Here is a 40,833-nt window from a genome sequence, read left to right on the forward strand (position 1 = left end):
ACACCATGCCGGGGGACTCTTCCTGCTGGTGGAACAGGTCCAGCGCCTTGCCGATCTTGCGGTGGTCGCGCTTCTCGGCCTCCTCCAGCTGGTGCAGGTAGGCCTTCAGATCCTTGTCGTTGAGCCAGGCGGTGCCGTAGACGCGGGTCAGCATCGCGTTGTTGGAATCGCCACGCCAGTAGGCGCCAGCCACCTTCATCAGCTTGAACGCACGCAGCTTGCCGGTATTGGGGACGTGCGGGCCGCGACAGAGGTCGGTGAACTCGCCCTGGGTATAGAGCGAGAGCTCCTCGTTGGCCGGGATCGATTCGATGATTTCGGCCTTGTAGACCTCGCCCAGGTCGCGGAAGAAGGTGACTGCTTCGTCGCGTGACTTCACCGAGCGCGACACCGGCAGCGCCTCCTTGACGATTTTCTCCATCTCCGCCTCGATCTTCGCCAGATCGTCGGGCGTGAAGGGCCGCTCGTAGGCGAAGTCGTAATAGAAGCCGTTGTCGATCACCGGGCCGATGGTGACCTGCGCCCCCGGGTACAGGCGCTGCACGGCCTGCGCCAGCAGATGCGCGGTGGAATGGCGCAGGATCTCCAGCGCCTCGGGACTCTTCTCGGTGACGATCTCCACGCGGGCGTCATGGTCGATCGGGAAGCTGGCGTCCACCAGCTTGCCGTCCACCTTGCCGGCGAGCGTCGCCTTGGCCAGGCCGGCGCCGATGGAGGCGGCCACGTCCTGGACGGTCACGGGATGGTCGAACGGCTTCTTGCTGCCGTCCGGGAGGGTAACTTCGATCATGTGCAACCCCGGAAATCAAAAAAGGGCGAAACGCCCTTTTGTGCAACGGAACAAAGGCGTCGGAAAGGTCAGCGGTGGAGAGTGGTAGTTGCCATGTCGCACGCTCGACCGGCGCTTACGCGCGGGCCACCTCGTATCGGCCAGAACCGTAGTCTAGCCGAGAATCCCCCGGAACGAGCGCCCTCGGGGGTGACTGGCGTGCCCGGGGATGCCCTCGAATGGCGGGCATCGCGCCCCCATGGAGCGAAGGCCTACGCCCGGTCCTCACGGCCCCGCCCGCTAGAATGCCCCGTCCTCCACAGGAACCGTAACGGATGCGCATCCTCGTCACCGGCACTGCCGGCTTCATCGGCGCCGCCCTCGCCCAGCGCCTGCTCGCGCGTGGCGACGACGTCCTCGGCATCGACAACCACAACGACTATTACGACCCGTCGTTGAAGGAAGCGCGGCTGGCGCAGTTCGCCCGGCACCCGGCCTACACCCACCTGCGCGCGGACCTGGCCGATGCCGAGGCGATCGACCGCGCCTTTGCCGACTTCCAGCCGCAGCGCGTGGTGAACCTGGCCGCACAGGCCGGTGTGCGCTATTCACTGAAGAACCCGCGCGCCTACGTGCGCAGCAACCTGGACGGCTTCCTCAACATCCTGGAGGGCTGCCGCCACGGCAAGGTCGAGCACCTGGTCTACGCTTCCTCCAGCTCCGTCTACGGCGCCAACCGCAAGCTGCCCTTCGCGGTGGAGGACGCGGTCGACCACCCGGTCAGCCTGTATGCCGCCAGCAAGAAGGCCAACGAGCTGATGGCCCATGCCTACAGCCACCTTTACGGCCTGCCCACCACCGGCCTGCGCTTCTTCACCGTGTATGGCCCGTGGGGCCGGCCGGACATGTCACCGATGCTGTTCGCCGACCGCATCAGCCGCGGCGAGCCGATCGATGTGTTCAATCATGGCAACCACAGCCGCGACTTCACCTACATCGACGACATCGTCGAGGGTGTCGTCCGCACGCTCGATCATCCTGCCACGCCCGACCCAGGCTACGACGCCGAGGCGCCCAACCCCGGTACCTCGAACGCGCCCTACCGCGTCTACAACATCGGCAACGACCAGCCCGTGCAGTTGCTGCGCTTCATCGAACTGCTGGAGCAGCACCTCGGCCGCACCGTCGAAAAGAACCTGCTGCCGATGCAGCCGGGCGATGTTCCGGACACCTGGGCCGATGTGTCCGCGCTGCGCCGGGACGTCGGTTATGCGCCGGATACCTCCATCGAGGACGGCGTCGCCCGCTTCGTGAAGTGGTACCGCGAGTACCACCGGCGCTGACGATCGTGCGGGCCGCCCCTCGCGGGGCCGTTCAGAATTTCAGCCTGCGCATGCTGCCCGAGCCGCTCCACTGGTTCGGCGTCGGGCCGGGACGCACCCAGTGCAACCAGACGATCGCTGCCGCCATGCTGCCGAAGGTGAGCGGACCGCCCGGCCAGGAATGCCCCGGAAACACGTACATCACGCAACCGGAAAGTGCGAGCAGCAGCGCCGGCCGCCCGGGCCAGCCAGCACAGTACAGCGAGGTGGCGGCCGATGCGGTGCCGATGGAAAGCGCCAGCCGCCCGACCAGCGCCAGCAGGGGATGGTTGGTGCCTCCAAAGACCGGGTTCGTCCAGACGGCGTTGATCGGCGCCTGCCACGCGGCCGGCTTGCCGGTGGCATGCGCCGCATCCACCAGGCTGCCCACCACCAGGCCGGCCGCCGTGTCGAACACCACGAAGCACAGCGCGAACAGGAACAGCGCGGTCCGGCAAAGCTGAGCCGGAACGCCTGTCTGCGTGTCCACCAGGGTCGCCACGGAGAACGCCGACAGGGCGAAGAGCGGCACCTGGATGTAATGCACGGTCATCCAGGTCTGCACGTCCAACGCCAGCAGATGGTGGCCCGGATGGGGATGGAACAGTTCCAGGAGGGCGAGGGCAGCGGGCGCCGCGGCGGCAAGCAGCGCCGCGCGCACCCGCACACCCCGGTCCTGGTCCGATTTCTCGAACGTGGCTGGGTGGAAGATGTTCATGAGTCGCCTCAGGGCAGAGTGGGCCGCCGCAGGCAGCACCAGGATGCGGCGAAGGCGCCGCGGGTCAGCCTCGCCCTCCTTCCGGACCGCGCCTGGGCCCGGGCACCCGGGGCCGATCCCCGTCACGGGGATGCTCCGCCTGAAAGGAAACCGCGAGAGCCGTCGGGGGGCGCCGCGGCCACGCCCCCGTGCGTTGGGTGACGCAAGGAACCGCCCCGCGGCAGGCGCGGGGTTTGTCAGGAGAGATTGAACCCGCAATACCGGAAACGCTCGCACTGCCACAACGCGTCAAGTGTTCGCGGTATGTCAGGACCCACGTCGATCTGCTGGATTGGAACCGGTGCCGAGGAACCCGTTGCACCGGCTTCCGATTAGACACCCAAGGGCGTAAATCGCCGGTCGAGAAAAGTCATGGACGCGCGCGGTCAACGCCCTCGACAAACTTCGCAGCGCAGACGTATGGATTGAGCGTCCCGTCAGAACGGCTTGGCCAGCACCAGGAAAATCACGCCCAGCAGCAACAGCACCGGCAGCTCGTTGATCCATCGCAAGGCCTTCGGCGTCGGCAGCGCGCCGCCGTTCGCGCAGTGCTTCAACATGCGCCCGACGATGATGAAATAAGCGAGGAGCACGGCCACCAGTCCGAGCTTCGCGTCGATCCAGTGCATCCCCGCCACCACGTTCGGCAGCGCCTGCGGAAAGACACGCCAGCCCTGCCACAACGCCAACCCGAACAGGAACGCGATGCCGAACATGTTGTGCCCGAACTTGTACAGCCGCCGCCCCATCAGCAGCAGGCGTGTCCGTACTGCCGCGTCGTCGCCCGCCTCGGCCAGGTTCACCAGGATGCGCGGCAGGTAGAACACGGTCGCCATCCAGGCGATGACGAAGAGCAGGTGGAAGGACTTGATCCAGAGATAGGTCATGGTCGGGGTCCGGAACAGAACCCCGCCATTGTGGCGCAGCTGGCAGGCGCCCCACCACCGAGCGCCTTGCTGCGCGAAGGCAGGCCCGCCCCGCACGCGCGATAATCGCGCCATCCCCACGGGAAAACCGCCATGAGCCAACGCACCGACCCCGCCAGGCTCGACCGCATCGTTGCCGAAGCCCGGCGCGCGGCCGAACAGCGCGAGCTGGGCTACCGCGAGCGCGCACTGAAGATGTACCCGTGGGTGTGCGGCCGCTGCGGCCGCGAGTTCACCCGCAGCAACCTGCGCGAGCTCACGGTGCACCACCGCAACCACGATCACGATGACAACCCGCCCGACGGCAGCAACTGGGAACTGCTGTGCGTCTATTGCCACGACAACGAGCACTCCCGCCATATCGACCACGTGCGCGGCGCTGCCTACGAGCCTGCCGCGCAGGCTCCGGCCACCGGCCATCCGTTTGGCGACCTCAAGGCGATGCTGGATGCCAGGGGCAAGCGCTGAACCAGCGCCGCCCGGCTCGCGCAGCCGGAACGATCGGGGCGACACGGGCGCAGCGCGCGCCAGCGCACTTCGAGCGGCGCGACCCATCGGCATGCGCCGCTGCCCCCTCCGCCTGAGGCGCCATTCGCAGCCCGGGCAGCCTTGAAAACCACCATGCGGGCGCGGGCGCACGGCAGTGCCACCGAGGCGTCCCCGGCAAGAGGGATCCGATCATGCGCGCATGACGGAGCCGGCATCCACCCAACAAGTGATTCATTCGGCCGGGGTTAGACTGGGCTGTCCATCGGTCCCCGCCCCACTTGGGCAGGACCGCAATGCGTGCCCCCGGGCACCAGCGCCGGCTGCGCAGACGTTGCCCACCGCCACGCATGGCCCCGCTTCATTCACGCGCGCATCCCGCAGCAACGAACTGGCTGCCCACCCACAGGAGAGAGCACCTTGTCCCCGTTGCCGGAACCGATGTCGCCCGAAGACAGCTTCCTTGCCGGCGGAGGCCGGGTGGGCGCGATGATGCGCGCACACGACTGGTCCCGTTCGCCACTGGGCGAGCCGGCGGGCTGGCCGCAATCGCTGCGCTCGGTCGTCAGCCTGCTGCTCAATTCCAAGTTCCCGATGTTCGTCGCGTGGGGACCGGAGCTCGGCTTTCTCTACAACGACTCCTATGCCGAGATCCTCGGTGCCAAGCACCCGGCGGCGCTGGGCGCACGGTTCCAGGACATCTGGCGCGAGATCTGGGCCGACATCGCGCCCTTGATCGACGCGGCGATGTCGGGCGAGGCGGTCTACCGCGAGAACCTGCCGCTGCTGATGAACCGCAAGGGGTTCGACGAACAGACCTGGTTCACCTTTTCCTACTCGCCGGTGGGGGACGAAAGCGGCCATATCGGCGGCATGTTCTGCGCCGTGGCGGAGACCACCCACCAGGTGCTGGCCGTGCGCCGCCAGCGCTTCCGTATCGAGCTGGAGGATGCGCTGCGCGGCGTGACCGAGCCGCGTGCCCTGGCGGAGCGATCGGTCGCCGCGCTGGGCCGTCACCTGGGCGCCCAGCGTGTCGGCTACGCCAGGATGCAACCCGGCGAGCACGCCGTCGCCTGCGATGCCTGCTACGTGGACGGCGTGCCGCCACTGACCGGCTGTTTCCTGCCCGCGCCGTTCGGCGCTGCGTGGCTCGCCCGCCGGCGGGAAGACCGGACGGAGGTCTGCGTCGACGTCGACGCCTGCGCGGAGCACGACCCGTCCGCCTGGCGCGCGATCGACACGCGCGCATTCGCATGGGTGCCCTTGATCCGCGACGGCCGCTGCATGGCCGGCCTCTACGTGACCTTCCGCGGCCCCCATCACTGGACCGAGCAGGAAGTGGCTCTCGTGGAAGACGCGGCCAACCGCACCTGGGCGGCCATCGAGCAGGCCTCCTCGGCAATCGCCCTGCGCGAGAGCGAGGCGCGCTTCCGCGCACTGCTCACCACGGGTGCCTATTCGGTGTTCCGGATGAGCCCGGACTGGCGCGAGCTGCGCGAGCTCGACGGGCAGGGCTTCCTGGCCGACACCCTCGAGCCGAGCGAGGGGTGGCTGCAGGCCTATGTCCATCCCGACGACCAGCCGCTGGTGAACGCGGCGATCGAGGCGGCCCTGGCGAGCAAGAGCATGTTCGAGTCCGAGCACCGCATCCGCCGCGCCGACGGCACCCTCGGCTGGACCCATGCCCGCGCGGTGCCGATGCTGGACAACACCGGCCAGGTCGTCGAATGGTTCGGTGCGGCCAGCGACACGACCGCGCGCAAGCGCGGCGAGGAGGACCTGCGCCAGCTGACCGGCGAGCTGGAACAGCGGATCGCCGTCGCGGTGGAGGAGCGCCAGGCCGCGCTCGCCCAGGTCCACGAGATGCAGAAGATGGAAACCATCGGGCAGCTCACCGGCGGCGTCGCGCACGACTTCAACAACCTGCTGACGCCGATCCTGGGTGCGCTGGACACCCTCGGGCGCCGGCTGGAGGGCGACGAGCGTGCCCGCCGGATGACCGCTGGCGGCCTGCAGGCGGCCGAGCGGGCACGGACGCTGATCCAGCGGCTGCTCGCCTTCTCCCGCCGCCAGCACCTGGCCCCGCAGCCGGTGGACGTCGCCCGGCTCCTGTCCGGCTTCACAGATATGGTGTCGCGATCGATCGGGCCGGGCATCCGGCTTTCGGTGTCCTGCGCGGACGGGCTGCCGCCGGCGCTGGTCGATCCCAACCAGCTGGAACTGGCGCTGCTCAACCTCGTGGTCAACGCCCGCGACGCGATGCCCGAAGGCGGCGAGCTGGCGCTTCGCGTCGCCGAGGAAGTCGAGGGCGGCAATCCCCGGCTTGGCGAGGGCAGGTTCATCCGCTTCTCGGTCACCGATACCGGCGTCGGCATGGATCCGCAGACCGTCAAGCGCGCGATCGACCCGTTCTTCACGACCAAGGGCGTGGGGCGCGGCACCGGGCTCGGGCTGTCCTCCGTGCACGGCCTGGCCGCCCAGTCCGGTGGCGATTTCGCGCTCGACAGCCAGCCGGGCCGCGGCACCACCGCGACGCTGTGGCTGCCGGTGTCGGACGTGGCGCTCGCCGAGACGAGCCACGCCGCCAACGATGCGGTGATCCCCAGCGTACCCGCCGCGACCGTATTGCTCGTCGACGACGAAGACCTTGTCCGCAGCGGCACCGGCGAGATGCTTGCCGACGCGGGCTTCACGGTAGTGTCCGTCGGCTCCGGCTTCGAGGCGCTGCAGAAAATCCACGCCGGCCTCGCCTTCGATGCGCTGGTGACCGACTACGCCATGCCCGGCATGACCGGCGCCGAACTGGCGCGCGAGGTGCGCCGGCTGCGCCCGGGCATTCCGGCGCTGATGATCACCGGCTTCGCCGCGCTCACCGACCGCGAGGCGGGCGGCCTGCCCCGCCTGGCCAAACCGTTCCGCCAGTCCGAACTGGCCGGGACGCTGGCCGACCTGCTGGAGACCGGCAAGGGGAACGCACGGCTCGCGTAAGGCGGGCGGCAAGGAGCGCGCAACGTCGCAAGGACGCGCGTCGCGCGCCGGCGCCTGTTGACCGCCGGCAAGCGGTCGGTTAACTGTGACCGTATCCGGGCGAGGGAATCGCGTGACCAGACTGCCCACGTTCGCGGCGTGCGTACTGGCGTTTTGCCTGCCGCTCGCCGCCACAGCCGCTGCCAGGCCATTGCGGGTGGTCGGCGACAACAACTATCCGCCTTATCTGTTCATCGGCCCGGACGGCAAGCCGCAGGGTTACGTGGTCGACGAGTGGAAGCTGTGGGAACGCAAGACCGGCGTCCCGGTGCAGCTGACCGCGACCAACTGGGCCGATGCCCAGCGGCGGATAGCCTCGGGCCAGGCCGACGTGATCGACATGATCTTCCGCACGCCCGAGCGTGCCGCCACGCTGGATTTCACACGCCCTTTCGCCACCGTGGAGACCGGCATCTACGCCGACCGGCACCTGACCGGCATCGCCGGCCCGGCCGGCCTGAAAGGGTTCGTGGTGGGTGTCCAGCGCGGCGATGCCTGCGAGGGACGCCTGCAGCGGGCGGGTGTGTCGAGCCTCAGGGCATACACCAGCTACACCGACATCATCGATGCCGCGCGGCGTGGCGACATCCGCATCTTCTGCATGGACCGCTCCCCCGCCGAGTACTACCTCTATCGGCTGCATGCGCAGGACGAGTTCGTGAAGGCGTTCGACTTCTACAGCGACCGCTTCCGCCGCGGCGTGCGCAAGGGGGACGCCGCGACCCTCGCGCTGGTCGAGAGCGGCCTGGCCAGGATCACGCCGCAGGAGCGCGAACAACTGCAGGAGCGGTGGATGGGGCAGCGCGTCGACCTGGCTGGCTACGCGGGCGTCTTCAAGACCGTTGCCTCGGGCCTGGCGCTGGTCGGCTTCGTGCTGCTGGCATGGGTGTACTCGCTGCGGCGGGCGGTCAAGAAGCGCACGCGCGACCTGCAGTTCCTGGCGCACTACGACCCGCTCACCCGCCTCCCGAACCGGCACCTGCTGCTCGACCGCATCGACCACGCGCTCGCCCAGCCGGGTGCCGCGCTGTCCGTCCTGCTGGTCAACCTGGACAACTTCCGGCGCATCAACGACCGCTTCGGCCACCCGCTCGCCGACCAGCTCCTGCGGATTGTGGCCGAACGGCTCGGCGAACTCGCCGGGCCGCTCGAAACGGTCGCCCGGCTCGGTGGCGACGACTTCGTGCTCACCCTGCGTTCGGCCGAAGTCAGCCACGTCATCGCCCTGGCCGAGCAGGCGCGACAGGCGATCGCCAGCGGCGTCGTGCTCGAGGGTGAAGAGGTCTTCGTCAGCGCGAGCGTGGGGGTGAGCCTGTACCCGCATGACGGGGAGAGTGGCGTCACGCTGTTGAAAAACGCGGACACCGCCATGTCCCGTGCCAAGCAGAGCGGTCGCAACACGGTCGGCTTCTACCGCGCGAGCCTGAGTGCGCAGGCAAGCCACTTCGTCACCATGGGCGCCGCCATTCGCCACGCGATGCAGCGTAGCGAGTTCGAGCTGTTCTACCAGCCACAGCACTGCCTGGCATCCGGCCGGATCAAGGGCGTCGAGGCCCTGCTGCGCTGGCGCCGCGAGGGTGGGCAGCAGGTGCCACCCTCCGAATTCATCGCCTGCGCGGAAGAGCTCGGGCTGATCGAGGAACTGGGCGAGTGGGTCATGCGGACCGCCTGCCGGCAATTGGCCGACTGGCTGGCCGCGGGCGCTGCGCCGCTTCGCATGGCGGTCAACCTGTCCGCCCGGCAGCTGGCCAGTCCCGGGCTCGTGTCGGTCGTGGAATCCGCACTGGCACAGGCCGGGCTGCCCGGCGACCTGCTGGAGCTGGAGATCACCGAAAGCGCCCTGGTGGGTACCGAGGCGGATATCGTCGCGACGCTGCAAGCCATCCGGGACCTGGGCGTGCACATCGCCATCGACGATTTCGGCACCGGATACTCCTCGCTCGCTTACCTGCGTCACCTGCCGGTGACGGTGATCAAGATCGACAAGAGCTTCCTGCAGGGCGCGCCCGAGGACCAGGCGGCGGTGGAGGTGATCGGCGCGATCGTCGCGATGAGTCACGCCCTCAACCTCACGGTCGTCGCCGAGGGCGTCGAACGCGACACCCAGGCGGCCTTCCTGGCGGGGATCGGCTGCGACCTCGCGCAGGGCTGGTTCTATGGACCGGCCGTGGCACCGGGGCAGATCGCCGACGCGCTGTAAGCCCGCACCGGCCCGGCGCCCCTACGCGTGCCCGACCGGCACGAGTTCCACCGGCAGTCCTTGCGACGGCATCGGCGCGGCCCTCCCTCGCACGCCGGAACCCGCGCCGAGGCATCCCGGGCGAACCGCAAAAACTTTCGCAAAGCGGCCCGGACCGTGTTATGCGTCACGACGACAAACGGGAAACTAACATTCGCCGCCACTGGGGGACTAGGGAGCAATTGCCATGGAATCTTTCGCATCCCGCACTGCGTTGTCGCGCCGTTCCCACGACACACGCCCGGCATTCCCCGTCCAGGCCATAGGCGCCCTCGAATAACCGGGCCTGCCTGACCGGTGGGCCGTCGCGCCGGCCTCGCCCGGCGCCCGACATGCCCGCCCACCCTGCCGCCGGCCGGATCCAGCGATCCCGACTCCGAGGCGATCGAGAGAGCGCCTCTCCCGCGGCTTCCGTCGCTACGGAATGAAACCCGCCCCGGCCTGCCGGGACCCGTTCTGCCCAACGCGGCGGAAACAGACCTGCGTTCTTCCCGGTGCTGCCGCACACCGCAAGAACACCCGGAGCATTCCATGAAAAACAAAGCGGGTTTCCCGATGCTTGCCCTCGCCGCCGTGCTGGTGGCCCCGATGGCTGCCGCCCAGACGTCCAGCGCGTCGATCCTGTTCCTGCGCACGAACTACCGCGCGGTCGACTCCTCGAGCGACACGATCCTGTACAGGGTCAAACCCTCCGGCGACAACGTCGTGCAGCTGACGCCCATGACCTTCCACGTCGACTACCGCAGGGGCCGCTGGTCGCCGGGCGGCAGCGGCATCGTGTACGAGCGGATACCCCAGCCGCCGGGCACCGACTGGCAACTGTTCGTGGTCAACCGGCAGGGCGGCTCGCCGCTGCAGGTCACCACGGGTCCGGGGAAGCATACGCAGGCCTCGTGGGGTCCCTATGGAACGATCGCCTACGTCACCGACGACAGCGGCGACGACTGCCTGGGCGCGGTCCGCGCCGACGGCACGGCGCAGCGGATCGTGTTCTGCGCGCCGCACGAGCCCAACCACCGGCCGGGCTACGTCATCTCCACCCCGCAATGGACACCGAGCGGCAGGGGCGTCTTCATCGAAGTAGGCGACTACGGTCCCGGGCTGGAGCCACAGTGGTTCTCGAGGATCTACCACGTCAACATATCCACGGGTGCCGCGAAGAAACTGACCGAGCAGGTGTTCGGCGATCCGAACGGCGGCGGGGGCGGTGATCAGCAGGCGGTCGCGATCTCGCCCGACGGCACGAAAGCGGTGTACGCCGACGCCGGTACGGATCTGGTACCGATGCTGCTGGTCGATCTTGCCACCGGCATGCAGACGACGTTGCCTGCCGGCTACATGCCGCGCTACTCCAGGGACGGCAGGAAGATCGCCTTTGTCCGGAACAACCGCGTCTTCGTGATGCGTTCGGATGGCAGCAACCTGCGTGAGGCGATCGCCAACCCAGGCGCCAATGCCCACTACACCGTCGGCGACTGGTCCAGCGACGGCAAACACCTTCTGGTGAACAAGATCGCCAACGACCGGTTGCTGCAGATCGTCACCCTGTCGACGGGCGCGGCGCGGACCGTGACCAAGGGGACCGCGGACGACGGCGCCTGGTACAGGCCGTGAAGCCGCGCGCTCGCCGCTGACCCCTCCGCTGCAGGCCCGGTCCTGCGGCGGAGACTTCGAGGCGCCAGGAAGGGCGCCTCTTCCTTCGAGCCTCGCATCGAGTAGGGTGCAACCGCAGCGGCACGAGCCGTCTCTCTACAGGGCGAACGACAACTCCCTCCCTTGCCGGAACCGCCCCCATGCACCTTGCCATCCTGCGGCACGTCCGCACCCGTGCGCGCGCCCTGCTCACTTGCGGAGCGTGCCTCTTCCTCGCGGCCGCACCGCTGGCGGCGCGGGCCACCGTTCCCTGCCAGGTAGGCGTCTATCGCCTTGCCGACGGCCAGGTCGTGGACATCGCCCCGTCCGACGGCGATACGTTGCGCTGGCGCAAGCTCGATGGCCGCACCGGCGCGCTGCGCCAGGTTGCGCCGGGCCGCTGGGAGAGCAGCTACGGCTGGACCGGCCGCCCCGACGGCATCACGGTGACGTTCGACGCCTGCCCCGCCGAGGGCCTGCGCTTCGCGGGTCAGCCGGGCCGGCGCATGCCGCTGGTCGCTACCGATACCACCTTCGTCTCGCACGGCACCCGGCTGGTCGGCCGGCTGGTGCTGCCCCCCGGCCGGGAGCGCGTGCCGGTGGTGGTGCTGGTGCATGGTGCCGAGCGCGATTCGGCACGGAAGTTCTACTCGCTGCAACGGTTGCTGCCCGCCCAGGGCGTGGGCGCGTTCGTCTACGACAAGCGCGGCACGGGCGACTCCGGCGGAAAGTACACGCAGGACTTCGGCCTCCTCGCCGACGACGCCATCGCCGCGATGCACGAGGCCCGCCGCCTCGCCGGAAAACGATTGGGCCGCATCGGCTACCAGGGCGGCAGCCAGGCCGGCTGGATCGTGCCGATCGCCGCCCGCCGCGAGCCGGTAGACTTCGCCATCGTCAGCTTCGGGCTGGCCGTGACGGTCATCGACGAGGACCAGCAGCAGATCGCCCTGGAAATGCACCTGAAGGGCTACGGCCCCGACATCATCGCCAAGGCCCAGGCCATCGGTGCCGCGGCCGAGCGGGTGATCGCCAGCGGCGGCACCGAGGGCCTGGACGCGTTCGACGCGATCCGCGCACGCTATCGCCACGAGCCCTGGTACAAGGACGTGCACGGCAACTACACCTGGGCCATCCTGCCGCTCAGCCGGCAGGAGGTCGTCGCCAAGTCGGGCGTCCTCCACTTCGGCACGCCGTTCCACTACGACCCGATGCCCACTCTCGCCGCCGTGACGGTGCCGCAGTTGTGGGTGCTCGGCGGCATGGACCTGGAAGCGCCCAGCGCGGAGACCTCACGCCGCCTGAAAGGGCTGATCGCCAAGGGCCACCCAATCACCCTGGCGCTCTACCCCGACACCGAGCATGGCATGACCGAGTTCGAGACGGACAAGGCCGGCGAGCGCCACTCGACCCGCTACCCGCCGGACTACTTCCGCATGCTCGCGGACTTCGCCCGCACCGGTCGCCTGGAAGGCGACTACGGCAAGGCGCGCATCACGCGGCCGCGGCAAGCGGAAGGGGAATAAGCGGGACCCTGATCCGTGCGCCGAGGCAGGGCGTCAGGTCGGGCCCTGGTCCGCCTGCAGGCTCGACATGACTTTCTGCGCCGCCGCGTGGGCCCGGTCCACGGTCGTGGCCTTCAGCCCCTGCCTGGCCTGCGTCGCCGCCGCCTCCAGGCGCGACTGTCGCGCGGCATCGCCCTTGGCGTCGGGGATCGCGCCCTGCCCCATGCCCTTGCACGGGTTTTCCGCCTGCGCGTCGTAGCCGTTCCCGGACGGTCCGACCAGGCAGTTGATGACGTGTTGCAGGTGCGCGTGCGCCATCTTCAGGTCCGCCGCTCCCATCGCCATGCCGGCATGCGCGGCGGCGGTCTTGACCTCCCTGGTCGCCGCCATCCCGGGATACGCCTGGGCGAGCACGGGCAGTGCGATCGCAAGCGAGAACACCGCCGCCCGACGAAGAGACTTCATGGCCATGATACGCCTCCGGTGTGCGGCGCCAGCGCCGCGGTCGCCGCAGCATAGTCCCGCGTGCTCAGCGGCAAGTGAAGCCGGACGCGGGCGCGCGACGCCCGCTCGCTTTCGATGAACGCCCCCGTCCGCCACCACCCGGGTTCCACCGCCCTTTCACCCTGCCGGTGACACAACCAGGCGCAGGACAACCAACCGGGAGCCTGCCATGAGCGACAACCTGAACGACCGCGGCCCCGCCGATCGCGCCCGCGTCAACGTCAACGAGGATTACGAGGCCCGCTACTGGGCCAACAAGTGGGGCGTCAGCCAGGACGAGTTGCGCACCGCCGTGGCGCGCGTGGGTGTCATGGCCGACGACGTCGAGCGGGCGCTCAAGCGCTAGCCGGCCCGCCCAGCCGGTTGATCGCATCGTTCTCGACCACGGCCGGCGGCGAAGGCTCGCGCGCCAGCGCCAGCATCGCCCGGCCGACCCGCGCGGTGGTGGTCATCTGGCCGGGCAGCATGCGCACCGCCAAGGCGAGCGCGGGCGCCCCGAGGCGGTACAGCAGGTCCAGCGGCTTGTGCGGCGAGCGGATCCCCTCGACCGGCCGGATGCCGCCCGGCCGCAGCATCACCGTGGTGACGGGCAAGGCCGCCAGCGCACGCTCGGCCTCGCCCTTGGCACGCAGGACCGCCACGCGGCTGGCCGGATCGGCGTGCGCCCCGGAGATGTACAGGAAGCGTCCCTCCGGATTGCGCTGCGCGAAGACCTCGGCCACATGCACGGTCAGGTCCACCGTGACGTGCCGGTACGCCGCCGCCGAAATGCCGACCAGCGGCGCACCGGCGCAGTAGAAGCACGCATCGAAAGGGGCCATCCGCGCGCGCACGCCTTCCAGGTCGGCGAAGTCCGGACAGACCAGTTCCTCCAGCCGGGACTGCTGGAGGCCGGTCGACCGTCGTCCCAGCGCCACGACGTGTTCCACGTCGGGCGCGCGCAGGCACTCGCGCAGCACGCCCTGGCCGACCAGTCCGGTTGCCCCGGTGATGAGGATGCGCATGATGGTTTCCCGCGGAAGGCATCGGAGCCTACGCGGGAACGCGCGCGCCGGATGCGATCAGGACGTCGCGGGAGCCTTCACTGCCGACGCGTGGCACGCCGCGCGGCCTGCCCGAACGACCTCAGTCCGCCACGTCCGCCGCCGGTGCGACCATGGGCGCCTCGGCGCCATCGACAGCCTGCTTGATTGCGGCAACGAACGCGCGGCGCGCGGCCACCAGCGCCTTGCTGGTGGCCTGCGGCCATGCGGCCACCTGGGCGATCACCAGCTTGCGCGCGGGATCGACATAGACCATCTGTCCGAAAATGCCGATCGCCGCGTAGCTGCCATCGTCGTCGGTCCACCAGAGATAGCCGTAACCCCGATCGGGCTCGTCGACACCGGTCTGCTGGCGCACGGCGCCCTGCAGCCACGCGTCGGCGATCACCGGCTTGCCGTCGATGCGCCCGCCCTCGAGCATGAACTGCCCCAGCCGCGCGTAATCGGCCAGGGTCGCCGACAGGCCGCTGCCGCCGGTGTCGCTGCCGTCGCACTCGTCCTTGATCCAGTACGCGTCGCTGGCCATGCCATACGGCCGCCAGATGGTCTGCGACAGGTAGGCGGCCAGCGAGCGGTGCGTGGCCCGCTGCACCAGGATCCCGAGCAGGTCGGTCTCGGCGGTGTTGTAGTTCCAGTGCGTGCCGGCCGGCCATTGCCGCGGCAGCTTCGCCAGGTACGACAGCACGTGCGCCTGGCCGTCGACGCAGGCGCCGAGGTACATCTGCGCCACGTCCGACCTGGCGTCGGCGTAGTCCTCGTTCCAGCGCACGCCGGAGGTCATCGTCAGCAGCTGCTGCACCGTCACGTCGGCGTAGGCGCTGTGGCGCAGCTCCGGGATGTAGGTGCCGAGCGTGTCGTCCATGCCGTGGATGTAACCCTGCTGCAGGGCGATCCCGAGCAGCGTGGAGGTGACCGACTTGGCCACCGAGAACGAGGTCCAGCGCTGTTGCGGCCCGAAGCCGGGCGCGTACCGCTGCAAGCGGACATGGCCGTCCTGCAGGACCATCACGCCGGCCACGTGGTACCTGTCCATGTAGCCGGCGAGCCAGCCCGACGCATTCTTTCCGGCCACGGTCAGTGGCCGGCCCTGCGGCAGGGCGCGGACATGCGCGCCGTGCGCAGCCCTGTCGCTGGGGAACAACTCGTACATCCGCGGAAAGCGCGCCTCGCGCTGCGCCTGGGTCCAGAACAGCACCCCCTCGCGCTGCTGGCCGATGCTGGGAGTGGCGTGGCCGGTGGCTGCCGAAGGCAGCGAGAGGGCCAGGCAGAAGGTTGCGGCGAACAGCCGGCTGAGGAAGGTCGGGTGCATAAGGCAGTCAGCGGATGAGCGGAGCCGCCATGTTACCGGGCCGTGCCGAAGGGGACCCCGAGCCGCTCGTTAGCGCGCAACCCTTCGGCGGGGAGCACCGCCATCGAAAAGCGAAGGCCGGTCGGCGCGCGATCACCGCCTCGCCCGGGCGAGCAGGCGATACACCCCGACGGGCAAGAGACCCAGGGCGACCCACAGCACCGACGCCACCACCGCGAAGGCGGCAGCGGTCTCGCGCGCGTTCAGCCACATCACGGCGACCTTGTCCTCCTCCAGCACGCCGCCGTGGAACTGGTCCTCCAGCGCCCGGGTCAGGGTCCCGTAGCCGGCGAGCGCACCCGCGAGGCAGGCGACGACACCGGCGATTGCGATCACCCACTTCTCGGGGCGGGAAAGGCGCATGGCTGCAGTCCTGGACTTGGGGTGGATACACGCACGGTCGATGGACCGGCCCGAGGATAAGCGGCCCCGGCACGGCGCTCCACACCCTCGCGAAGGAAAGCAAGACCGCCAAGGGATCGCACGCTTGAACCGCGACGCCGCGCGGCACAGGATGGGCCTTCCCGACCGGAGCCCCCCGATGCCCGCACCCCTCTCGCCCGAAACCATCGCCGCCGGACTGCCCGACCTGTGGTCGCCTCGCGTGATCGGCGAGGTCAACGACGCCTACGTCAAGGTCGCGCGGATCAAGGGCGTGCTCGCCTGGCACAGCCACGAGGCCGAGGACGAGCTCTTCTACGTGCTGCGCGGCGCCTTGCGCATCGAGCTCGAGGACGGCGCGGTCGAACTCCAGGCGGGCCAGATGTGGGTCGTGCCCAAGGGGGTACGCCACAACCCCGTCGCCGACGAGGAGTGCCTGGTCCTGCTGATCGAGCGCAAGACCACCCTGCACACCGGCGACCTCGTGACCGACAGGACCCGCTCGATCGCCGAGCAGCTCGCGGGCGCGCCCAGCGCCGGGGACTGAAGCGGGGGAGCGTACCGCCCGCCCCGGGACTGCTGCCGGGAATCGTCACCAGGGGAGAAAACCGTGCCCATCCGACTGGACCACCTCATCGTTCCCTCGCGCGACCGCAAGGCCGCGGCCGCACTCCTGGCCAGCATTCTCGACGTGCCATGGTCCGAGGACACGCCCGCCGGTCCGTTCAGCCCCGTCTACGTCAACGACCAGCTCACGCTGGACCTGGGCCAGGTGATGGGCGGGTTCTCGCCCCAGCACTACTGCTTCCAGGTCAGCGAGGCGGAGTTCGACGCCATCCTCGGCCGCCTCATCGAAAAAGGCATTCCCTACCGGAGCACGCCCATGGGCCCGGTGGACATGCAGGTCAGGCAGCAGGACGGCGGCCGCATCGTCTACTGGGGCGAACCGGACGGCCACGCCTGGGAAATCCTGACCTCCAGCTACGCCCGCGCCGTGCGTTGATCGCACCGCGGCCGCCGAGGGCGGGCCGGCGGCGGAGGGTGGGGGTTCTCGCCTGGCACCTGCAGGAAGGAGGCGACCAGCCGCGAGCGGCGAGTCGCGCCCGCTTCGCAGGCCCACGGAAGACTCCGAAATGCCATGCATCCGTGCGCTGCGGGTGCCATGCTGCACGGATACCGGCAGGAGAAGTGCATGCGAACGGCGCTTACGTGGCTGTGTTGGGTGGCCGCTGCCATGCCGGTGGCCACATGGGCGTCGGCACCCCGGATCTGGTACGACGATCCGGCGCTGCGTTCGCAGCTCGATCAGGCGATCGCCCGGTTCTTCGGCGATGCCCGCGGGCCGGACATCCCCCTGGGGGATGCGTCGAACCACATGCCCCGCCTGGCCCGGCGCTTTGCCCGGGTCTTCGACGGGGTCCCCGGGGAGGAGCGGATGCTGCCCGATGGCGACGTGCTCTACGCAGGTTGCCAGCCACACAGCTGCGGGGTGGCGGCGGCGGTGGTCGTGGGACAGGGGCGCCAGGTGATTGCCGCGGCGGTGACCCATTGGCATTGCGGTAGCCGCCGCCTCCCTGCCGAGCGCCCGGCGCGCCCTGGAAGGCCGGGGCGCATCGGGGGGTGTGACGATCCCGCCTTCCCCACCCTGGCGATCATCGTCCGCGGCGCCCGTGACACGCAGGCCATCGCCGCGCTCGAGCGCTGGGGACGCCTGCACCTGCAACCCCTCGGGCCACGCGGCGTGTCGCTGGACTACGTGAGGGTGACGCCGTAGGGCGAGCGGGAGGCGGGTGCGCGCGCATCGAGGCATGTACCCGCCCGACGCTCCCGGCCCGGGCCCCGTTCGTCGCCACACGCCCGGCCGCTCGAGGGTGCCGGATGACGGCACGCGCATGCGCCCCTTTGGCCCGCCCGGATCGCCCCCACCTCCATGGGCATCGGCAAACCGGTCGCGACCACGGCCGCCCGCGCGCCCCCTTCTCCCACGGTGACCCAACGTGCCGACGCTTCCCCGCTACCCGCAGTCTCCACAGAGCATCGGCGACCGCTTCCGCAACCTGGACCCCATGCAGCAGGCCCCTGCGAGGGGCCGGAACGTCATGTGGGACCTGCTCTTCAACAAGCCCGGGGACACGGTCCCCGCCGCGCCCATCCCGGTGCGCCGGTTGCGACGCGAGGAGCTGGACAGCGCACCGGACCGGAGCCTGTACCGGCTCGGCCACTCCACGCTGCTGCTGAAGCTGCGCGGGCACTGGTGGCTGACCGATCCGGTGTTCGCGCAGCGTGCCTCGCCGGTGCAATGGATGGGCCCGCGCCGCTTCCATGCGCCGCCGGTCGCGCTGCGGCACCTGCCGCCGATCCGCGGCGTGCTGCTTTCGCACGACCACTACGACCACCTGGACCGTGCCGCCGTCCGCGCACTGGCCCGGACGGGCGCACGGTTCTACATGCCCCTGGGCGTCGGCGACCGGCTCGCCGCGTGGGGCGTCCCCGACTCGCTGATCCGGCAGTTCGACTGGTGGCAGGGCGCCGAGGTCGAGGGGCTGCGGATCACCGCCACGCCCGCGCAGCATTTCTCCGGCCGCTCGCTGAACGACCGCAATCGGACGCTGTGGTGCTCCTGGGTCGTCGAGGACGCCGGCTTCCGCCTGTTCTTCAGTGGCGACAGCGGCTACTTCAGCGGCTTCCGGTCGATCGGCGAGCGGTTCGGCCCGTTCGACCTGACCTGTATCGAGACCGGCGCCTACAACGTGGACTGGCCCGGCGTGCACATGCAGCCGGAGGAAACCGTACGCGCGCACCAGGATCTGCAAGGACGCTGGCTGCTGCCCATCCACAACGGCACCTTCGACCTGGCGATGCACGCCTGGCACGAGCCGTTCGAACGGATTGCCGCGCTGGCCCGGGCCCACCGCATCGCGCTGGCGACGCCGATGTTCGGCGAGCGCTTCCTGCTCGATGCACCGCATCCGGGGACGGCCTGGTGGCGGGACCTGCCGGACACCGACGCCGCCACCTCACCCCTGCTGCAGGCGCCGCGCTGACCTGCCGAGCCGAGGTGCGTGGAACCGGGGCGCCTGCTCACGTGGAAGCGACCAGCTCGAAGGCCCAGTACAGCCCGATCGCCATCTGCAGGGCGAACGCGGCGAAGCGCACCGTCACCGCCGCAGGGCTTACCGAGGCCAGGTGCACCAGCGACTGGAAGATGCGCGCACCGAGCAAGAGGTAGGCGAGAGGATCGGTCAGCGCGGTGCGATTCGTGGCGATGCCCACGATCAGCAGGCCGCCGAAGACCGGCAGGCTCTCGATGCAGTTGGCGTGGGCCCGGGCCAGCCGCTGCATGAAGGGCGACAGGCCCGCGTTGTCCGGAGTGAAGGCATTGGCGCGGACCTTGCCACGCAGGACGAGTTGCGAGCGGAGGCCTTCCATGAGCACCAGCAGCACCAGCGCCCAGGTGATGAAGCCGGTCAACGCGATCGTGCTGGGTGAGGGCATGGCTGCATCCTTCGCAAGGCAGGGCAACGGATCGGGTCCGGGCTGCGAGCGCCACCCGCGTCCGGGACTCAGGCGGGCTTCTGTTTCATGACCGTGACGCGAAGTAGCTGACCGTTTCGATGGCCTCCGGCGCCGCACCCCGGATGGCGTTCAAGGCGGCCTGTACCTCGCCCGGACACCGCGCGATGTAGTCCTCGACACCGCCGGGTACGATGGCTTCCGGCTTCGCGTTCGATTTGCGCACCATGGCTGGTCTCCCGGGTCGGGCGTCAGGTCGCGGGATCGTGCCACGCGACGCGCTCGACCGGGCAACCGGCCCTGAGCGTGTTGTGGACTTCGGCCAGACGGTCCGTCTCGTCCAGAAGCCGCGCGACCTCCTCCGCCGAGGCCGGCGACTCCACCCGCGCCGCGTAGGTGACCGAGCTGGCCGCACGCCCCACCCCGTCGAACTCGGCGGTTACCGTGACCTCGCATCCGCGGATCTCGATCCCGAGGCGACCGGCCTCCCGGTACAGGTCATTGCAGTAGCAGGTTGCGAGCGCGGCCATGAGCAGCTCACCGCCGTTGACCGCACTCCCGCGTCCCTCCGGCTTGCCCGGGACGAGCAGGTATTGCGCGCGATCGGCGGTGGACACGTGCACCGCATGTCCGTCGGGGGTGTTGCGAACGTGGGCCGAAATTTCCATGGAGTCTCTCGTCGACGAGTCCGGCGCGCAGGGTACGCGGCGGGCGTGCTCTGCGCGTGTGGAAGGGTTCGCCCACGGGTGCCGATCGGCCCTGCCCTTTCGTGGCATCCCGGCTTCGGGCTAGGCTCGCACGGTGCGGATCGCGCGGCGCAACGGCCCCGCTCCATCCCCCGACCCCAAGCGAGGAACCCCATGATCCGCGCTCACCGTCGCCCCGTTCACCGCCTCTCCGGAGCCGCCCGCCTGCTGGGTGCGCTGCTGGCCCTTGCCGGCCCGGTGGCCCTGCCTGCCGCCCGCGGCACCGAGGCGCCGCGGGTGGCGGTCGACCAGGGCACGCTCCAGGGCAGGCTGGCACGCCTGGACGGCACCGTGCTGCGGGAGTTCCGGGGCATCCCCTACGCCGCGCCGCCGCTGGGCGAGCTGCGCTGGAAACCGCCGCAACCGGCCGCCGCCTGGCAAGGCGTGCGCCCGGCGATCCGCTTCGCGCCCCGCTGCATGCAACTGCCGCTGTTCGGCGACATGGTGTTCCGCTCCGACGGCATGGGCGAGGATTGCCTGTACCTCAACGTGTGGACGCCCGCGCGCGATGCGCATGCGGCCCTGCCCGTACTCGTCTACTTCTACGGCGGCGGCTTCGTCGGCGGTGATGGTTCGGAGCATCGCTACGACGGCGCCAGCCTGGCCAGCCGCGGCATCGTCACCGTGACGGTCAACTACCGCCTCGGCGTGTTCGGCTTCCTGGCCCTGCCCGCGCTGGCCGCCGAATCCCCCGCGCACGCGAGCGGCAACTACGGCCTGCTCGACCAGAACGCCGCCCTGCGCTGGGTCAAGGCCAACATCGCCCGCTTCGGCGGCGACCCGGCACGGATCACCATCGGCGGCGAGTCGGCCGGCTCCATCTCGGTCAGCGCGCACATGGCCTCGCCGCTGTCGCGCGGGCTGATCGCCGGGGCGATCGGCGAGAGCGGCGCGTTGATCGCCCCGATCGCCCCGCAGCCCCGCGCCGAGGCGCAGGCGCAGGGCAGCGCGTTCATGCGCAAGGCCGGCGCCGCGACGCTCGCCGCGCTGCGCAAGATGCCTGCCACCGCCCTGCTCGCGGCCAGCGCCGCACCGGCGCCGGAGATGCGGCCGGACGTCGACGGCCTGTTCCTCACCGAGCCGCCCGCCGCCACCTTCGCCCGTGGCGACCAGGCCGACGTGCCGCTGCTGCTGGGCAGCAATACCCAGGAAGGCTTCTACCCGGACCTGCTCGGCAAGCTGCCGCCGACACCGGCGAACTACCGCGCGGCGGTCGCACGGCTGTTCGGCGACCAGGCACAGCGGGTGCTGGCGCTGTACCCCGGCCATGACCGCGCGCAGGTCGAGCGCTCGGCCGGCGACCTGGCCGGCGACCTGTTCATCGCACACAGCACCTGGCGCTGGATGGACCTGCAGCGGCGCACCGCCGACGCGCCGGTGTACTTCTACCTGTTCGCCCGGCCACGCCCCGCCCGGCGCCACCCGTCGCCCGGCGAGCGGCCCGACCCGGGCGCCGTGCACAGCGGCGAGATCGAATACGCGCTGGGCAACCTGGACAGCAACCCGGTGTATGCCTGGACCCCGGCCGACCACACGGTGTCGCGCGTGATGGAGGGCTACCTCGAGCGCTTCATCAAGACCGGCAATCCGAACGGCCCCGGCCTGCCCACCTGGCCGGCGGCGGGCAAGGCGGACGGCCCCGTGCCGCGGCAGCGGATCGACGTCGACACCGGCACCATCCGCGACGCGGGCGCGGCACGGCAGGCGTTTCTGCAGTCGTTCATCGCCACGCATCCGGCGGTACGGCTGCCATGACGAAGCGCGTGGACGATGACAACGTGCGCCGCGTTCGAGCCACGATCTCACCCGCAATCAGCCACTTGCCTGCCGGGGTCACGCTAAAGAAAAGGGCGGCGGGGCCGATCCAGCCATGGCGACCGACCGCCTTGCTCCTGCCCGCCCGACCCACGACATCCGTTGTCCCGACCATGCCCATCGCCAGCCACCCACGGTGTGCCACATGACCTACGAGCTGGAGGAACGCCGCATGGATGTGGCCGACCTGCAGGTCGGCATGTACGTGTGCCGGCTCGACCGGCCGTGGGAAGAGACCCCGTTTCCGCTGCAGGGGCTCGCGCTGGCCTCGATGGACAACATCGAGGCGTTGCGCAGGCACTGCAACTACGTCTACATCGACGCCAGGCGGCTGGTGACCGATCCGCAAACGCAGGCGTCGGTGCTCGTCCGCTCGCAGGTATCCACCCAGCGCTTCGACCGTTCGACCACCTATGCCAGCGCCGTGTCGGTGGAAGCCGAGCTGCCGCATGCGCAAAAGGCGCTCGACAATGCCGCCGCGATGCTGGACCGGATCTACGAGGACGTGACCTCCGGCCGCGAGCTGTCCGCCGAGCACGTGGAAGGCGCGGTACGCCCGCTGGTCGCCAGCGTCCTGCGCAACGTGGATGCGTTCCTCTGGGTCGACGGCCTGCGCACCCACGACAGCTACAGCTACAGCCACGCCATCAGCTGCAGCGCACTGGCCGCTGCGTTCGGCCGGCACATGGGCTTTGCCGAAGAGACCATCATCAGCCTGGCCGCCGGCGGGCTGTTGATGGACGTCGGCAAGGCGCGCCTGCCGCGCGAGCTGCTCGAGCGTCCGGGGCCGCTGTCGCTGCACGAGATGGAGCGGGTGCGCTCGCACGTGCCCGAAGGGCTGGACATCCTCGCCCACTCGCGCATCGTGGAGCCGGACGTGCTCGACATCGTGCGCCACCACCACGAACACTACGACGGCAGCGGCTACCCCGAACATCTGATGGGCTCCAGGATCCCGCTGCCCGGTCGCATGCTCGCCATCATCGATGCCTACGACGCGATGGTCAGCCCGCGTCCGTACCGTCCGGCCATCTCGCGCCACGCCGCGTTGCGGCACATCTATGCCGAACGCGAGCGATGGTTCCAGGCCGAACTGGTCGAGCAGTTCCAGGTGTGCATGGGCGTCTATCCCACCGGCTCGCTGGTGGAGCTGAGCACCGGCGAGATCGCCATCGTGATGGAGCAGAACCAGGCGCGCCGGCTGCGCCCGCGCGTGGTCCTGCTGAGCACGCCGCAAAAGCAGAGGGTGAACGACTTCCAGGTGATCGACCTGATGAACCACGAGGGCCCCGGCGGGATCAACATCGTGCGCAGCCTGGCGCCGGGGAGCTGCCCGATCGACACCAGCGACCTTTTCCTGGCGGCATGAGCCAGCCGCGATGCTGAACCGCGCCGGCATCTTCGACTTCATCGACCGCCAGCTGGCACCCGCCGCCGCGGCCGACGACCACGTCGCGGTGATCATGCTGCGTGTGGAGGGCTTGCGCGAGGTGAGCCTGCGTTTCGGTTACGCGACCGGCGAACAGGCGCACCTGCGCGCGCTGGAGATGATCCGCGGGGCGCTGCGGCCGGTCGATCGCGTGTTCTCCGCCGGCGACGACCATTTCGTGCTGGTGTTGCCGCGGCTGCACGGCCGCAACCACGTGCTGCTGGCCGCCACCCGGCTGATCCAGACCTTCGAAGCGCCATTGCCGGGACTGCCCTACCCGTTGCAGGGCCGCCCGGAGATGGGCGTGGCGCTCTATCCCGGCCACGCCGAGACCCCCGACCTGCTGTGCCGCCGCGCGGAGCTGGCGCTGGCCGCCGCGCACGCGCGCGGCGAGTCGTGCCAGTTCTACGAACCGCAGGACACCCCGGAAGAGATCTTCTACGAGGAGCTGCGCGAGGCCATCGAAGCCAACCGCCTGTGCGCCTGGTTCCAGCCGGTGTGGGACCTGCAGCGGGGCACCATTGTCGGCGTCGAGTCGCTGGCGCGCTGGCCCAGTCCGCGGCTGGGCCTGGTCTCGCCGGCCAGCTTCGTCGAATTCGCCGAACAGAGCGACCTGATCCTGGCCCTGACCCGCTGGAGCATCAGCGCCACGCTGCGCCACGCGGCGTCGCTGCGTGGCGCGCCCGGGCTCACCTTCGCCATCAACTTCTCGCCGCGGGTGTTCGCCAGGCCGGGGCTGGTGGAACAGCTGATGGACGTGCTGGAAATCTGGGGCCTGCCGCCCAGCGTCGTCGTGGCGGAAATCACCGAAACGGCGCTGGTGAACGACCTTCAGGCAAGCGCGCAAGCGATGCAGCGCATGCGCGAGCGCGGCGTGCGCATCGCCATCGACGATTTCGGCACCGGCTACGCCTCGATCGCCTACCTGCGTCGCTTCCCGGCGTCCGAGCTGAAGATCGACCGCTCGCTGGTGTGCGACCTCACCAGCGACCCGCGCACCGCCACGCTGGTGCAGTCGATCATCCAGATGGCGCATCACATGGAGATGACCACCGTCGCCGAAGGTGTGGAAGACCAGGCCACGCAGGAGCTGCTGACGACGATGGGCTGCGACTACGCCCAGGGCTACCACCTGGGCCGCCCGGAACCCGCCGGCGACTTCGTCGCGCGCTACGCGCAGGCGCACACGCCGGCCTGACCCAGCGGCAACCGGGCGCCACCGTTCGATCAGCGCCGGCGGGTCGCCCCGGTCCTGGACGCAAGCCAGTCAAGCAGGAGGAAGGCGGGGACGAAGAACGGAAAGATCCCGAACAACGTATCGCTTGCCGAATGGGCGCGCCGGTCGACCGCAAGAAACACGAGCGTGCAGAACCCCACCGCCAGCGCGACTGCGCCATAGCCCTGCCAGTACACCGGCCGGAAGAACCAGCCCGCCGTGCGAAACCAGGTGCGGCTCATGGAACACCTCCGCATGCGTGCGCCGGCGCCGATGGTAGTACCGCCTTGCCACCCTGCGCCGACACCCGCGGCGCTACAATCCGGCGCCCATTCCCCCAGGGTGCCCCCATGCGCAATCCCCTCCAGGACCAACTGCTGAAGGCCGGGCTGGTCAACAAGGCCAAGGTCAACCAGGTGGCGCGCGAGCAGGCAAAGCAGCGCCAGGGCAAGGCACCGGTGGCACCGCCGCCCGAGCAGGTCGAGGCGCAGCGGCTCCAGGCCGAGCGCGCCGAGCGTGACCGCGCCATCGCCGCCGAGCGCAACGCGCAGGCACGCGCCGCGGAACAGCGGGCGCAGGCGCGGCAGATCATCGAAGCCCACAAGGTCGAGCGCAGCGGCGACATCCCCTACCGCTTCGCCGACGGCCCGCGCATCGCCAGCGTGCTGGTCGACCTGCGGCTGCGCGCGCAACTGGCCAGCGGGGCGCTGGTCATCGTGCGCCATGGCGAAGGCTACGAACTCATCCCGCGCGCGGCTGCCGACCGGATCCACGAGCGCGATGCCGGCCTGATCGTGCTCGACCACAGCCTGACCCCTCCCGCCGCTTCGGACGACGACGACGCGTACCGGCAGTTTCCGGTGCCCGACGACCTGATCTGGTAGAGCCCGGCGCCACCTGCGAGGGTCAGGCCAGCCGCCCACCAAGTGCGACCGCCCTGGCCTGCCTGCCACCCCTCATCGCCACGCGGACGAGCCGTCGCCCCATCGCTGGCGGTGTCGGCTCCCTGTCACTTATGCACCCCCGCGAGGCGGATGCCCGGATACCACCCGCTCCTGGCCAGGAACGCCTTGGCGTCCGTCATTTCGAGGATCTCGCGCAAGGCCTCGCGCTTGTCGCGGGCGTGCTGGTAGTACGCATTGACGATGCGATAGCCGACCCAATAGCCCAGGTCGCCCGGTTGCGTGAGCGTGCCGTTGTAGAGCCAGTCCGACAGGTCGGTCTTGTCCTCGTCGGCGACGAAGGCGCTCTCGATGGCTTTTTCGTGCCCGCGCGTGCGGGCGATGAGATCGACGTTGCCGATGCTGCCGGAGATCAGCTCGCCGGTGAATTCGGCTGCGCCTTCGATGAGCGATTCCTCGAGCACCGTAGGCTCGGGGTTGTCGTAAAAGGCCGGCGCCCTGGCCGCCTGCTGAACGTGCGCATATTCGTGCGCGATGATGTGCACGAAGCGGTCCTCGACGTCGGGCTCGAAATAGCTGACGGCACGCAGGGCCTCCAGACCGATGATGACGCCGTCCGCATCGGTGACACCCACCGGCTTGCCGCGACCGACGGCGATGGTGACCGGGGCTGCCTTTGCGTCCGGGTAGAGCCGGTCGAGCGTATCCAGGACGCCACGCAGCCGCTGGCGCACTCGCGGAAGCGGGGCCATGCAGCGTTTGGCATCCATGTACATTCCCGGGTGCCTGGCGAGATTGTCCGCGATGCTCTGCCCGTCGAGGTGGCGCAGCCTGGCCAGGCGGTGCAGGCCTTCGGACCCCAGGTCCAGATAGTCATGCTGGAGCTGCTCGGCCGTGGGCTGCCCGCGGGTGGCGCCATACAGCCGGTAGAACCGGGCGACGTCGCCGATCTGGATGACAGGGCCGTGCCGCGGGCCCGGGGGCGGGGACGTTGCCGCCTGCGAGCAGGGCAGGAACAGGACCAGGACGGTCCCAGCGGCGACCAGCAGGCGTGTCGATATCATCCGTCGCTCCCATGGGGTGGTGGGCTTGGCAGGGCAGCTCCAGCGGGGCCGCGTGAACAGCCGACGCGCCTGGGGAGCCTGTAGCGCTCCCGCTGGCGGCATGTCCTCAGCACGGCCGCATGGTAGCGAAGCTGCGCTCTGACCGGTCTCCGCCCGGTCTGCGGGAAACTCGCCCCGCGGACCATTCCCCGGGAACGGCGTTGCGGATATCCCGCCGCCCCCGTTGCCCCGCAGCCGGCCGGGCCTGTCGCCCCCGCCACGGGTGTAAGACAATGCGCCGGTTTGTCACCCGCCCACCGGCCACCCACAGGGAAAAACCCATGCCCGTCGCCCGCCCGCCACGCTCCGCCGTGCTCGCCGTTTCCATCCTCGCCGCACTGGCGCTGCCACCCTCGGCCGTATTGGCCCAGGACACCGCCGCACCGGCCCGGCCGAACGCGGCCAAGCCCACCGAGCTGCAGACCGTGAACGTCACCGCCTCCAAGCGGGTGGAGAACATGCAGAAGGTGCCGATGGCGATGACCGTGGTGACGCCGGAGAAGCTGGACGCGTTCGGCCAGGCCGGCGATGGCGTGCTGCAGCTGGCCTCCCGCGCGCCCAGCGTGTACGCCGAGACCTCCTACGGGCGCGAGTTCCCGCGCTTCTACATCCGCGGCCTGGGCAACAGCGACTTCGACCTGAACGCTTCGCAGCCGGTGTCGATGGTGTACGACGACATCGTGCAGGAAAACCCGATCTTGAAGGGCTTCCCGCTGTTCGACCTGGAGCAGGTCGAAGTGCTGCGCGGCCCGCAGGGCACGTTGTTCGGCCGCAACTCGCCGGCCGGCGTGATCAAGTTCGACTCGGTCCGCCCGAGCCGCGAGACCAGCGGCTACGCCCGCGTGTCCTACGGCTCGCTGGGCACCGCCAATGCCGAGGCCGCGCTTGGCGGCGCCCTCGGTGCGCAGTGGTCCGGTCGCATCTCGGCGCTGGGCCAGCACCGCGACAACTGGATCGACAACACCTACACCGGCCAGAAGAACGCGTTGGGCGGCTACAACGAGCGCGCCGTGCGCCTGCAGGCACTGTACGAGAACGGCGGCTTCAGCGCGCTGATCAACGGCCACGCGCGCTGGCTCGACGGCACCGCGACGGTCAACCGCGCCAATGCGATCGAACTGGGCAGCGACACCTTCGTGCCCGGTTTCAAGCGCGACCAGGTGGCGCAGGACGGCCGCAACAAGCAGCACCTGTTCACCTGGGGCAGCAACCTGCACCTGAACTGGAACCTGGGCGACATGGACTTCGTGTCGATCACCGGCCTGGAACGCGCCACCACCTACAGCCTGGGCGACGTCGACGGTGGCTACGGCGCGGTGTTCCATCCGCCGATGGGCCCGGGTTTCATCCCGTTCCCGTCCGAGACCGCCGACGCGATGCCGCACGATCGCCAGCTCACCCAGGAGTTCCGCCTCGCCAGCAACGGCCAGGAACGCCTCAACTGGCAGGTGGGCACGTACTACTTCGACGAAGACATCGCGATCAGCAACTTCGACTACGCGACCTTCAACGACCACGCGCTGGACGGCTACGCCAACCAGACCCAGCGCACCAAGGCCTGGGCAGTGTTCGGCTCGGGCAGCTACCAGCTTGCCGACGACTTCGAGCTGCGTGCCGGCGCGCGCTATTCGCACGACAAGCGCGACTTCCGCGTCGACCGCCTTGAGTCGCCGTTCGGCGCGCCGCCGCTGACCCTCACCGCCAACCCGAACGACTCGCGCTGGAGCGGCGACGTCACCGGCACCTGGACGCTCAACCCGAACGTCAACGTCTATGCCCGCATCGCGAACGGCTTCCGCGCGCCGAGCGTGCAGGGCCGCGTGCTGTTCTCCGACTTCATTTCCCAGGCCAAGCCGGAAACCATCACCTCCTACGAGCTGGGCATCAAGTCCACCGGCATGGACAACCACCTGCGCCTGAATGCGGACGTGTACAGCTACACCATGCACGACCAGCAGCTCACCGCGGTGGGCGGCGACATCAACATCACCCGCCTGATCAACGCGAAGAAGACCGAGGGCTACGGCGCCGAGTTCGACCTCGAGGCGGTGGTCACCCCCGACCTGGTGCTCACCGCCGGCGGCAGCTACAACGACACCGCGCTGAAGGACCCGAACCTGGCGGTCGCAGTCTGCGGCTCCGGCTGCACCGTGCTCGACCCGCTCAACGCCGACGGCAATGCGCTGATCGATGGCAACACCCTGCCCAACGCACCGAAGTGGATCGGCACCTTCACCGCCCGCTACGGCATCCCCTACGGCGACGATGGCGAGTTCTTCGTCTACACCGACTGGAACTACCGCAGCGAAGTGAACTTCTTCCTCTACGACTCGGCCGAGTACCGCGGCAAGCCGCTGCTCGAGGGTGGGCTGCGCGCGGGCTACAACTGGGACCTGGGCCGGCGCGAGGTGGCGCTGTATGCGCGCAACCTGACCAACAAGCGCGCACTGATCGGGGCGATCGACTTCAACAACCGCACCGGTTTCGTCAACGACCCGCGCGTGATCGGCGTCGAGTTCCGCGCCGACCTGTGACCACGGCCCGCCGCCGCGCCTTCGCACGCGAGGGCGCGGCGCGCGGTGAAAACCGGCGGGGTAGAACCACGAAAGCAGGGCCGGGGCGGATGTCGCTCCGGCCCTTTTCCTACATCGGCCCGGCGCCGTGCCCCGGGCCGATGTCACGCAGGGGCACCCGCAGGTCGACCTCGACCCCTGCCGGCGGATAACGCCTCTCGACGCTGCCCGAACCCAGCAAGCCCATGTCCATCAGGCGGGTGCCGAAGCCCGTGCGGCTGGGCGGTTGCACGCCCGGTCCGCCACGCTCGCGCCACTGCAGCTGCAGCTCCTCGCCTGCCACCAGCCAGCGCAAATCGACGCTGCCCGTCGCGGACGCCAGCGCCCCGTACTTGGCGGCGTTGGTGGCCAGCTCGTGAAGCACCAGGGAAAGCGCCACCGCGGCCTGGGCGTTCAGGTGGACGGTCGGGCCCTCGTAGTTGAAACGGTGGCCGTGCAGCTGCACCAACGCGTCGACCAGCTCCCTCAGTTCCATGCTGTCGTGCTGGCGTTGCAGCAGCATTTCGTGCGCCCGTGAAAGGGCGAGCAGACGCGCCTGGAATGCATCCATGGCATCGCTGCCAGCGGACTCGCGCAGCGTATGCCAGGCGATCGACTGGGCCATCGCCAGGGTGTTCTTCAGCCGGTGACCCAGCTCCTGGCGCATGACCTCCGACGCCCTGCGGGCAAGCACCGTGGCGGTGGTCTCCACCACCGTGTCCAGCATCCCGCCCACGCTGCCGTCGGCCAGTCGCACCGGGCTGTAGCAGAAGGTGAACCAGGCCAGCTCGGGGCGGCCGAAACGCTCGATCTCGAGCTCGAAATCCTCGATGAAGGTGGATTCACCGGCCAGCGCCCGCTGCGCGATCGGCCCGATGATCTCCCAGGCCTCGGACCAGATATCGCGAAAGCTGCGCCCCAACGCCTCCGGCTTCCGGCCCAGGATCGGCCGGAACGCATCGTTGTAGATGGTGGTCAGCTCCGGCCCCCAGACCAGTGCGCCGGGAAACGCCGACTCCATCAGCAGCCCCGTCGCGGTCTTCAGCTCCAGCGGCCATCCGGCCGGAGGCCCCAGCGGCGTGCCCGCCCAGTCGAAGGCCCGTACCGCGCGCGCCATCGGCCCCTGGCCGGGCAGGAAGCCGAACGGATCGTCACCGCGCTGATCGCACATGGTTTGCGCCATTTTTCCTCGAAAGGGCCCGGGCCGCGCCGACAGGAACGCCGGCGAACGTTCGTCGCGGCGTGACCACCATACCGTGAACCGGCGACTGCCCATGGTGACAGCCGGGCCTCCGGCGGGCAAAGGCCCATGGCCGATACGGGGGGCGGCAGGTTATCCGACCCATCGCGCTTCCCTGATGAAGAGCGCACCGGTAGCACGTGGACAAGCGACAGACTTGATTCCCGCGCCCCCCTTTCATGCAGGCCCTCCCTGTCATGCAGCCCCTCGATAGCCGGCCAGCCACCAGACCTTGCAGAGCGGGAGCTTCGGCGCAACAGGACGGGCTCTGACGCGGTCCGTTGTGCACGCTGGCCCGGGTTCTTGCCGGTCAACGCTTGTTCGCCCAGGGGGCCACCTACGGCCAGCCGATGGACGTAACCCCTTCCCTCCTTCTATTTCAAACCTGTTCCGTCCGCTGCATTCTGAGAACATAGCGCCGCGTCATCCTGGGGGGGATTCGCTTTGTTGATCATGCCGCTGCACCGTCGGATGACGCTGGCGAACGCGCCTGTGGTCACCCTGACCCTGGTTCTGCTCAACTGCATCGTCTATCTGTTCCTGCAATCGGGCGACGATCGTGTGCTGCGCCGTGCGCGCGACTACTACATCCAATCGCAGCTCGGCCGGACCGAGTTCCCGGCGTATGAAAGCTGGCTACGCGATCACCCTGGCAGCCCGGATGGCGCGCAACGGCTCAAGGCCATGCAGATGGCCCGGCCGGATCTGAAAATCGCCGTGATCCAGTCCGATCATGCGTTCATTGCCGCGCTGCACGACGACCGGGTGGTCGTTCCGGCGGACCCGGGTTACGCCGAATGGCATACCAAACGCGCCGAATTCGAGCGCATCTACGACAGCACGTTCACCTCGCGTCACGCGCTGCGCTTTTCGCACGTCGAGCCAGGCCGCATGTTCTGGGCGATGTTCATGCACGGGGGCCTGGAGCACCTGCTGGGCAACATGCTGTTTCTGCTGATGCTCGGCCTGCTGGTCGAGGGCGCGCTCGGTCCCTGGTGGTATCTCGGGCTCTACCTCGCCGGCGGCCTCGGCGCGTCGTTCGCGACGGTGGCCTGGCATTGGGGCGACCAGGGGCTGGCCCTGGGCGCGTCGGGCGCGATCGCGGCGTTGATGGGCGCGTACTGCGTGATCTGGGGCCTGCGCCGGATCCGCGTCTTCTACTGGTTCTTCGTCGTGTTCGACTACGTCCGCGTACCGGCGCTGGTGTTGCTGCCGTTCTGGCTCGGCTGGCAACTGCTCAACCTGTGGCTCAACAGCGGGGCGAACATCGGGTTCGATGCGCATGCGGGCGGCATGGTCTTCGGGGCCGGATCGGCCTGGCTGTTGCGCCGCTGCGGTCGTGTACGCGATGCCTTCGTCGAGGAAGACGAGCGCGAGGAACAGCGCGAATGCCATGCGCGGGCGTACACGCAGGCTCTCGAGCATATCGGCAAGCTCAAGATTGCCGCGGCGCGCCATTTGCTCGAGCGTATCGACGCCGACGAACCGGGCCAGCTGCACGTCGTGATCGCGCTGTACCGCTGCGCGCGGTATGGCGGTACGCCCGCGCAAGTGGATGCGGCGGCGGCACGCGTGTTGTCCTTCCCCGCAACCACCCCACCCGAGATCCGCGAACTCAAGGCGATCCTGGACGATTACCTGAAGGCCTGCGCCGGCGTCCCCCGCATCGCGCCGGGCGTGTTGTTGCGGCTGGTCCGCCTGCTGTGGCGAACGGGTGCCGCAGCCGATGCGCAAGCGCTGCTGCATGCCATCGGCCGGGCGGATCCGAGCCTCCCGGCTTTGCCGGCCGCGTGGTTCGCGTTCTCCCTGCATGCGCCCGAGGCTTCGCCACAGCGACGCGAGCGCCTCGAGTACCTCGCCCGGCATTTCGCGCAGAGCGAATTCGCGCCGAAGGCACGGTTCCTGTTGCAGCAGGGCTAGCTACCGTCCGGCCGCCTTTGTGCTTCCGTTCGGGAGAGGTGGCGCGAAGCTGCGCAAGCCTCCAATAGTCAGGCCTTCGCGACAGGTTTCCTGGCAATCGCCATCGTGCGTTCGATCAGCGCCAGGCGCGCATCGATGTCCGCCATCAGGGGATGGCCCGGATAGTTCCCCCTGAGATAGGTCAGCAGGGCGCGCGCCTGCTCGTCCTGGTTCATGCGCTCATGCAGGAGTACGGCGGCAAGCAGATAGTTCTGCGGGATATCCTGGCTCTTGGGGAAGCGCTTGTGGAAGCCTGAAAGCAGGCTCAGCGCCAGTTGTGCCTCCCCCCCTTGCGCGGCGAGTCCGGCGAGCTGGGTCACCTGCCCGGCCTCGGTGGGGCTGAACGCCGGATCCAGTGCCTTGCACTCGCGTACCAGGCCCAGCGCAAGGCGATCCTTCTCCTGCGCCATCAGGATATTCAGATACTCATGACCATGACGCAGCAATGCGTCGCGATCATTGGCCAGCGCCAGCAACTTCCGGTATTGCGTGTGGACGGCGTGCGTGCCACCGCGACTGCGCAAGTGGCCCCGCAGCAAACTCGTGGCACTTTCGGGGTTGCCGTCGCGCACGAATGCCGCCACTTCGTCCAGCACGTCCTGATCGGGATCGGGCTTTCCGAGCGGCCGCAGCGCCTGGGGCGCTTCCGGCTCGAAGCCGACCGCATCGTGATACTGGTAGATCAGATAGCCCATCAGGTGGAACGTCATCACCAGCGCGTAGTTGGCGATGACGCCCACCATGATCAGCGCGACGAACGGCGGCAGCACCTTCGCCGCGAACGCACCGGCATAGAGCTGGCTCATCAGGATGACCAGGCACAGGCCCACGACGGCAACGTAGGGCCAGCCGATGCGGGCGATGATCGCGATCCATTGCGCCGGGTTCAACGCGCCAGCGAGGCTCTCGTTCATGGCCAGGGTCATCGTGGCGCCCGGCAGGCAAATGCCCAGGAACAGCATCAGGGCGACACCAAGCCGGGGTCCGAATACCCCCAGTCCCACGATGGAAATGGCGATGAAGATCAGCATCAGCCAGATCTGCTTCCAACCCAGGCTGCGATCGGCGGACTGCGCCAGGTCCGGCGGCTCCATGTAACCGTTCGCCGTAGCACGCAGGCATTCGAATGCGTAGCGGTACATGGCCACGGTCACCATCAGGCCGAGCGTGCGCCCGAACGGCAGGAAAACCGCCAGCTTGGCAATCGCCAGGGCGACGATGGTGATCATCGCGCTCATGTGCGAGGGATACCGCATGATCTCGCGCAAGCGGTTCCAGAACGGAACGGGCGGGGTGTGGGCGAGCGATGGTGCGGACATTCGAATTCCCTTCGATTGGCGATTGCTGGAAAAGGCGATCAGCGTCCGGGGGCCCCGCAATAACCCTTTGCTTCCATCAACGATTGGTGTCGATCGAAGCAGCACTGGCACGGACCGTCGCTCCATTTTGGCCACGAGCCAATGCCCCCCAGCGCGCGGCCAATGTATTGCAAAAACGGCCAGTTCGGGCGCTCTCGCCAGGAAAACCCCGGGGCGGAGTCGACTTTGCAGCCGCCCGTAATCCCGAAACTGCGCCCTGACCCGGAATTTCGGACGGCCCGGTCCCGAAAGCGCTCGACAGTGGTCGGTCCATGAGGGCATGGTTGTGAGGCTGCCTTCGGAGGCCCGTTCGGGTTCGGGCTCGAATCTCCGGGTGGCCCTCCCTCATTGGATAACCCGCCGAGAAACTACAGCCGGTCTTGCATTCGCCAGAGGAAGTCGACCATGCGCACGCTCCGCGTCTTCACGCTATCCGCAGTCATTACCGCCGTCCTTGCCGGTTGCTCGCCCGACGCGCCGGCACCGTCCGCGTCGGCACCACCGGCCGCGACCTCGACCGCCGCCACCACGCCGACCAACGACGACGCGGCCCTCGCGTCGGCGGTCGACACCTTCATCAAGGGGGCGTTCGAGCACAACCCGGTGTTTGCCGCCAACGCCGGCAAGCATGAGTACGACGGCAGGCTGCCCGACTACAGTCCCGCCGGCCTGAAGGCGACCGCCGACTGGCTGCATGCGCAGCGCGACACGTTCGCGGCGTTCACGGACGACCGGCTGGACGCGACGGGACGCTTCCGGCGCGACTACGTGCTGGCGACGATCGACGGCCAGCTGTTCTGGCTGGAGGAGTCGGGCTTTCCGTACAGCAACCCGGCCTTCTACACCGGCGACCTGTCGCCGAGCATGTACCTCACCCGTCCCTACGCGCCGCTGCCCGTGCGCATGGCCGCGTTCATCCGCTACCAGGAGGCACTGCCGCAGGCGCTGGCGCAGATCAAGGCCAACCTCAAGCTGCCGCTGCCCGCCTCGTACATCGAGCTGGGCGTGAACGCGTTCGGCGGTTACGCCGACTTCTTCAAGGCCGACGTGCCGGGCATCTTCGCCGGGGTGAAGGACCAGGCCTTGCAGGCGCGCTTCAAGGCCAGCAACGCCGCCGCCATCAAGGCCTCGCGGGAGCTGGCCGACTGGCTGAAGGCGCAGAAGCCGCACGCCACCCAGGATTACGCGCTGGGCGCGCAGAAGTTTTCCCGGATGCTGCAGGCGACCGAGCTGGTCGACCTGCCGCTGGACCAGCTCAAGGCCGCGGGCGAAGCGGATCTCGCGCGCAACACCGCCGCGCTCGAGTCCGCCTGCGCCCAGTACCTGCCGGGCAAGCCGCTGACCGCATGCGTGGCGAAGGTGAGCGCGGACAAGCCGGTCGGCGGCGCCGTCGAGGGCGCGCGCGCCCAGCTCGCCGGCCTGCGCCAGTTCGTCGTCGACAAGGACCTGGTGAGCATCCCCGGCACCGAGCAGGCCAAGGTCGAGGAAGCCCCGCCGTTCAACCGCGCGAACTTCGCCTACATCGAGATCCCCGGTCCCTACGAGAAGAACCTGCCGTCGGTGTACTACATCGCGCCGCCGGACCCGTCCTGGTCCAAGGCCGAGCAGAAGGCCTACATCCCGGGCAAGGCCGACCTGCTGTTCACCTCCGCGCACGAGGTCTGGCCGGGGCACTTCCTGAACTTCCTGCACGCCAACCGCGTGGACTGGATCTTCGGCAAGCTCTTTATCGGCTACGCCTTCGCCGAAGGCTGGGCGCACTACACCGAGGAGATGATGTTCGACGCCGGCGTCGACGGCGCCACGCCGGAAGTCCACATCGGCCAGCTGACCAATGCGCTGCTGCGCGACGTGCGCTTCCTGTCCGCCATCGGCCTGCATACCGGCGGCATGTCCCTGGCCCAGTCGGAGCAGATGTTCAAGGACAAGGCCTTCCAGGACCCCGGCAACGCCCGCCAGCAGGCCGCGCGCGGCACCTACGACCCGGCCTATCTCAACTACACGCTGGGCAAGCTGATGATCATGCAGCTGCGCCAGGACTGGACCGCCACGCATGGTGGCCGCACGGGCTGGAAGGCATTCCACGACCAGTTCCTGAGCTACGGCGGCCCGCCGATTCCGCTGGTGCGCGCCCAGATGCTGGGCGGCAAGCCGGAGGCGAAGCTGTGGTCGGCGAAGAGCGCGACCGGCGCGGCGACGACGGGCGGCGGGTCGCGCTGACCCGGGTAGCGGCGCAAGCCTCGCCATGATGAAGGCCCCGCTCGCGGGGCCTTTTTTTCGCGCATGGGGCAAAGCTCAAGCAACCAGTCACGGACGTAAGACGACCGGAAAGTGCACTGTGACCCGGGTTTTTCTCGTTTGAGCCCGGGCGTGCCGGACCCGTCGCGCAGGACCCGGCTACCATCGGACCACCGCCCGCTTCCGGCCGCCCCCGCATGCCGCACACCCACCCGCACAGTGCCGCCGAGATCTCGCGCGCCTCCATGGTGGTCGCGGCGCTGTCGACGGTGGTGGAGTGGTACGACTTCACGCTTTACCTGTATTTCGCCACCGTGCTCTCGCGGGTGTTTTTCGGGGGCGGCGAGACATCGCTGCTGGCCACGCTGGGCGGTTTCGCCATCGCGTATGCAATGCGCCCGCTGGGCGCGATGGTCTTCGGGCACGTGGGCGATCGCATCGGCAGGCAACGCACGCTGCTGCTGTCGATGATGCTGATGACCCTGGCGATGCTCGCCACGGCGCTGCTGCCCGGCTACGCCGCGATCGGCCCGGCCGCGGGCGCGGTGCTGATGCTGTTGCGCTGTTTCATGGCGTTTTCGGTCGGCGGCGAATACACCGGCGTCGTCGCCTACCTGCTCGAAGGCGCGCAAGCGGATCGTCGCGGCCTGATCACGTCGCTGGCTTCGGCCGCCAGCGAGATCGGCGCGCTGCTGGCCGTCGCCGTCTCCGCATTGACGGTCGGCCTGCTGGACCCCGCACAACTGGACGCGTGGGGCTGGCGCATTCCCTTCCTGGTGGGCGCGGTGCTGGCCGGTTGCGTATGGGTCGCCCGGTCCACCATGGAAGAATCGCCCGACTTCCTCCGCCAGGTGCGGGAAGACAGCGTGCCCGAGGCGCCGCTGCGCCACACGCTCGTCCACCATCGCCCCGCCCTGCTACGGACATTCGCCATCTCCGCGCTGGGCTCGATCACCTACTACGTGGGCATTACCTACGTCCCGACGTTCCTCGTTTCGGCAGGCCTCCTGGCCGAGGACCGATCGCTGTGGATGTCCACCCTTGCCGCCGTGGCGGTCATTCTGGTCACGCCCCTGGCCGGCGCACTCTGCGACCGGGTCGGTCGCAGGCCGGTGCTGGTCTGGCTGGCGGCCGCCGGCATGCTGCTTCCGCTGGGCATGTTCGGGCTGATGGGCGGCGGCAATGAAGCGGCCATCGCGGGCGGCGCCATCACGCTGGCCTTCCTGGCTGGCGGCGTCAGCGCCGTCGGCGCCTCCGCCACCGCCGAACAGTTTCCGGGCGAAGGGCGCCTGAGCGGCCTGGCACTCGGCGTCACCGTGGCAACCGCGCTGTTCGGCGGCCTGACGCCCTTCCTCGCCGAACTTCTCGTCCAGCGCACCGGCTGGCACGCCGCGCCGGGCGCCATGATCGCCGCCGTCGCGCTGGCCGTGTTGCCCGTGTTCCTGACCATGCCGGAGACGCGTCCGCAGCCGCAGGAGCGCCCGGCCGGCCCGTTGCCATCCGGCAAGTGAAGCTGACGCCGTTAGGCCCGGCCTTCCCGACGTGCGTCAACCTGGCTCCATTCCGCCTTCACGTGGACGACGTAAGTGGACTTAGCTCCCGCCGCCCGGTTTGTTCGCCGCTTAGGAAGTGAACTCGATCCCGTTCGGTCCGCAAGCAAACAATCACGGACCTGAGATAGGAGGTTCTGATCCGGCTAGTTCGAATAGGTAAGACGACCGGAAAGTGCACTCTGACCCGGATTTTTCGTTCTGCGGCAGCCACACGCTGGGGCGGCTCGCCAGGGGTAATCAACCGACGCAGGGAAATTGTCCCTGACACCTTTGTCTCCGTGGCAGGCACGCAGCCTTGGCGTGTAGCGCACCATATGAACGCCCGCCTAGAGGTCAGCGGCCGGCAGCATCGTTAGAAAAGAACATCCTTCGGTCCGAAGCGGTGTGGAGACTGTGCTTCACGATGTGATACGCGGCCGCCTGAACACTTTCAGATTTAAGAACAAACGGGATCTCGTCAAAACAAAACTCAGCGACTACTGCAGAAAAATCTTTGTCATAGCAGTCTTGCAGCAGCTTTAAGCGAGTGGACGGAAAACTGTCCTTAAACTCAATGTTGTACTCCGGACGAAAGTACCGAATCATTGCCGCCTCATACAGGGCTATCCTTTCGCGCTCGCTCGTGCCATAGAGCTTTTCGAGCCCCGCTTGAATTCTTGAGCCATCAGAATCCTCCTCTTCGGCATAAGGGTTAAGTATGGTGAGGACTTGATTAGCCGGATGCACCTCTACTAGTAGCAGAGTTAATACATGACCCGAGGGTGCCGGCCGCAGCGCGATCTTCTGAAGGGTTTCATGGCTAATAAGCCGATCGAGCGCTGAGCGTGAGCCCTCGCGCCCATAGGATTGACCTATGTACTTGACGTCGAACTGTAGCGGCCCGTGCTGCTCTCTAAGACGAAGGAGGATTTGCTCCTCTGTAGGCGCATAGCGTTGCCCGTCTTCACCCTCTACAAACCAAAGGCCATCAAGTTCTTTGAGACGGTACCCCGTGGGGAAATCCCAGCTCACCCACCTTCGTTCGGTAAGAAATCCAAGTTCAATGGATACAACCGATCCATCTTGTTTTGAATTAAGCACAGAAACCCGTGGAAGGAAACCAATGAAATAAATATGGCAATCCTTTAGGGTTTTCGCGAATTTCCCGAGCGACTGAACGTCGTAGAGGCCTGCTGCAGGGAAGTGCACGTAGCTGTAGGCAAACATATCGAGCGCCTGCTCTACATCGAACCGCCTACCGCCGAAGAAGGCATCTCGATTTTCGAGATCAGCCATTTTGTATCTCGCTGTCTAGTCAGAGGGTTGGCCAGAGCGTCTCAATGATTTTCGCACTCTCCGCCACAGCCTTCGTAGTTGCCGCCCTCCGTTTTTTGATCGCGTAGATATCCCCACTGAATAGATCAACATACTCGATATGGTCGATAGGCATCTTAATACCGTTTCGCTCCAGAACCCAGTGTGAAATTTCTGCCGTTAGTTTCGCCACTTCAGGATCGAACTTCATATTCCTGAAGTTAAAAAACAGCAACCGATTCTCACCATTCTCGAGAACATTTAGATCCGGAGACAGCCTGAATTCGACTGTTCCGAGCGACGACCTCCAATGTGGAACTTTCTCAAGGATAAGCGCCCGCTCCGCCAAGGTCGATTTTTGAAAGGAAGTCATTACACGCCCATTATTCAATCGACGCGCCTCCTGCCCGAGCCCTTCAATCTTGCTCATCGCGATTGATATCTGGGAAACATTCCGCCCAGAACGAAAGTAATTCCGAATTCCCACCAGTGCTTGCTGATAGTAGGGGGTGCGAAACGCCTGCGGCTCCTGCTTAGGGTATTTTTGTTCCGCCAGGATTCTGGCTTGCGCGTGAGCCGGCAGGCGCAGCATTTCTGCCATAGCGCGAACTGTAAGACTCGGCATGGTCTTCCCCCCTGTGTTAGGTGCTCCCATCATAGTTGCCTCTGTCTCAGCGGACGAGACAATAAGTCTGTGGATAAGCTGTGTGTGCTTGTGGGTAAGCGCCTGAAAGCGCGGGCGCAAGTCGGCAGGACAGGGCTGTCGATGATTTGACCATTTAGTGCTTGGTCCGGGTGCGATCTCGTCACGCACGACCCTGCGTCGCCGGCTGGCGACGGTGCACCTAAACCGCACTGAATGCCGAGATGTGGACGGCAGCGACCTGATGACCAATGCGCTCGAGTGGCTACGCCCTAGGTTGCCCGTCTGGGACGTGGAACCCGACAAGGCGCGCGACGCAACGTGGGGCTCGGTTCCCCTCGCACGGGCGGCCATCGCTTCTAAAGGCGACGGCGTCTCCCGCGGTGACGCGCAAAGAAAAAGGCCGGCGCAATGCGCCGGCCTTTTCGTTTCAACTCTTGGTGGGCGGTACAAGGATCGAACTTGTGACCCCTACCATGTCAAGGTAGTGCTCTACCGCTGAGCTAACCGCCCAAGAGCCGCGAAGTTTAGCAAGGGTGGGGGGCCGTGCCAAGCTTTTTGACCCGATGGTGGTTCGAGGCGAGAGTGGCCCCTCACCCCAATCCTCTCCCCGGAGGGGAGAGGGAGCTACAGCGAGGCGGGCGTCAGCTCTGCATCACCTGCTCGCGCAGCTTGTGGATCTGGTCGCGCAGCCGCGCGGCTTCCTCGAACTCCAGGTTCTGGGCGTGCTTGTACATCTGCCCCTCGAGCTTGCGGATGGCGGCGGCGGCCTGGGTGGCGGTGAGGTTGGCGTACTCCCCTGCCCCTTCGGCCACGGCCTTGCCGCGCGCGCCCTTGGCGGCCTTGCCTCTGCCGCGGGTGGCCGGCTCGGCGCGGGCGCCTTCCATGATGTCGGCGATGCGGCGCACGACGGTCTGCGGGGTGATGCCGTTGGCTTCGTTGTACGCGATCTGCTTCTCACGGCGGCGGGCGGTTTCGTCCATCGCCGCCTGCATCGAGCGGGTGACATCGTCGGCGTACAGGATCGCCTTGCCGCGCACGTTGCGGGCGGCGCGGCCGATGGTCTGGATCAGCGAGCCGGTGGAGCGCAGGAAGCCTTCCTTGTCGGCGTCCAGGATCGCCACCAGCGATACCTCGGGCATGTCCAGGCCCTCGCGCAGCAGGTTGATGCCGACCAGCACGTCGAACTCGCCCAGGCGCAGGTCGCGGATGATTTCGGTGCGTTCGACGGTCTCGATGTCCGAGTGCAGGTAGCGCACCTTCACGTCGTGCTCGGAGAGGTATTCGGTGAGGTT

At 68.3% G+C, this 40,833-nt stretch carries 36 protein-coding genes and 1 tRNA gene; 19 read left to right on the forward strand and 18 right to left on the reverse strand.

All coding sequences use genetic code 11. The annotated features are described in order from the left end of the window. Positions 1-790: TGS domain-containing protein (locus VFH59_RS03060; protein ID WP_325163415.1), on the reverse strand; the 790-nt coding region annotated here is incomplete at its 3' end. Positions 791-1,104: 314 nt separating this feature from the next. On the opposite strand from VFH59_RS03060, the gene VFH59_RS03065 reads away from it, so the two are divergent. Continuing rightward, complete coding sequence (locus VFH59_RS03065; RefSeq protein ID WP_325163416.1) at positions 1,105-2,112, forward strand: NAD-dependent epimerase; 1,008 nt, start codon at positions 1,105-1,107, stop codon at positions 2,110-2,112. Between the two features lie 31 nt (positions 2,113-2,143). Here VFH59_RS03065 and VFH59_RS03070 read toward each other — a convergent pair whose 3' ends face one another. Both VFH59_RS03070 and VFH59_RS03075 read right to left on the reverse strand, forming a co-directional pair. After that, on the reverse strand, positions 2,144-2,848 hold the full coding sequence (locus tag VFH59_RS03070; RefSeq protein ID WP_325163417.1) for a hypothetical protein: 705 nt from the start codon (positions 2,846-2,848) through the stop codon (positions 2,144-2,146). 476 nt (positions 2,849-3,324) lie between these two features. Continuing rightward, a complete protein-coding gene (locus VFH59_RS03075) occupies positions 3,325-3,774 on the reverse strand; it encodes a CopD family protein (protein ID WP_325163418.1) in 450 nt (149 codons plus the stop codon). A gap of 132 nt (positions 3,775-3,906) precedes the next feature. Between VFH59_RS03075 and VFH59_RS03080 the strand changes: the two genes are divergently transcribed. The 5 genes from VFH59_RS03080 to VFH59_RS03100 all read left to right on the forward strand — a co-directional run bounded on the left by VFH59_RS03080 (position 3,907) and on the right by VFH59_RS03100 (position 12,723). Further along, entirely contained in the window at positions 3,907-4,281 is a 375-nt protein-coding gene (locus VFH59_RS03080; RefSeq protein ID WP_325163419.1) for a YajD family HNH nuclease, read from the forward strand. 438 nt (positions 4,282-4,719) lie between these two features. Continuing rightward, positions 4,720-7,287 carry a GAF domain-containing hybrid sensor histidine kinase/response regulator gene (locus tag VFH59_RS03085; RefSeq protein WP_325163420.1) on the forward strand — a complete coding sequence of 856 codons (2,568 nt, stop codon included), beginning with the start codon at positions 4,720-4,722 and terminating at the stop codon, positions 7,285-7,287. A 112-nt stretch (positions 7,288-7,399) separates the two neighbouring features. After that, positions 7,400-9,526: an EAL domain-containing protein gene (locus VFH59_RS03090; protein ID WP_325163421.1), complete on the forward strand. Its 2,127-nt coding sequence runs from the start codon at positions 7,400-7,402 to the stop codon at positions 9,524-9,526. Positions 9,527-10,096: 570 nt separating this feature from the next. Continuing rightward, positions 10,097-11,179, forward strand: coding sequence for a hypothetical protein (locus tag VFH59_RS03095; protein WP_325163422.1), 1,083 nt, complete (start codon positions 10,097-10,099; stop codon positions 11,177-11,179). A gap of 179 nt (positions 11,180-11,358) precedes the next feature. Beyond that, entirely contained in the window at positions 11,359-12,723 is a 1,365-nt protein-coding gene (locus VFH59_RS03100) for an alpha/beta hydrolase family protein (RefSeq protein WP_325163423.1), read from the forward strand. Positions 12,724-12,756: 33 nt separating this feature from the next. Here VFH59_RS03100 and VFH59_RS03105 read toward each other — a convergent pair whose 3' ends face one another. Next, positions 12,757-13,173, reverse strand: coding sequence for a hypothetical protein (locus VFH59_RS03105; protein ID WP_325163424.1), 417 nt, complete (start codon positions 13,171-13,173; stop codon positions 12,757-12,759). A 202-nt stretch (positions 13,174-13,375) separates the two neighbouring features. Here VFH59_RS03105 and VFH59_RS03110 point away from each other — a divergent pair, with 202 nt between their 5' ends. Beyond that, complete coding sequence (locus tag VFH59_RS03110; RefSeq protein ID WP_325163425.1) at positions 13,376-13,552, forward strand: DUF3606 domain-containing protein; 177 nt, start codon at positions 13,376-13,378, stop codon at positions 13,550-13,552. Here the strand turns inward: VFH59_RS03110 and VFH59_RS03115 are convergent. The 3 genes from VFH59_RS03115 to VFH59_RS03125 all read right to left on the reverse strand — a co-directional run bounded on the left by VFH59_RS03115 (position 13,542) and on the right by VFH59_RS03125 (position 15,960). Continuing rightward, positions 13,542-14,210 carry an NAD-dependent epimerase/dehydratase family protein gene (locus tag VFH59_RS03115; protein ID WP_325163426.1) on the reverse strand — a complete coding sequence of 223 codons (669 nt, stop codon included), beginning with the start codon at positions 14,208-14,210 and terminating at the stop codon, positions 13,542-13,544. The genes VFH59_RS03110 and VFH59_RS03115 overlap by 11 nt on opposite strands. 121 nt (positions 14,211-14,331) lie before the next feature. Then, positions 14,332-15,558 carry a serine hydrolase domain-containing protein gene (locus tag VFH59_RS03120; protein ID WP_325163427.1) on the reverse strand — a complete coding sequence of 409 codons (1,227 nt, stop codon included), beginning with the start codon at positions 15,556-15,558 and terminating at the stop codon, positions 14,332-14,334. Between the two features lie 132 nt (positions 15,559-15,690). Next, entirely contained in the window at positions 15,691-15,960 is a 270-nt protein-coding gene (locus tag VFH59_RS03125; RefSeq protein WP_325163428.1) for a hypothetical protein, read from the reverse strand. 178 nt (positions 15,961-16,138) lie between these two features. On the opposite strand from VFH59_RS03125, the gene VFH59_RS03130 reads away from it, so the two are divergent. From VFH59_RS03130 to VFH59_RS03145, 4 genes are all read left to right on the forward strand, one after another. Beyond that, complete coding sequence (locus tag VFH59_RS03130) at positions 16,139-16,525, forward strand: cupin domain-containing protein (RefSeq protein WP_325163429.1); 387 nt, start codon at positions 16,139-16,141, stop codon at positions 16,523-16,525. Positions 16,526-16,588: 63 nt separating this feature from the next. After that, complete coding sequence (locus VFH59_RS03135) at positions 16,589-16,981, forward strand: VOC family protein (protein ID WP_325163430.1); 393 nt, start codon at positions 16,589-16,591, stop codon at positions 16,979-16,981. Between the two features lie 189 nt (positions 16,982-17,170). Continuing rightward, positions 17,171-17,752 carry a hypothetical protein gene (locus tag VFH59_RS03140; protein WP_325163431.1) on the forward strand — a complete coding sequence of 194 codons (582 nt, stop codon included), beginning with the start codon at positions 17,171-17,173 and terminating at the stop codon, positions 17,750-17,752. A gap of 223 nt (positions 17,753-17,975) precedes the next feature. Next, a complete protein-coding gene (locus VFH59_RS03145; RefSeq protein WP_325163432.1) occupies positions 17,976-19,022 on the forward strand; it encodes an MBL fold metallo-hydrolase in 1,047 nt (348 codons plus the stop codon). Positions 19,023-19,059: 37 nt separating this feature from the next. Here VFH59_RS03145 and VFH59_RS03150 read toward each other — a convergent pair whose 3' ends face one another. From VFH59_RS03150 to VFH59_RS03160, 3 genes are all read right to left on the reverse strand, one after another. Further along, positions 19,060-19,473 carry an MAPEG family protein gene (locus VFH59_RS03150; protein WP_325163433.1) on the reverse strand — a complete coding sequence of 138 codons (414 nt, stop codon included), beginning with the start codon at positions 19,471-19,473 and terminating at the stop codon, positions 19,060-19,062. Between the two features lie 85 nt (positions 19,474-19,558). Then, positions 19,559-19,720 (reverse strand): hypothetical protein, encoded by a 162-nt coding sequence (locus VFH59_RS03155; RefSeq protein ID WP_325163434.1) that lies wholly within the window; start codon positions 19,718-19,720, stop codon positions 19,559-19,561. A gap of 22 nt (positions 19,721-19,742) precedes the next feature. Next, positions 19,743-20,159, reverse strand: coding sequence for an OsmC family protein (locus VFH59_RS03160; RefSeq protein WP_325163435.1), 417 nt, complete (start codon positions 20,157-20,159; stop codon positions 19,743-19,745). Positions 20,160-20,351: 192 nt separating this feature from the next. Here VFH59_RS03160 and VFH59_RS03165 point away from each other — a divergent pair, with 192 nt between their 5' ends. The 3 genes from VFH59_RS03165 to VFH59_RS03175 all read left to right on the forward strand — a co-directional run bounded on the left by VFH59_RS03165 (position 20,352) and on the right by VFH59_RS03175 (position 24,679). Next, entirely contained in the window at positions 20,352-21,992 is a 1,641-nt protein-coding gene (locus VFH59_RS03165) for a carboxylesterase/lipase family protein (protein ID WP_325163436.1), read from the forward strand. 115 nt (positions 21,993-22,107) lie between these two features. After that, positions 22,108-23,421, forward strand: coding sequence for an HD-GYP domain-containing protein (locus VFH59_RS03170; protein WP_325163437.1), 1,314 nt, complete (start codon positions 22,108-22,110; stop codon positions 23,419-23,421). A gap of 10 nt (positions 23,422-23,431) precedes the next feature. Next, positions 23,432-24,679 (forward strand): bifunctional diguanylate cyclase/phosphodiesterase, encoded by a 1,248-nt coding sequence (locus tag VFH59_RS03175; protein ID WP_325163438.1) that lies wholly within the window; start codon positions 23,432-23,434, stop codon positions 24,677-24,679. A 29-nt stretch (positions 24,680-24,708) separates the two neighbouring features. On the opposite strand, the gene VFH59_RS03180 is transcribed toward VFH59_RS03175, so the two are convergent. Continuing rightward, positions 24,709-24,939, reverse strand: a complete 231-nt coding sequence (locus tag VFH59_RS03180) for a hypothetical protein (RefSeq protein WP_325163439.1) — start codon at positions 24,937-24,939, stop codon at positions 24,709-24,711. A 108-nt stretch (positions 24,940-25,047) separates the two neighbouring features. Here VFH59_RS03180 and VFH59_RS03185 point away from each other — a divergent pair, with 108 nt between their 5' ends. Beyond that, a complete protein-coding gene (locus VFH59_RS03185) occupies positions 25,048-25,581 on the forward strand; it encodes a DUF2058 domain-containing protein (RefSeq protein WP_325163440.1) in 534 nt (177 codons plus the stop codon). A gap of 125 nt (positions 25,582-25,706) precedes the next feature. Here VFH59_RS03185 and VFH59_RS03190 read toward each other — a convergent pair whose 3' ends face one another. After that, a complete protein-coding gene (locus VFH59_RS03190) occupies positions 25,707-26,663 on the reverse strand; it encodes a DUF2268 domain-containing putative Zn-dependent protease (protein WP_325163441.1) in 957 nt (318 codons plus the stop codon). A gap of 320 nt (positions 26,664-26,983) precedes the next feature. Between VFH59_RS03190 and VFH59_RS03195 the strand changes: the two genes are divergently transcribed. Continuing rightward, positions 26,984-29,236, forward strand: coding sequence for a TonB-dependent receptor (locus VFH59_RS03195; RefSeq protein ID WP_325163442.1), 2,253 nt, complete (start codon positions 26,984-26,986; stop codon positions 29,234-29,236). Positions 29,237-29,345: 109 nt separating this feature from the next. Here the strand turns inward: VFH59_RS03195 and VFH59_RS03200 are convergent, their stop codons facing one another. After that, the gene (locus VFH59_RS03200; RefSeq protein WP_325163443.1) at positions 29,346-30,425 is read right to left on the reverse strand and encodes a sensor histidine kinase; all 1,080 of its coding nucleotides are present in this window, start codon (positions 30,423-30,425) and stop codon (positions 29,346-29,348) included. A 522-nt stretch (positions 30,426-30,947) separates the two neighbouring features. On the opposite strand from VFH59_RS03200, the gene VFH59_RS03205 reads away from it, so the two are divergent. Continuing rightward, positions 30,948-32,414 (forward strand): rhomboid family intramembrane serine protease, encoded by a 1,467-nt coding sequence (locus tag VFH59_RS03205; RefSeq protein WP_325163444.1) that lies wholly within the window; start codon positions 30,948-30,950, stop codon positions 32,412-32,414. Between the two features lie 68 nt (positions 32,415-32,482). Here the strand turns inward: VFH59_RS03205 and VFH59_RS03210 are convergent, their stop codons facing one another. Further along, positions 32,483-33,883 (reverse strand): hypothetical protein, encoded by a 1,401-nt coding sequence (locus VFH59_RS03210; protein ID WP_325163445.1) that lies wholly within the window; start codon positions 33,881-33,883, stop codon positions 32,483-32,485. 333 nt (positions 33,884-34,216) lie between these two features. Between VFH59_RS03210 and VFH59_RS03215 the strand changes: the two genes are divergently transcribed. Next, positions 34,217-36,031, forward strand: coding sequence for a DUF885 domain-containing protein (locus VFH59_RS03215; protein WP_325163446.1), 1,815 nt, complete (start codon positions 34,217-34,219; stop codon positions 36,029-36,031). 215 nt (positions 36,032-36,246) lie between these two features. Beyond that, positions 36,247-37,560, forward strand: a complete 1,314-nt coding sequence (locus VFH59_RS03220) for an MFS transporter (RefSeq protein ID WP_325163447.1) — start codon at positions 36,247-36,249, stop codon at positions 37,558-37,560. 375 nt (positions 37,561-37,935) lie between these two features. Here the strand turns inward: VFH59_RS03220 and VFH59_RS03225 are convergent, their stop codons facing one another. From VFH59_RS03225 to VFH59_RS03240, 4 genes are all read right to left on the reverse strand, one after another. After that, positions 37,936-38,877, reverse strand: coding sequence for a hypothetical protein (locus tag VFH59_RS03225; RefSeq protein ID WP_325163448.1), 942 nt, complete (start codon positions 38,875-38,877; stop codon positions 37,936-37,938). Between the two features lie 19 nt (positions 38,878-38,896). After that, positions 38,897-39,496, reverse strand: a complete 600-nt coding sequence (locus tag VFH59_RS03230) for a hypothetical protein (RefSeq protein WP_325163449.1) — start codon at positions 39,494-39,496, stop codon at positions 38,897-38,899. A 480-nt stretch (positions 39,497-39,976) separates the two neighbouring features. Next, a tRNA-Val gene (locus VFH59_RS03235) sits at positions 39,977-40,051 on the reverse strand. Positions 40,052-40,182: 131 nt separating this feature from the next. Next, positions 40,183-40,833 (reverse strand): helicase-related protein (locus VFH59_RS03240; RefSeq protein WP_325163450.1); only part of this gene is annotated, 651 nt, incomplete at its 5' end.

This window comes from Frateuria sp., assembly GCF_035695185.1.
GTDB lineage: Bacteria > Pseudomonadota > Gammaproteobacteria > Xanthomonadales > Rhodanobacteraceae > Frateuria_A.

What these genes read in the sequence shown, in the direction of transcription:
- VFH59_RS03220 (WP_325163447.1), top strand. Translation starts at nt 36,247, where the DNA reads ATGCCGCACACCCACCCGCACAGTGCCGCCGAGATCTCGCGCGCCTCC.
- VFH59_RS03140 (WP_325163431.1), top strand. Translation starts at nt 17,171, where the DNA reads ATGCGAACGGCGCTTACGTGGCTGTGTTGGGTGGCCGCTGCCATGCCG.
- VFH59_RS03130 (WP_325163429.1), top strand. Translation starts at nt 16,139, where the DNA reads ATGCCCGCACCCCTCTCGCCCGAAACCATCGCCGCCGGACTGCCCGAC.
- VFH59_RS03100 (WP_325163423.1), top strand. Translation starts at nt 11,359, where the DNA reads ATGCACCTTGCCATCCTGCGGCACGTCCGCACCCGTGCGCGCGCCCTG.
- VFH59_RS03105 (WP_325163424.1), bottom strand. Translation starts at nt 13,173, where the DNA reads ATGGCCATGAAGTCTCTTCGTCGGGCGGCGGTGTTCTCGCTTGCGATC.
- VFH59_RS03125 (WP_325163428.1), bottom strand. Translation starts at nt 15,960, where the DNA reads ATGCGCCTTTCCCGCCCCGAGAAGTGGGTGATCGCAATCGCCGGTGTC.
- VFH59_RS03095 (WP_325163422.1), top strand. Translation starts at nt 10,097, where the DNA reads ATGAAAAACAAAGCGGGTTTCCCGATGCTTGCCCTCGCCGCCGTGCTG.
- VFH59_RS03175 (WP_325163438.1), top strand. Translation starts at nt 23,432, where the DNA reads ATGCTGAACCGCGCCGGCATCTTCGACTTCATCGACCGCCAGCTGGCA.
- VFH59_RS03165 (WP_325163436.1), top strand. Translation starts at nt 20,352, where the DNA reads ATGATCCGCGCTCACCGTCGCCCCGTTCACCGCCTCTCCGGAGCCGCC.
- VFH59_RS03150 (WP_325163433.1), bottom strand. Translation starts at nt 19,473, where the DNA reads ATGCCCTCACCCAGCACGATCGCGTTGACCGGCTTCATCACCTGGGCG.
- VFH59_RS03225 (WP_325163448.1), bottom strand. Translation starts at nt 38,877, where the DNA reads ATGGCTGATCTCGAAAATCGAGATGCCTTCTTCGGCGGTAGGCGGTTC.
- VFH59_RS03200 (WP_325163443.1), bottom strand. Translation starts at nt 30,425, where the DNA reads ATGTGCGATCAGCGCGGTGACGATCCGTTCGGCTTCCTGCCCGGCCAG.
- VFH59_RS03065 (WP_325163416.1), top strand. Translation starts at nt 1,105, where the DNA reads ATGCGCATCCTCGTCACCGGCACTGCCGGCTTCATCGGCGCCGCCCTC.
- VFH59_RS03155 (WP_325163434.1), bottom strand. Translation starts at nt 19,720, where the DNA reads ATGGTGCGCAAATCGAACGCGAAGCCGGAAGCCATCGTACCCGGCGGT.
- VFH59_RS03160 (WP_325163435.1), bottom strand. Translation starts at nt 20,159, where the DNA reads ATGGAAATTTCGGCCCACGTTCGCAACACCCCCGACGGACATGCGGTG.
- VFH59_RS03195 (WP_325163442.1), top strand. Translation starts at nt 26,984, where the DNA reads ATGCCCGTCGCCCGCCCGCCACGCTCCGCCGTGCTCGCCGTTTCCATC.
- VFH59_RS03120 (WP_325163427.1), bottom strand. Translation starts at nt 15,558, where the DNA reads ATGCACCCGACCTTCCTCAGCCGGCTGTTCGCCGCAACCTTCTGCCTG.
- VFH59_RS03110 (WP_325163425.1), top strand. Translation starts at nt 13,376, where the DNA reads ATGAGCGACAACCTGAACGACCGCGGCCCCGCCGATCGCGCCCGCGTC.
- VFH59_RS03115 (WP_325163426.1), bottom strand. Translation starts at nt 14,210, where the DNA reads ATGCGCATCCTCATCACCGGGGCAACCGGACTGGTCGGCCAGGGCGTG.
- VFH59_RS03080 (WP_325163419.1), top strand. Translation starts at nt 3,907, where the DNA reads ATGAGCCAACGCACCGACCCCGCCAGGCTCGACCGCATCGTTGCCGAA.
- VFH59_RS03185 (WP_325163440.1), top strand. Translation starts at nt 25,048, where the DNA reads ATGCGCAATCCCCTCCAGGACCAACTGCTGAAGGCCGGGCTGGTCAAC.
- VFH59_RS03070 (WP_325163417.1), bottom strand. Translation starts at nt 2,848, where the DNA reads ATGAACATCTTCCACCCAGCCACGTTCGAGAAATCGGACCAGGACCGG.
- VFH59_RS03205 (WP_325163444.1), top strand. Translation starts at nt 30,948, where the DNA reads ATGCCGCTGCACCGTCGGATGACGCTGGCGAACGCGCCTGTGGTCACC.
- VFH59_RS03170 (WP_325163437.1), top strand. Translation starts at nt 22,108, where the DNA reads ATGGCGACCGACCGCCTTGCTCCTGCCCGCCCGACCCACGACATCCGT.
- VFH59_RS03180 (WP_325163439.1), bottom strand. Translation starts at nt 24,939, where the DNA reads ATGAGCCGCACCTGGTTTCGCACGGCGGGCTGGTTCTTCCGGCCGGTG.
- VFH59_RS03190 (WP_325163441.1), bottom strand. Translation starts at nt 26,663, where the DNA reads ATGATATCGACACGCCTGCTGGTCGCCGCTGGGACCGTCCTGGTCCTG.
- VFH59_RS03230 (WP_325163449.1), bottom strand. Translation starts at nt 39,496, where the DNA reads ATGGCAGAAATGCTGCGCCTGCCGGCTCACGCGCAAGCCAGAATCCTG.
- VFH59_RS03075 (WP_325163418.1), bottom strand. Translation starts at nt 3,774, where the DNA reads ATGACCTATCTCTGGATCAAGTCCTTCCACCTGCTCTTCGTCATCGCC.
- VFH59_RS03215 (WP_325163446.1), top strand. Translation starts at nt 34,217, where the DNA reads ATGCGCACGCTCCGCGTCTTCACGCTATCCGCAGTCATTACCGCCGTC.